The sequence below is a fragment of the Flavivirga spongiicola genome (assembly GCF_030540825.1).
Lineage (GTDB): Bacteria > Bacteroidota > Bacteroidia > Flavobacteriales > Flavobacteriaceae > Flavivirga > Flavivirga spongiicola.
This window is the reverse complement of the sequence record NZ_JAUOEO010000001.1, coordinates 727,057-784,727: the sequence shown is the minus strand read 5'-3', so window position 1 is coordinate 784,727 and position 57,671 is coordinate 727,057. Positions and strand designations below refer to the sequence as shown.

Sequence of the window (57,671 nt, the reverse complement as noted above, 5' to 3'; positions counted from 1 at the left end):
GCTTTTAATTCTCGCCTTGCGAAAGATTACAAAATTAAATCCATACCTAGGTTTTTGCTATTTGATAAAGATGGTGTCATTGTCGATTCAAATGCCAAGAGACCGTCAAATCCAGAATTAAAAACACAATTAGAACAGTTAATAAATTAAAAGAAATAAGAATGACTAGAAATATAATTACAATGTGCTTAGCAGTGTGTTTCATGCTGTCTTGCAAACAGTCCCATGAATCAACAAAAACAGAGTCAACCATCATTCAAGGTAGCTCACAAATGTCTTCTGATTTCAAAAAGTTGAAATTATATAAAATGAATCATGGACAATTGCAAGTAGTTGATTCTGCTTCTGTTGATGCTAACAATAATTTTCAATTTAATTTACTGCCCGAATCTGAAGGTTTTTATCACCTGAGAACTGAGAAATATAATTATGTATTTAACCATATCCCTTTGTACATTAAAAAGGGGCAGACTTTTAATATTGAATTAGATAGCACAGGTTATAAAATGCCTCAGGTTCCAGATAAAGAAAATGAGCTTCTTTCTGAATGGGTTGCTTTAACAGATACCTTAAATTTCTATTCAATAGGAAATCACTCTGAAAAAAACGCCTATGAGCATTTCTTTCCATTTTACGAGCAATTTTCACAAAAAATGCAAGCGTTTCATAAAAAAGTAGCTAGTAAAAACACAAATTTTAATAGACTGATGCATGCACACATAGATATGACAACAATAAGAACAGCCCTGTCTTTTTTGTATGGCATGCGAGGGAAATACCCTAAAGAGGAAGAAATTCCTGATTACTATAGCGAATTTGTGACTATGGACACTTTTAAATCTGCAGTGGCTCTTGAAATACCAGAAGGCATGGAAGCGCTTAGGCTTTTTCAGTATCGCAGGCTGGCTCTTTTAGATACACAACTATCACAACCTGATAGTTATTGGTGGATAAAAGAAAGTGTTTCTAACGATACCCTCCGCGCATACGTTTTATTAGAAGTATTAAAACGCACTAAAGCACTCAATGATACATATTATAATATAGTTGAGAAGCATAAAAAAATATTAAACTCTAATCCTTTTATTCGTAAACAGCTAGACGCATTGGAGAGTAAATTGGGTAAATACGAAGCGGGAGCGCTAGGGTATAATTTCATAGCTAAGAACATAAAAGGGGAACAGGTATCATTCAAGGATTTTAGAGGGAAATATGTATACATTGATGTATGGGCTACATGGTGTGGTCCTTGTAAAGCAGAAATACCACACATTCAAAAGTTAGAAAAAGAACTTCATGGAAAGGCTATTGAATTTGTAAGTGTTTCAGTAGACAAACCAAAGGACAAGGACAAATGGAAGTCATTTGTAAAGGACAATAATTTAACCGGTGTACAATTAGTAGCAGATAGTGCATTTAGTTCAGGAATAACCAAAGAATATGGCGTAAATAGTATTCCTCGTTTTTTACTATTTGATCAGGAAGGAAAGGTTATAGATATTGATGCTAAGAGACCTTCTAATCCTGAATTGAAAGAGCAATTAATGACATTACTTAATTAGCAAATAAAAAATCTTCAAATTTTAATAAATAAAAGTAACATGCAAACACAAAGAATTCTATATATAGCTTTCATCCTATCAATTTCGTTTACCAATAAAATGGCGGCTCAAGAAAATAAATCAGTAGAAAGCACTATAGTACAAGATTGGTACAAAGAGTCATTCCTTATCAAGGCAGGAGACTCCATTCTTGATATGGCCGATGTGGATCCAATGGCCCATGCAGCACCATTTCTGGCTGATTTGAATGGTGATGGTAAAAGGGATTTGATTGTTGGATCTTATGATGGGAAATTTCGTTTCTATCAAAACCATGGCACGAATTCAGATCCAAAGTATGATGGTAACGCAGTGTTACTCTCTGCTGGCGACAAGGACGCCATGGTACCAAACTGGTGTTGTGTAGCGGCAGGGCCACAACTCTTAGATGTAGATGATGATGGTATATTGGATCTGGCTTCCGGAAGTTACGGTGGACTTGCCTATTGGTTTAAGGGCTTAGGCGGTACGCGTTTCTCAGATCGGCAGACGCTTGTAGATCAAGCTGGAATTCCATTAATTGGAAGAAGTGAATTTATTGATACCCTTTATTCCTCTAATAACCTTGGATCGAATGTCGCATGGACAGACTGGAATGATGATGATGTACCTGATTTGATTATTGGTAGTGGTATTGGCAAAAACAGTGGTGAACTATTTTTACGCTTAGGAACTAATATGCCATCTATTGGGTCGGTAACTGCAGGTAGCGCCATCCCATCACAGCCTTCCTTTTTAACGAAGAATTACTACCCAGATACCTACGAAATTAAAGTAGCTGGTGAACGTGCCATTCAGGAATCCCATGCGGCACCAGCAGTGGCAGACTGGGATGGTGACGGTTTGCAAGATATTTTATTGGGCACTATTACTGGTCGCGTTTATTTGCTTCGCAATAGTGGCGAAGAAGGTGCTCCAGTGTTTAACTCTCGTGAAGTGCTGTTAGAAGCAGGAGCGGTGGAGCAATGGATGCCAGAAGACAGCTCACCACAACACGGGGCTCGTAGCCAAGTTCATGTGGCCGATTATAATATGGATGGTAAAATGGATCTATTGGTAGGCACTTGGTTCAATAGAAGTACACCACGAAAAGATTTAAGTAAAAAGGAGCAAAAACGAGTAACAGCACTGAGACAACAAATGGCAGATCTAGATAAAGAGATTGGTTTAGAGCCTGGTATTTATCGTTATAAATCGGGAGTATTCGGTAGAGGCGATAAAAGCAAGCAGTACAATGAGCTGAGAAAAGAATTAGAACCGTTTTTAGAAACAGTAACTGAAACTTATTATGGTCGCGAACAAACGAGTAGTAGTTTTATGCATAGCCATATCATGGTATATATACAAAAATAATAAAGATGATTAAAGGTATTGTAAAAATAATGATGGCGGTACTTATACTGCTTTATTTATCGACTACGGTTGTGGCTCAAAGTAGTGATAGATCTGTGACTTATAGTGTCGAGGCTCCTAAGGAGGTTGCAGTTGGTCAAAACATAGATATAAGTGTCACCTTTAACATGAAAACAGGCTGGCATATTTATGCCCCTAATAGAGCTAATGAAGCCAAAGGCTATATAGTTAGCACTATTGGGTTTAAAGCACCCGAAGGCATGACAGCTGATGAAATACAAATCCCAACTCCAAGTAACAGCATTACTGGTCAAGTATATAAGGGGAGTGGAGTCGTGATGAAGCAAAGTTTAATGTCTACTAAAGGGCTTACTCCAGGCAAACATAAAATTAAAGGAACTGTGACCTATCAGGCTTGTAACATTGATTATTGTGAACCACCACAAAGTTTTCCAGTTATTCTGAGAATAAATGTTGTAGAGAAACATGTAGAGAAATAACATGTTTTTATTTCTCTGGTAATTTTGTCATTCAGAGTGCAGCGAAGAATCTCTTAAAATCATATTGATTTACAAAATATAAGATTCTTCGACTCCGACAACTGTCGGAATGCTCTGAATGACATTTATTTTTTCTATTGTCTCTTTTATAAATTAAACCACTCCTGTGTTATCTGCTTTTCAATATTATGATTTCCTTTATGAATAAACTCATTTTTCACAGCGTTGTATTCATAATCTTTTCCCCAGTTCTCATAATTCTCTGCCACTTCTTTTATAGCATCACAGATAAAGTGAATATCGGCATTGGTCATAGTAGGATGGATGGACATTCTTACCCAGCCCGGACGCTCTATCAAGCAACCTTCTAATATCTTTTGTTCAATAGATTTAGAGGTCGGCTCGTCCACATTTAATAGATAATGGCCATAAGTTCCTGCACAAGAACAGCCTCCTCTGGTCTGTACCCCAAAACGGTCGTTTAAAAGCTTGACTATTAAATTATAATGAGCATCTTCAATATAAAACGAGAATACGCCCAGCCTATCGGTATGCTCGGGGGCCAATATGGTTAAATTTTCTATAGCTCTGAGTTTTTCAAAAATGATGGCATTTAGCTCATGTTCTCTGTCCAAGATATTCTGCACCCCCATCTTCTCCTTAAGTTGAATGGATAGCGCAATTTTTATAGCCTGTAAAAACCCTGGCGTTCCACCATCTTCTCTGGTTTCTATGTCGTCTATATAATCGTGATCCCCCCAGGGGTTTGTATAGGATACTGTGCCGCCTCCCGGATTGTCCGGTACCAGGTTCTTATATAATTTTTTATTAAAGATCAGCACGCCCGAGGCCCCTGGCCCTCCTAAGAATTTGTGTGGAGAAAAAGTAATGGCATCCAAATACGCTTCTTTGTCTTCCGGATGCATATCTATGTCTATGTATGGTGCCGAACATGCAAAATCCACAAAACACAGTCCATTGTTCTGGTGCATGATTTTTGCTACTTCATGGTAATTGGTTCTAATGCCTGTTACGTTAGAACACCCCGTAATGGCTGCTATTTTTATGGGGCAGTCCCTATACTTTGCAATGAGTTTTTCTAAGTTTTTGGCACATGGCAGGCCTGCTTCATTTGAAGGAATGACTTCAACCTTGGCAATGGTTTCCAACCAGGACGTTTGATTGGAATGATGTTCCATATGGGATACAAAAATGATAGGTCTTAAAGCTTCCGGAACCTGTGTATGTTCTTTTAAGCTCTCGTTAACCTTTAAACCCAAAATACGTTGAAACTTGTTAATGGCACCCGTCATACCTGTTCCGACAGTTATGAGGACATCCTCGTTGGAAGCATTTACATGCCCTTTAATGATGTTTCTGGCCTCGTGATAGGCCAATGTCATGGCCGAACCTGTTATGGAAGTTTCGGTATGTGTATTGGCTACATAAGGACCTATATCATTTAATAACTTCTCTTCTATAGATTTATATAACCTGCCACTGGCGGTCCAATCCGCATAAATAATCTTCTGTTTACCATAAGGTGACTCGAAGGTTTGATCTATACCGACAATCTCATCCCTAAAGGGTTTAAAATAAGCTTCAAGGTTAGACATTTCTTTTTTATTGTTAAAAAGGCTTTTAATAGCACTAGTTCTTAAATTCACAGCTTTAAATTTTTAACGAAGAACCACTTTGATTTAATCAAAGACCAAAGTGACTCTTCTCACTAAAACAATAAAGAATAATTAAGTAGGAACTACTTAATTAAATTTTTAACTCGTTAAATAAATCTTTTAATTTCTCGTTAGATGGTCTAGGAGCATCTGCAGAAACTATATTTCCGTTAGGATCTATAAGTATAAACCTTGGAATACCGTTGATTTTATAATCTTGTACAAAACCAGATTTAAAATTATTATCTGCAATTAATTGAATACCTCCTAATTCTTTTTCAGCAATCATTTCTTTCCACTTCGCTTGATCTGCTGCTTTATCTACTGAGATACTAACAAACTCTATATTTTTATCATGGTAAGCTTTTTCTACTTCTTTTAAATAAGGAATTTCTGCTTTACAAGGACCACACCATGTAGCCCATACATCAATGTATACAAACTTGCCTTTTAAATCGTCTAAGGATGTTGTTCCCCCTGCATAATTTTCATAATCAACAAATTTTGGCGATTCTTGACCTTTTAGTGCCAACAATGTTTGCTTTTGATCATACATCATAGTTAGCTGCTTTTTAGTCATTTCAACTTCCTTTTCTTGTCCGGCAATAAATGTAGAATCTAAGCCTTGAGTTTTATCCAATAAAGCTTTAAGTTCAATAGTTGCATTATTCAAACTTTTATCAAAGCCAGCTTTATCCGAAGCCATCAATTCTTCAAAGTTGATTAATGTCTCATTTAGCAAACCTTTTTGAGCCAAATAGTTATTAGCCTCGGCGCCGTTACCTTCATATTTAATGGTCTCATCAAAGGCTTTAGTATCTAATTTAATTTTTAAATCGTAACCATTCTTTAAATACACTTTAGCTTGTTCTTTGCCATCGAATAAAATATAGTGACCTGCTTCTACTTTAAGCGTATCTGAAAAAACGCCTTCTGGACTCACTTTAATTGTTTTGATAATGCCTCGTTGTGCTACGATTAAAGAGTCAGAATTTTGATTTGTAATGGTTCCCGAAAGGGTCACATAATCTTTAGGGGCTTCTTCTTTGCAAGACACAAATACTAGAGCTATTGATAATATATAAACTATTTTTTTCATTGAATTTGGTTTTAATTCATTCCCATACGAATGAGAATCTATTTATTTTTAAAATTTTGAAATGCCATTTTTTAACCATGAAAGGTATTCTTCAACATCTGGTGTATAGGCTACAGGATCTATTAAATTATCTTCATTATGGTCCATAAGAACATAAAATGGTTGAGAGTTAGCTTTATATTTAATAGTTTGCAGTTCACTCCATTTTTGTCCAATATATTTTAGCTTCTTCCCTGGTCTTAATTTTGAGTCCGTAACCTCGTCTGCTTCTAACTTTCGTTTGTCGTCCACATACAATGAAATTAAAACAACATCGTTTTTTAGTATTTGTAAAACCTCAGGTTTTGGCCATACGTTCTGCTCCATTTTTCTACAGTTTACACAGGCCCATCCTGTAAAATCTATCATAACTGGTTTGCCTATTTTTTTCGCATAAGCTAACCCTTTATCGTAATCGTTAAAAGCTAGTATATCATGTGGGGCTAATAAATGGGCGCCTTCTGGTAAATCATCATGGGATGCTGATGCTGATCCTCCTCCTAATTTAGTGAAGCCTACGCCATAAGGGGATTCGCTATATTCTTGTGGTGGTGGAAAAGCACTTATTAAGTTTAATGGAGCACCCCATAATCCTGGAATCATGTAAATAGTGAATGACAATACGATGAGTCCCATGCTTAATCGTCCTACCGAAATATGTGTTAATGGTGAATCATGTGGCAATTGTATTTTTCCAAACAAATAAAAGGCTAAAGCTCCAAATATGGCAATCCATATGGCTAAAAATACTTCACGTTCTAACAAATGAGCTTGTAATACCAAATCAGCTTGTGATAGGAATTTAAAGGCTAATGCTAATTCTAAAAATCCTAATACTACTTTTACTGTATTTAACCAGCCTCCTGATTTTGGCAAAGAGTTTAACCATCCTGGGAAGGCTGCAAATAGTGCAAATGGTAATGCTATGGCTAATGAAAACCCTAACATACCTATTATTGGTGCTAATCCTCCTTTTGATGCAGCTTCTACTAATAAGGTTCCTACAATAGGTCCTGTACAGGAAAAAGACACTATCGCTAAGGCTAAGGCCATAAAAAAGATACCAATAAGACCGCCTCTATCTGCTTGTGAATCTACTTTGTTTGCCCAAGAGTTTGGCAACATAATTTCAAAGGCCCCTAAAAAGGAGACTGCAAATATGACTAATAACAAGAAGAAAATAATATTAAACCAAACATTTGTGGCTAATGCATTTAGAGCGTCGGCTCCAAATATCCCTGTTACCGCTGTTCCTAATAATACATATATTACGATGATACAAATACCATAAATTATAGCATTTCTAATACCTTGGGCTTTGTTTTTACTTTGCTTGGTAAAGAAGCTTACAGTCATAGGTATCATGGGAAATACACAAGGGGTTAACAATGCTGCAAATCCTGATAGAAAGGCTATAAAGAATATGGCCCATAACCCTTTTTTGGACTCTCCTTCTTTTGGTGCATCTTTTTCTGATGTATTGTTTTCTGCAACTTCCTTATTTTCTACAGTTTTCTTATCCGATATAATAAACTTCAGATCAACTTCTGTTGGTGGTAAGCATTTCTCATCATCACAAACCATAAACTCTACAAAAGCATTCAAAGTAGATTTATCGCCTAGAATTTCAACTTTCTGCTCAAATACGGCACTGTTTTCGAAGTATTTAATTTTCATATTAAAAACCGGATCGTCAACAGTATGACCTTCTTCTTCTGAGGTATTGCCAATTATTTTAAATGCGCCATTGGCATCATCATAAATAAAGCTAGTAGGAATGGGACCGTCTTCGGGTACCGATTGTGAATATAAATGCCAACCTGATTCAATGCTTGCTTTTGAAATTAATTTGTACTCAGTTTCCGAAAGCTTCTCTACAGATGTTGACCACTTTACCGGTTCGTGAATTTGGCTATTTACAAACCATGAACTTAATAGAATAATAAATAAAAGCGTTTTTTTCATTTTTATTGTTTTAAAAAAGGGTTGTTGTAACAACAACCCTTTACATCTTCCTTTTGTTGAGTGACTAATTCAAATAATTTCTTGTTAAGAAAACAAGGTTGAGAGAAAGATTATATGGTTAGTTTAAATTATTACAGTTATTTTATTTCAAAAACTAAATCAACTTCTTTTGGAGGTAAACATTGGGTGTCATTGCATACCATGAATTCAACTACAGCATTGACATTAAACTCTTTTTTACCTTTTAGTTTTATACGTTGTTTAAATGATGCTTTTTTATCAAAATATTTAATTTGCATTTCAAAAACAGGATCAAGAATTGTATGACCTTCTTCTTCTTTAGTATTTCCTTTTTTTAGATAATTGGAATTACCTTCAAAAGTGAAACTTGTTGGAATCGGACCATTTTCAGGAACACTTTGAGAATATAAATGCCATGCTCCACTTATTGTGGCGATAGCAAGCAATTCATATTCCGTATCTGATATTTTTTCTACAGATGTAGACCATTTTACGGGGTCATGAATTTGTGAAAATGTAGTGGCACTAATAGCAAAGGCAAATATTAAAAGTAGTTTCTTCATTTCGTTTTTTTTATGTTATTTCCAAAAATAAGGTTAAGGACATGTTTATATGTAACATGTGTTACTTTAAAGGCTTAATTATTATTTCATATGTTTCAGCATTTAAAAGCACTTTGCTAACAAAAGATTTTATGTCATCAACAGTTATAGCTTTCACAATAGCTTCAAAATTTTCTGGACTGTTCATATTATATCCTTCTCTAAAGTAATTAATAAGTAAGCGCATATCATATCTGTTATAATCTTGTTGTTGCTTTCTCTCTTTTAAATAGTTAGTCGTTGTTTTATCTAAGTCTAACTGATTAATGTCACCATTTGCAATTTTCTTTAGTTCTTTATGAACTATAGCTACTAATTGTTCTACTTTGTCTGGATTACAATCAAAAGTAACATTAATTGAGGCTTCTTGAGTAGGTTTTTTGGATATATTAGCATAAGCACTTGCTCCATAGGTTCCGCCTTCTTGTTCTCTTAAGGTTTCGGTAAATCTTAATTTTAGAATATCGCCGACTGTTTGTGCTATTAATTTATTCTTTAAACTATATTTAAAATCATTCTTATAAGCTATTCTTACAGAACTTTTAGGGTCTTCCATTTTTAAATATACATCTTTATCAATAGATGTACTTACCCAATCAACCGAATTATCTTTCCAGGTTTCAGTGGTACCATTTGTTGGAATACTTGCAATATACTTTTCTAATAAAGGTTTAAGCGTTTCTTTTTGAACATCCCCTATTATAAAAAATTCGAAATCAGATGCATTATTAAACCTATCTAAATAGATTTCCTTAATTTTTTCAAAAGAAATATCATTCGCATAATCTGTCGTAAATAAGCGTACTTTTGGATTATTTTTTCCGTAAAGCGCAACGGTAACACTATCACTAATTTTTTGATTTATATCATTACTTCTTCTAATAATATAATTATCAATATTACCCATAAGTACTTTAAAAGCATCATTGTCAAAACGTGGTTTTACAAAACGTAAATGCACCATTTGTAACATGGTTTCAATGTCTTTTGTTACTGAAGAACCGCTAATACTTTCTGATAAGCCTGAAACACTAATACTTGTTGAAGCTGTTTTTCCTGCTAATACTTTAGTTAAATCTGTTGAAGAATAATCTCCTAAACCAGACATGCCGACTAAGTTGCCCATAAGGTTAGCTGAGGGTAAATCTTTGTCTTCTATTAAAGATGTACCACCATGACTTAAGGCGTTTAATTTCACATCATTTTTATTTTTATTAGCAAATTTATAATGTACTGTAATGCCGTTACTTAAAACAAAAGTAGTTGAGCCTAAAGACTTATTGTTACTTTCTTTAGTTATTTTTCCTTCTTTAATCTTTAGGTTAGAAATAAGTGTTTTTCCAGAAAATCCATCTGAATAGGGAATAAGTGTGTTATCGTTTTCTACAGTTTTAATAATCTGTAAAGCATTTTCCTTAGTTAAATTATTATTTCCTTTAACACCTGTTACTGTTAAAAATCTGTTTTTTGCTGTATATAATTCTTTAAGTCTGTTGTGAATTTCTTTGCTGCTTAAAGCATCAAATATCGTTTCTATGAGCGCATAGTTTTTTGCGATATCTGTCATAGCAGCATTCTCTAAATAGTTTTGTTGTATTGTTGAAACGATGGCTTGATGAGATTTATCATCCTTTTTACTTATTTGAGTTTTGTAATAGTTTTTAAACTGAAGCATAGCCCGGTTTATCTCTTCGGTAGTAAATCCAAATTTTACAGCACGATTTACTTCTTCTAACGCGGCTTTGAAAGCTTTATGTTGCTCATTTGGCTTTGGATAAACCCTAACATTGAAGGCATTTGTTGATCTAGAATGACTGCTGTAATCAACTTGCATTGCCAAAAATGGCGCATCTGGTTTTTGAGTAATCTCACTTATTCTAGCATATAACATACTTGTTACCAGATTGTTTAATAGAGATTGCTTTAAATCTGCAACGGTTTCATCTGTTAAAGATTTAGGATGTCTAATACCAAAACCTATTTGCGAGGTCGTCACTTCTTCATCCATTGCTATGGTATATAGCATGGCATCATTATCTGGAATATTTACTATAAAACGCTCTTTTACATGGTCCACTTTAGGGATTTTTGAAAACAGCTTTTTTATTTTTTGTTCCATGGCATCCACATCAATATCGCCTACAATAGCAATAGCTTGCAAATCTGTTCTATACCAGTCATGATAAAAATTGCGTAAAGCTTTGTATTCAAAATTATCAACGATATCCATCAAGCCAATTGGCAAACGTTTGGCATAGATTGTATTATTAAACATGGTAGGCAATGACTTTTGAAGCACTCTCATACCTCCATTTTGTCTTGTACGCCATTCTTCTTTAATAACCCCTCTCTCAGCATCAATTTCTTCTTCGGTCAATAATAAATAGTTTGACCAATCATGTAATATTAATAAGCCTGTGTCTATTAATTCTGGTGTAGTAGGAATATTATTTATGTTATATACGGTTTCATCAAAAGAGGTATAAGCATTAATATCTCTTCCAAAAACGAGCCCATGCTTTTGCAATGTGTTTAAAATGCCTTTACCAGCAAAATTTTCGGTGCCATTAAACGCCATATGCTCTAAGAAATGCGCCAGACCTTGTTGTTCGTCATTTTCTAGAACAGAACCAACATTTTGAATAATATAATAACTGGCTACATCCTTTGTAACGTCTGTCTTGTGAATGTAATAAGTCATGCCATTGGGCAAAACACCTTTTTTAATACTTTGATCTATCGGTAACGGATCATTTAAATTTAAGTTTTGTGCTGAAGCATTAAAACAAAAGGCACTAACTAATACATGCACTAAAATACGTTTCATCTATAATTATTTTTTTATTAAAACTGTTCTGTATTTATTACTAAGTCGACATTTTATCTATTAACCCCTATAGAGACTTTGTTAAAACTCTCTTAAAAAAAAATTATTAAAAAAATGCGCAAGTTATTTTCGTAAAAATATTTAATACTAGACTGTTAAACATAAGGAAGATTCCTTATTTTTAAGTGCTGTAAAAATTCATTTTTTTTATGGAAGCCTCAAGGAGTTCTTTTCGGTTAAAAGAATCATCTTGGTCAGATTACTCGATGTGATTTATAATCAATCGAAATAATCAAATCTTCATTGAATTTTTTTAAATTTTTAATTCATCAAATAATGCAATAAGTTTTTCATCAGAAGGTCTTGGTGCATTTGCCTGAACAATGTTTCCATCTGGATCTAAAAGAATGAATTGAGGAATTCCTCTAATTTTATAAGCGTTTATAAATGCTGTATTAAAATCGTTATCTGTTATTAGTTGAATGCCTCCTAATGCTTTATCAGCTATCATTTTTTTCCATTTATCTTTATCCTTTTGTTGATCTGTTGAAATACTAACAAAATGAATATTTTTATCGTGATACTGTTCTTCAACTTTTTGTAAAAACGGAATTTCATATTTGCAAGGTCCACACCAGGTTGCCCAAACATCTATATAAACATACTTCCCTTTTAAATCGTCTAACGATGTGGTGCCTCCTGCATAGTTTTCATAATTTTCAAATTTAGGAGATGGTTGACCTCTATCCAATACCTTTAGTGACTCAAACAATTCTTTTACACTAATTATATGTTTTTCGTTAGTAGATGCATTTAAGAATTCTTTTAAATCCTTGTCTTTGTCCTTAGACATTGGCAATCTCATCGAAATATTTTTATACAATTCTGCATTTTTAATGATTTTACTTTTGACTTCTATCAATGCTTTAGATTGAGCTTCGGGATAAGGCAACGAGTCTTTTTGATAATAACTATAAGCTTTTTCTCTTATATTTTGACTAACCATTTGCTGATAATCTGATGAATACAAGTAATCTTCACCATTATCAAAAGTTATTTCAGATAATTCTTTTTTAAAAGCATCAGAGGCTTTGAAATCTCTGTTTTTGTTTAAATAACCATACATTCTTTCGTAATTACCTTTTTTAGCTAATCTTCCGTAATTAATGGCGCGTATTTCTTTAGTTTTTATGTCTTCAGGAATATTTTTTACCAATTCTAAATGATGCTCTAAGTCTTTTTGAAAATCTTTTATTTTGGTTTCAAATGTAGCTTCATCCATATTATAACTTGCCTCTCTATCCATCATGAAATCATATTCTCTTCCTGATTTATATGCAAAATAATTATTCAATTCTTCATGGTCTCCTGACATTTTCAATGTACTTGAAGACTGTGTAGCGTCAACATTTAAATTAATATTTGAGCCTTTAGATAAATAGGGAGTAAATCTAACCTGCTCGAAGCGTAAATTATACAAGCCATTTTCTTCTATATACAATGTATCTGAAAAAGCGCCCGTATCTTTTACATTGATCGTTTTTGTATACCCGTTTAAAGAATTTATATTTAGCTCACCGCCTTTGGTGTTACTAATGTTTCCAGATAGAAGCACATAGTCGACAGGTTCTTCTTTTTTACAAGACCAAAGAACTAAAAGTGCTAGAGCAAGTGTTACATATTTTTTCATATTATATATATTTATTAATTAATTTTTCTAATTCTCCACTTGATGGCAATGGAGCAAAGACATCAACGATATTAAAGTTTTTGTCGATCACAAAAAACCTAGGAATACCTGCCACTTTATAATCTGACAGTTGACTTCTATTGATTTGCAATTGGTTTCCAACCACTTCATTTTTTTCAAAATAACCACGCCAAACTTTTTCTGTGTCTATGGAAAGTGAAATCAATTCAACATTGTTGTTTCTGTGATATACCTTCTCAAGGTCTTCAAAAAATGGTTTTTCTTTCATACAAGGACCACACCATGTTGCCCATAAATCCAGTACAATAACTTTGCCTTTGTAATCACTCAATTTAATAGTGTTTCCGTCTAATTTTGTAAAGGTAAGATCGGAAGCAGGATTTCCTTTTGTAATGGTTTCATATTCAGCTTGTAGGTTTTGCAATACCGCTCTATAATCTTGATTTGTAACTTCTTGTATCCCTTCTTTTAATTGGTCTCCTATCTGATTTGAATACCCATTAAATTTTAACGTGTTTACAAGTTCATTGGTTACAAGGTAATCCTGTAAAATGGTATTCAATGCAGGAAGTTCATGTATAGTCTTAAAATCTTTTTCTTTTAATGAATATAATAAAGATTGAAACACTTCTAATTGCAAATAATTTGTATCATTAAAATCGTCTAAAAAAGGCTTTTTAAATGGTATAAGGTATTTGTTTGCTTCTTCAATTTTCACATTCATCTCTTCTTGAGTCATTTCACCCTTTCTCACTTTTCCATAATATAAATAGAACAAGTTGTTCAATGAGTTGACATAGTCGAATTTACTACGGGCCTTTTCCAATCGTTTAAAATCTTCTGAAACATTGGTTAAACCATTAAGTTCCAACATACGATTATCTATCGATTGTTTAAATGCTTCAGGCATGTCCTCAAAGGTCTTTATTTTTGAAGAGATGTCTCTGTCTCCCCAAAAAGATCCACCTTTTGGATAAGGTACATTTCTTAAATAGTTGTTGGCTTCTGCCCCTTTTCCACTAAAAGAAGCATAAGTACGATCTCTGGTATCTAGATTAACAACTAAACTATCGCCAGGAGACAGGTATAAAAAAGTACGTCCTATTTGAAAATAGGTTGGCTTATCTAATTCAAAGCGGTACTCAAAATCTGTTTTATCTTGTAATGGAAAGGATTGAATATCTTCTTTAAAAAGCATAAACTTTGAAGATACATTGCCCATATACAAGGTGTCTTGATCGTAATTAACTATAGAGCCTTTTAATATTACAGTTTTGTTTTTCTTAGTTGGTATTTCTTTACAGCTGAAGCTGAAAATGGTCAATATTATTATGTAAATTGATTTTTTCATTTTTCTATTGTTATTTATATGTCATAAACTTTGCAAGATACCCTTATCTTAGGTTTCTTAAATTCTAGTTAAATTTTAAGTTGCTTAATCTACAGATAAGTGAAAAATCTGAAAATTAGATCAAAATACCATAGAGTTGAGGTCTTATACAATCAACCGTTATCTCTATTTAGAAGTGAAGCGATCATCTCTTCCAATACGTCTTGATTATGTTCATTTGTTCTGAAATTAGAAAACATCAAATTACCATTACGGTCTATAATAAAGTTCATTGGTGCAGCGCCGCGGTTATCAAGATTTCCTTTGTCACGATCGGGATAATCCTCTAATGGGATAAAGCTATAACCGCTCGATTTCATAAAAGGGATGACATAATCGTTTTGATCTGGAACAATATTAATGCCTAAATAAACCAAATCTTGACCTTCAAATTTATCTACCACACTTTGAAAATGAGGAAATTCACCGCGACAGGGACCACATCCAGGGAACCAATAGGTGAGTAGTATAACTTTATCTTTAAGATCGGAAAGTGTGGTTTTACCTGGAGTTAAATAATTTTTCAAGGTAAAGTCTGTAGCTGGTTCCGATATGGTATCACGAACAAACCAAATATCATTTTCTATATCTTTTAAACTTTTGTTAAGCTTTAAACCATATTTTTTTAACACCTTTTTCACCCTTTTTTCGGGAGATTTAGCATAAGACATTTTAAGCGCATCATAAGCTAATTTGGTTTTTCCTGATTTGTCCATGGCTTTTGCTTTTAAAAGTAAGATCAAATCTTTGGCGTTAGACCACCTTAATGGCGTTGTGTTTTCTAAAAGAGCCATGGCTTCTTTTGAATTATCTTGAGCCATATAATCTTTAGCCTTATTTACATTTTTAGCTACTATCATTTGTGCTTTCCATGTTTTCAGGTCTCTTTCGCTCGTTGAAATGTCAACCATATTTTGAGCAAGTAAGACTGCTTCTTTTGAAGATTCTTCTAACAACAAATCAAAATAACTATACATTCCGGATGAAGACCATGAATAAGTTTCAGGCGGGAAATTATTTTTTAAAAGCTCGTAATATTCTTTTTTTTCGACTTTGTCTGACGAACGTTCTGCTAGCCAATACAAAGACTGCGCACCTCGTTCACTTTTTGGAAATTTATGGGCTACTTCCAGACTTAATTCACGGTATTTTTTTGGATTGGTATTGCTAAAAGTTCCAGCATAGTAAAATGCATAATTCGGATTATCCGGTGCTATTTCTTTGGCTCTTAATAGGTATTCACGACTTTTTTCAAAATCACCCCAACGTTCACCATCGATCCATAAATAAAAATAGGCTTTGTCTAAAGCGGGGTCACGTTCAAGAGCTTTTAATAATAAAAGTTTCGCGGCAGGAAGTTCTTTTCTATAATAGGCTTCTCCTAAGGCAAAAGGTACAGTAGCGCTTTTTGAGAATTTTTTTAACCAAATATTATATTGATCTTCTAAGGCTTCCTCCGATAAACCTGATTCTTTAATATATTGTTGATGTAGTGGTAGACTATCGGGGTACGTTTCTATGGTTTCAAGAAGTTTAGCTGTTTCAGTTTGAGCAAAAACACCGAAACTTGCTAAAAAAATCATTAACATCAATATTATAATTCCAGTTGAATTATTTATTATTACTTGTAAACTTATTCTTTTCATTAGTGTTATTTTATTAAGTTGTATTATTAAAACTTCATTATTTATACCATCCAATTGATATTTATTCGATGTATTCTTTACTTATGTTTTTAATACATAAATGAAATTCAAAATCTTTAACCTCTCATTTCAAGTTAAGGCTAACATGTTGATTTTTGTTTAGGATACACAACATGTAGCAGTAAACTAGTTTGAGTTTGAAGTTAATAGCCAACCCAATCTCAAAATTAGAGGTTAGATTAGCTATTAATAACAATAATTCTTGTATAAGTTTTAAAAACTTATAAGAAAAATTAATATTCATTCTGTTGTAAAACACCTTCAGATGCTATAATATCAGTAACAGGAAGAGGCCTTGCAAAACGTCTGGAATTTTTATCCAACGTATAATTAATAGGCGTTTCACTAGTGAGTATTGTACTAACATTGTAAGGATAAAATGTTCTGGTAATAACAATATCGTCTGAAGCATCACTATTGTTGTTAAAACGCCTTATATCAAACCACCTATGTACAAATGGCATTTCTCTACGTCGTTCTTCCAATACTTTAGTAAGCGCTTCTGCTTGAGAACCGGCGTTTAAATCTCTTAAGTTAGCAGGAGCAGCAACATCCATTCTGGCTGCCCTAAGTATATTAGCTGTAGCTATACCTCCGCTAAAGTCTCCCTGACGTATTTGACATTCCGCTTTTGTTAAAAGCATTTCTGGTACTGATGGGCCACTTAAAATATCCGATTTAAAGAAAAATATGTAACCCGGGTAACTATAAGCAGGATCTGTAGCGCCTCTATCATATGTATAATCTTCAACAATATGAAATTTATACCTCAAGTCATACGTTTGATCATAAATACTCAATAATTCCGGAGAAGGATAATAATTCCAGCCTCCATTTTCTAAGAATCGATAATAGTAAGATTCTCCCCATCCAAATTTATCATCAGGTATGGTTTGTAAATCATGAGTATACGGATAATCTATAGCCACATTTTGAGGTACCCCTCCAATAATCACAGTTGCCTCAGTAGGTATTGTAGAGAAACTCATATCTGTATTATAATTTCTTAGGGTGCTATGCTCATCTAATGCTTTTTGTGCATAATTTTGCGCACTTGCATAATCGTTTTTTGCTAAATAAAAACGTGCCGCAAAGCCATTAACAGCTGCTGTATTTGCTCGCCATATTCTATCAAAACCATTTACAGTACTTAACTCACGATTTAGCTCTAAAGCTTTCATTAAATCGGCTTCAATGAATGCCCAAGTCTCATCAAGGTTGGTTCTGGCAACAGACTCCTCAAAACTGGTACTTATTTTTATAGGTAATCCTAGCTCCCCTTTATTGGCATCTGAAAAAGGAAGGCAATAAACATTAGCGAGTTGAAAATAACTGTAAGCCCGTATAAAATGTGCTTCGGCTTCCAATTGTTTCTTTTGATTCTCATCACCACTTACATTTGGCAATTGTAATAGCACCAAATTTGCAGTAAAGACTTTTCTCCATTCTTCAGGCCAATACGGACGATCATCCGTAGAGATAAAATCAATGTCCCATGTGCCATGCTGTGCATCTTTAATACTTATTGCAGAAGGTAATCCGTCTATTAATTCCGGAATTAAAGCAAAATCGTCTGTTGTATAAACAACTTCTGCAGCTCCTTCTCCTCCAAATCTACCGTAATCATTAAACAAAGCTTCTAGATCTTCTATTGTTTCTGGTACAATTGCAGTTGTTTTTGATGGTGCCTCCTCTAAAAAATCATCACAACTAATAAATATATTGGTTAGTATAAGTACTAATATGAGCTTATAAATTTTCATAGTTTTTTGTTTTAAAAATTAAAATTCATTCCAAAAGTAAATGACTTTTGGAGCTTTAAATTCCCTATAGGATACTCTGGGTCTTCGCCAAAATCATTAAATAAAATGGTACCTATATTGTTAGCCTGCGCATAAATATTTAGAGAATTTATACCGAGTTTATCCGTTATTTTTTTGGGTAATGCATAGGATAAGCTAATCTCCTGGAATCTAATATGTGAGGCATCTGCAGTTAAATAATCCATGTTGTTATAAAAGCGATCGTAGAAGAAATAGCGCCCCTCAGAATCTGGAATTGGAATGATTTGATTAGGGTCTCCATTGGCTACCTCATTGTATTTAGTATTTACAAATGTGTTACCCCCTGTAATACCCGAATAATTAAACCCTTGTCTTCTAAACACATGACCAAATTTACCTGTTACAATAAAAGAAAAGTCAAAGTCGTAAATTTTAAATGAATTTCTCATCCCAACGATAGTAGGTGCTTTAGTTGTTCCTTGAGGTTTAAAATAATTAGTTGCTTCTCCTGGAGGAAAACCTAGTAACGTAGCTTGTTCACCATCTTCTATAAAAATACTTGGCTTTAAAATAGGATTTGCATCTGTACCTACATTTGTAAGCCCTGCATATTGGTATGACCACATGGTATTAGCATCATACCCCTCTACAAACGCCGTAGTATTATCGTTAAAGAATACTTCCCAAGCGAGGTCAAAAGATTGATAATCAGACTTAAAAAACTTTGTTATTTCATTATCGTTATGAGCAAAGTTTACAGAACCAGACCAAACAATATCATTCCCTTTTATTGGTATCGTGGTTCCTAAAGTAATTTCAAAACCTTTATTAACCATCTCACCATTATTAAATCGTTGATTTGTTGTACCATTAACAGCAGATATTGACTGGGTTACAATAAGGGAACTACTTTTTCTATTATAAAGTTCCAGAGACCCATAAAGTTTACGATTTAAAATAGAAAAATCAAGACCTAAGTTTAAGGTTCTCGTTCTTTCCCATCTTAAATTAGGGTTACCAAAACTAGAAATAGATGCTTCAATTTCTCCTGAAGATATATCAGGCGTTTGAGATAAAGAGATTAATGGCTCAAAGGAATCTGAACCAGCAAGATTTCCATTATAACCTAAAGTTGCTCTAACTTTTAATCTATCTAACCAAGAGGTACCTTGTAAAAAGCTTTCATTATGTGCATTCCAACTAGTACCAACAGACCAGAACGGATTATATCTTAATGAAGGATCATCTGCAATAATGTTAGAGGCATCTGTTCTATAACTACCAGATACTGTATATTTATTATCAAAAGTGTAAGCAGCATTACCATATAACGAAAAGAAACGTCTTGTATTTTCGCTAAATGAATGCACATTATTAGTTGCTCGAAAAGGGTAGAAAAACCCGGCAAATCTAAACGGAAAGCCATTCCATAGTGTGGCACCATCTGGTGCATCTATTTCTGCTGTTGTTAGCTTATCTCCATTATAACCAAAAGCATCTGGATTCCGAGTAAACTTTGTAACTCGTTCTGTAATCTCTGAACCCGCAACAAGACTTACCGTGTGCTTATCTAAAAAGGTACGATTAAAACTTAATTGATTCCTAAAATTATATGCATTAGTCGTTGATTCATTTTGTTGTAAAACACCTCCACTAGGAACGTTTTGTGTTGGTGCACTTGGTGAAAAATTCCAAGACGACGTTTCATTCACAAATCGGCGCACATCAAAAGAACCTTCTTTAAAATAGTTTTCGGTCTCAACTTTAAAGGTTTCATATTGTATTTTAGACGACAGATTTAGACCTTCCAAAATTTCAAGTGTTAAACCCGCCTGAATACGATAGTTTAATTGCTTTGTGTTTAAATCTTTTTCATTGATATCTCTGATAGGATTAAACGACCAGTCTGAATCTGGGAATAATTCAGTTGGAACAAAGGCATCTAGATTTGGCTTATAGTATGTTAAATAGGACATATCAACTAAACTGCCATCAGGGTTTACTAGCATATCATACGGTGCTAAAGACCTTATAAAATTAAGATTGGTGCCATTATTGTCACCATCTGTACCTTGTAGCATACCTGCAAAGTCAAAACGAAGTCTTTTATTTAGCTTTACATTAGAAGCAAAATCTATTTGATATTTTTTTGACTCAGTGCCTTTAAAAAAGGTGTTGTTGTCTTCAAAAAGTAATGTTAATCTATTTTTCATTGTTTCAGTACCGCCAGAAACACTCACATTGTATTGTTTGGTCATTGGCACATCAAGTAAAAAATCTTCTATTTGACCTCTATTGTTAGAGTCGGCCAATCTAGTAAGTGTGGCATCTCTTTCGGCATCAGTTATTCTGCCCAAACGTGCTTCATTCATAGCAGTTATTCCTAAAGAGTATGGTCTACTAACTGCAAATACACTAGCGCTTGGAGGACCTCCAAAAACACTGCCAAAAAAATTCGTATCGAAACCTCGTTGCTCATAGTCTAGTACTTCTCTAGAAGATGCCCAACCTGTGGTATAATCTATATCTAATTTTGGAGATGCTTTAATAAAAGAGGAAACAGAAACGGAAGTTTTACCCTGTTTGGCCTTTTTACTTGTTACAACTATAACGCCTCCAGCAGATCTGGCTCCCCAGATAGAAGCGGCGGCGGCATCTTTTAACACGGTAATACTCTCTACATCATTCGGGTTAATGGTTTCAAAACCACCTTCAATTGGAAAACCATCATAAACAATTAATGGTTGTCCACCAACGAATAGACTTGATTGTCCTCTGATTTCGAAATCTATACTTCCATCCGCATTTATAGTACTTTGTAGTCCTGCTACTTGACCAACAAGACGTTCTGAAATACTAGAAGCTGGTTTTTCAAGTTGTTTTTTGGTAACACCAACAAATGCTCCAGTTGACCTTTCTCTTGAAATTTCTTGATAACCTGTAGATACTATGATCACTTCATCTAAAACATCTGTTTTTTCATTTAAGACAAAATTATAAACCGTTTGTGATGCAACAATTTCTAGTGAAGACATTTCGTAACCAAGGCCTGAGGCCACTAAATAAGAGCCTATATCTGCCTTAATCGAAAATTTACCATCAAAATCGGTGGTCGTACCTCGAATTATAAAATCACTGGATATTTTTCCAGTTGCTGGTTGTCTGTTAGAAACATAAACTGTAATACCGGCTAAAGGGAGCTTATTAGCGTCTGTAATTTGTCCTGAAACATTTATACTTTGCAGATCTGAAGCTTGTCTGATAATGATCGTGTTTTTACTTGAGATATTAAATTTAAAATCTCCTTTAGAAAGACTTTTCTCTAACAATCTATTGGCTTTTATAATTCCCTTTTTTACATCAATCTTTGGGTAATCTTTAAATATATCAGACTTATAGATAAAGTTAAAATCTGTCTGTTGTTTTATAATGCTAAAAACCTCATCTATCGTTATGGTTTTATCAGTATCTATCTCAATTTTTGTGTTCTGAGAGAATACCCCGGTAGAAGAAAAGCTAAAAACAGTTGAGCAAAACAAGAATATAAATGTTCTCATAATAATGTTTAGCACGTTTTTTCTTTTAAAAGAAAGAACATTGGTTAATTTAATTTCCATAAATTTGTTGTATTAGTTAATAAGTTATTAATTAATGTTTAGGGGAAATAGAGGTTTGCTTAGTGAGATATTTGAACCTCGTTCCCTTTTTTTATTTAAAAATTACAGTGTTGTTGTTTATTTCATAGGCTATATTATTTGTGGTTATGGATTCTAAAATTTCTTCTATGCTTTGATTTTTTCTTAGTATTCCTGTAAAATGATCCTGTTTAAGATTTGAATCAACAAAGACAACATTAATATCATACCATCTGGTTAATACCTTCATAACCTTTTCAAAGGGCATTCTGTCAAAACTAAAAATTCCTTTCCGCCATGATGTTACCGAATAAACATCGGCTTTTACGATTTCGATCCCCGCTATACCGTTTTTAATTATCGATTGTTGTTCAGGGCTTAATATGCTATAAGTATTCCCATTAGTAACAGCCACTTTTCCTTCTACTAGGGTGGTATAAATCGTAGTTTCATCTTTATAGGCGCTTACATTAAATTCAGTTCCCAAGACTTCAATTTCTTGATATGATGCGTGGACTTTAAATTTTGCACCGTTGTGATCGGTACTGGGTGACACATCAAAATAGGCTTCACCATAAACAAGTTCAACGACCCTAGTTTCACCTTTAATAAAGTTTACAGGGTATTTAAGTTTAGATTCAGAGTTAAGCCATACTTGTGTCCCATCAGACAGTTTAACAGCATATTGTCCTCCTCTGGGAATAGTTAAATAATTATATACTATTTCTGGCTTTATATTTTTTGAATCGTTATAGACCAATTCCTCTCCGTTACTACTTAAGTTAGCAGCGATATAAGTTTGACCTTTTTCTAAAGCTACTTCTGTACCATCTCCTAGAGTAAGTGTTGCTTTATCTGTACCAACTTTAATATTATTGTTTACAATTATGGGCTCAACAATTTCTGAATGACCTTTGTTAAAAATAAAAGCTAAAGAAATTAGTAGGACTATAGAAGCCGCAACGCCGTATTTGAATAGTGCTTTTTTATAAAAAGGAATAACTTTAACAGTTTCAGTATCTTCGTCTTGAAGCACTTCAAGAATATTGATAAGCATTCTATTTTTAATGGTACTTTCAGGACCTAACGTTTCAACCCATTCATGATTTTGTTGAAAACTTTCATAATAATTTACAAGTTGTTTTACCTGTTCAAGAGTGGTTTCACCATTTAGATATTTTTCAATTAACTCTTGAAAATCTTGATTATTTACATCATTCGTATTCATTGATTTTTAATTTCTAGTTTTGGGTTATATATCTATAGTGTCTATAAAATCGGGTATCCCCTAAATAAAATCAGGAAAATTTTAATTTTATAATTTGTATAAAGGAAAAAGGCGTGTTTTATTCCAGTAATTTCAAATGGAAAATGGTACTATAAAAAGTTTAAAACTGAAGTGCTTTAAGAAGAAAAACTATAGCCTATCAAAGCTATATTCTGGACTCAATTTAGGTTTTGACTTATAAGATACAAGATTTCAATGCTAAACGAGTGACCTAATGACATCTTTAAGATTTTAAGAGCATTTGTAATGTGATTTTCAACCGTCTTTGTTGAAATATTAAGTTGTTCAGCTATTTCTTTATGGCTTAATTGTTCACCTCTACTTAACTTATATACTTGCTTGCATCTTTGGGGTAATGTTTCTACTATGGCATCAATTTGCTCAACTAATTCTTGATGCATGAGCTTTGTTTCTGGCGTTGCATATTGAAATCGTTTATTTAAATCTTCGAAAAGTTCTACTCTAATAATTTTGTTTTTTCTAAACTGTGAAAAAACTTTATACCGTGTACAGGCATATAAATAACTGTTTATAGAAATTTTGATTTGAATTTTCTCTCGACTATTCCATAAATCGATAAAAACATCCTGGATAATTTCTTCACATAATTCATTATCTTTTAATAAATTATAAGATGAGATAAACAAAGGTTTCCAATAGGTGTTATAGAGCTCCGTAAGCGCTTTTTTATCTCCTTTTTTTAGACGATCGATTAGTATATCATCATTTGTTTTTGAATTACTTTGCATGGATAGAATTATCTATGGCAAAAGTATGTAATTATTTTATATAGGATTTATCCTATCATTTTCTAATATGAAATTCTTAGATGGAAGCTTGTATACAACATGTTATGTCTTTATATAAAGAACCGAATAAAACTGTAAAAAGAAGCGATTTGTTATGTTGCAAGCGTAAATGGAAGGAAAATTATGCAGAACGTGATTTAAGTTTATTAAAAATGATTTTAATAGCCACTACAACGGCAAGTGTAAAGATGCCATATAATACATATGATAGTACAGGAGTATTGTCTTTCGTTTCAATTTTAATTGAAGGCTGTAATTCTATCCAAGCAATGGCTTCTTTAGGGATGATAGCGCCTTCACTACTTTCAATTTTTGTTGCAATATCCAGAATTTTATGAGCTGGCACAATATCAGCTGTATCCTTTGCTTTTATTTGATCTTGTATGTTTTCTACAACTGTTTTCATATCATGCCTGTGGCCACAAAAATATATTTTTATATTTTATTATCTTATAATGAGCTTAAATATAACTATTAAAGTATTGTTAATATTTGATTTGTATGTTAAAATTTAATTTTCAAAATATAGTTTCAAACCTTTAAGTAAGGTTTCGAGTTCTTTTTTAACCTTTCTTTTAACTTGATTACTTTCTTTTTCACTATTAAGGCCATAATATGATTTCAAAGTAACAAAGCATTCAAAATCATTGGCTCTATTAATCTCAAAAACGTAAAAATACCTTGAAAATATTTTGTCTGAAGTTAAAACTTTAAAACCTATTTTTTTAAATCTAGGTGCTATAACTTCCACTTCTTCAGAACGCTGTGTACCATCTTTAAAAACCACATCACGTAAAGAACCTAATCCAATTCCTTTCGTTGTACTTTTAGATACTATTTCCGAGCCAAATTCTGATAGATTTTCAAACTTTAATAAATACTCCCAAACAGCATTTACGGGTGCCTTTATTTTAATGCGATGACTAACATTTGGAGGAATTTCTTTGGCCGCTGCCATTTGAGAATGCCCTACACTATATGTTAAAAGGATAGCAAATAGAATATAAATATGTTTCATCTTGTTACTATAAAATATACTTAATAGTTTTTAAAAACTTCCTGAAAATGCTTGAAATTTGCTTTTCAGGAAGCCTTATAATTTATCAATTTTTAATTAGTCTTTTTTTTGGGGATCACCTCCACCGGTCATTTTAAATGCAGGTATAGAATGTATTTTAGTACCAGCAGCTTCAGCTTTCTTATCTGCTTTTTTAGCAGCCAATATAGCTAATTCAGCTTCAGACTTATTTCCTAGTTTTGCTAATACATTACTTTTTGCTGTTAAAATTGCGGCCTTATGTTCTATTTTAGTTTCTTTGCCTTCAGCGATGTTTAACCATATTAAAGCTTTAGCCCATGCACTTTCACTTTCATGGTTATTTATAATAGTATTTGCATAATGAACAATGGTACTAGAGTTTTGAGCTAAATTAAATTTTACAATATAATCTAATGTTTCAAGATATTGCACGCTATCTTCTAGCCTCTTATACTTATTAGCTAATAGTTTACCAAGTAAAAATGGTGCTTTATCATAGTTAGACTTTTGTAAAAACTTAAGTAAATTTTCCTCTTTTTCTGTCTCAAATGTTTTATCTCCGTACCAATAAGACCATGTTTGGATTTGTTTATCTATAGTTTTATATAATTTAGTATTCACTTCTTCAGCGCCATTTATTTTGGCTACTTTTTCTATGTTATTAACTAAATATTGAAAAGCTTTTGTTGAAGGGTCTTTCATGAAGTTTTTAATAATATTCCAGTTCTCTTTTTTTAAAAGGTCTTCATTTGATAGCGCACTTAAATAATTATTGGCAACTTTTGCTTCTAATTCTTGATGATATCCTAATCTTAAAGACACTAAATAATCGTACATAAAAACACCACTTCGTTCACCCGCATCAAATCGTTTTTGCAAGTTTATGGCCATCTTGCTTTCGTCTACTGCCATTTTTGAATAGTTTAAAAATTCAGCAGCACCGTAAGCACCTACTACCCGATGAATTATTTTTCCTTTTGTATTAAAATACAGTAGTGTTGGATACGCTTTAATATCCCAATCCAGCTTTAATTGAATGCCTTCTCCTTTTTCCATATCCATCTTTACACTAATGAAATTTTCATTGAAAAAAGTAGCGACTTCTTTATCCGTAAATACTTCTCTATCCATAACTTTACAAGGCCCGCACCAAGTTGTATAGGCATCAACAAAAATAGGTTTGTTTTCCTTTTGGGATTGTTTTAAAACCTTTTTCCATTTTGCTGATTTTAAAAAATTTATATGATGCTCTTGTGCATTCAAAGAGGTACTTAAAATTAGAGTAAAAACTAGAATTATTGTTTTTGATATTATTTTCATTTGTTCTTTTACGATACTCATAATTTAAGTACCAATTCTTTTAGTTATAACTGTTGAACTATGGTTCTTTAAAAATTTATTTCTGTTAATTGTAACCAGGATTTTGAACTAATACCCCGCCAGATATATCAATTTCTCTTTGGGGAATTGGAAATGTTTTTTGTTCATCTGTAAGTACAGGATTTCTTAAAGGCCTATTGGTCCTCATAAAATCAAAACGACTACGGCCTTCAAAAGCGGTTTCTATATGCCTTTCATCGTATAATGCCGTTAATAGTTCTTCTTTTGATGCAAAATCACTTTCTAGAACAGGTGTTATTCCACTACGTTCTCTTATTTGGTTTAGAAGAGAAACACTTTCTGAATTTACGTCATTTAACTGTGCCAAAGCTTCTGCTCTGTTCAACAAGATTTCAGCTAAACGTAGCACAATAATATCATCTCTTGAATCTGGGTTATTATATTTAAACGTTGTTTTTTCACCAACATTAGTTGTTGTATTTAGTGGATTCCCATCAAAAAGCAATTCTGTCCTTCTTTTGTCCGCAGGATCCATAGTATTAATAAAATCTGAATCTGCATAAAGACCTCTGTTATAATAAAATAGATTATGAATACCGAATTGAAAATTGCCCCCATTTGAACTCACAGGAAATCCAAAAATGACCTCGTCATTAAAATTAGAAACTGTACCATCTTCATTTAGTGGGAATAAGTTGCGTAAACTACCTAGTTCTAACTTATAATTAGTATTTGCTAACACTTCAGCTGAAGCATCTGCGCAAGCCTGATAATCCTTTTTATAAAGTTGTACTCTGGATAATAAAGCATAAGCTGTGGTTTTAGTTGCACGAACGCGGGTTTTTACATTATCACCATGAGACTCTGACAAATCTTCAATAGCTTCTGTTAGATCCTTAATAATTTGAGTATATACTTCGTCATTAGTGTTTCTAGGCTTTATATCCTGAGGTTCTAATTTAGCACCATTAAAAGGTGCTAATTGAAGTGGCACACACAAGCCTTCTGGGTTTCCAATAAGCGCCTTGTCTCCATAAAAAGACAATAATGCCCAGTAAGAGTAGGCTCTTAAAAATTTAGCCTCTCCTATGTGTTGCAACTCTGTAGCTTCATCATACTGGCCAAAAAGAGGTATTTGCTGTATAAACACATTGGCTACATTAATAGCTTCATAATATTCTGTCCAAATGGTTTCAACCTGTGAATTCGTCGCTATTAAGTTTCCACCATAAAAATCTGAATAAAATGCGATATCTGGTACACCAACATAGGGTAACGAAAAATCCGGTATTAAGTGAGTCATCCCCACCGAAGCTTCAAATAGCTTATAATAACCGTCTGATAATGCTTGTTCTGCATTTTGAGCCGTTGCAAATACTTCTCTTTCAACGATCACGTCTGTAGGGGCTAAATCTAACTGACTATCGCATGATACCAAGGCGAATACAAGGCAAATACAAGAGGTTATTTTTATATGTATATTTTTCATCTGTTATATATTTTAAAATCCAACATTTATACCAATACTATACGATTTTGCTTGAGGCATGGTTAATTCATCATACCCACTTATTAACGCGGAAGAACCAAAGGCACTTACTTCTGGATCTAGTCCTGAATAGTTTGTAAATGTTAATAGGTTGCTTCCTTGTACATATATGGAAAAATCTCTAAAAAATGTTTTATCTAATATTGATTTTGGTAAACTATAAGATAGTTTAATATTTTTTAGCCTTAAATACGAGGCGTCTTCCAAAAACCTATCAGAATCTCTTCCCGAGGTATAATCAACGCCTCCAAAAAAGCTCCTAATAATAGATGCATTATCAAATCGAGGAATATCTGTACGGTGCCCTGCAATTAACCAATAGTCTAACAAATCTGCACTTAAATTATTAGCATCAGTTGTTGTATAGGTATAGAGTAACGCTTTTGTACCATTATATAATTGGTTTCCTGATGAGAACGAAAAGAAGGCTTCAAGATTCCAGTTTTTATAAGTAAAAGAATTCGTAAAACCACCGTAAAAATCTGGTAATGCATCTCCCATAGGTCTTCTATACTGAGATGAATTAGGCAACGATGCTGGTGGTGTTTGGGTTTGTGTGCCATCAGGAAGGTTCCAAACCGGGTTTCCTGTCAAGGCATCTACGCCGTCCCAATCGAATAAAAAGAATTGACCGGCAGAAAGTCCTTCTTCAAAGTATTTATATCCAAATGTTGCTCCTGTTTCATCACTACCACCAAAGTTTAACTTTAAAATTTTATTGGTATTTCTTGAGATATTAAAGTTTGTAGTCCATGTAAAATCTTTGGTTTTAATGTTCTCTGTATTTAGGGTTATTTCAAACCCTTTATTTTCCATATCTCCAATGTTTTGATCCTGCAAAGCATAACCCTGATACCATGGCACAGCGGATTGGTAAAGTAAATTGGTTATTTTTTTATGATAATAATCTACTGTAAGATTTATTTTGTCATTAAACAAACTTAAGTCAAGTCCCAAATCGAGTGTTCTTGTTCGTTCCCATTCCAAGTCTGGGTTATTAGGTTGAATAACCTGTAATATCTGAGTGTCAAGATATTGAGGAAGTGTGTTGTTACCATATCTGAATAGCTGGTATTGTCCTTGGTTTCCATAATAACCTCCGACACCACTATTACCATCCACACCTGCAAAACCAATGCTTCCTCTAAACTTCAATTCGTCTAGCCAGGATACGTTCTTTAAAAAGTTTTCGTTAGATGCTCTCCAACCTAAAGAAAAAGAAGGAAAACCTATATATCTGTTATTTTTAGCAAATCGAGAAGATCCGTCTAAACGATAAGTAACTCCTGCTAGATACTTATGATCATATTGATAGTTTAACCTCCCAAAAACTGAAAACAATGCCCACTCTCTTAAAAGAGGGTCTGAAACATTAACAGTGCCTCCTTGGTTAATATCTAAAATATCGTCGTTGGCAAAATCACGTGCATCTGTGGCAAAAGACCATTCCTTAGAGGTTTCAAAACTTTGTCCTATAACACTATTAATGGCATGTACATTATCAAATACTTTTACAATGGTTGCCGTATTGTTTATGACAAACTTTTTGTTTTCAATCTTTCTAGATGTAGCATTTCCACCTACAATAGATGGTCTACTTATTAATCTGCTATAAGCTTCGGAATTATAATGGTCTATCCCAACTTCAGACTTTAAGGTTAACCAACCAAATGGTTTAACTTCGGCATAAATGTTACCTATAATCCTATCATCTTCCACTTTATTTATATCTCTATATGCTTGTGCTAAAGGATTATTTACAATTCCTGAAATATTTGGCTCTGCTCCAAAAAAGTAAGCTCCCGTATCATCTGTTTGAGGAATATTTGGCGCTTTTAAAACAGCATTTCTATAAATACTTGGTGCATTTAAAGCGGCATTATCTGAAAAATTTAAACTAGCGTTTGCTCCGATTTTTATATGGTCGGTAATATTATAATCAATATTTAATCGGGTATTGTACTTTTTAAAATCCTGATTAACAATATATGATTCTTGATTTAAATACGAAGTGCTAAAAAAATAATTTAGTTTATCAGTATTAGCAGATAGAGATACATTGAAGTTACTAGTTACACCAGTTCTAAGAACATTGTCTAACCAATTACTATCCTGTCCGGTAAACGGAAAGGAAGTGCCGTCGCTATAATTAGGATTGGATAACCTATAAATTTCGGAATATTGCTCTGCATTTAAAAGATCGGGTGTATCTATCGGGTCACTAAAAGTAGTGCTGTGATTAAAGCTAACTCTAGGTTTTTTTGAATGACCTTTCTTTGTTGTTATCAATATAACTCCAGCGGCACCTCTAGAACCATATATGGCAGTAGCATAAGCATCTTTTAAAACTTCAATGGATTCTATATCATTTAAGTTTAACATAGATAATGGATTTCTCTCAAACTCCGATAAATTATTTCTTAAAGGGTTTGAAACATTTGTTCCTCCAAAACCTATTCCCGGAAGAACACCTCTTTCAAAACCTGTGGTATTATTTGCTCTATTAGACCCATAAATAGGAACACCATCTATTACAATTAGTGGATTGCTGTCTGCACTTAAAGTACTAATCCCTCTAATGGTTATTGCTGTAGCACTTCCTGGAACGCCAGAACTTGATATGACCTGTACCCCTGATATTTTTCCTGCTAAGGCATTATCTATACTTACTATGGTCTTATCAATATCTTTGGCTTTAATAGATCCAATGGATCCAGTTAAATCTCGTTTTTCTTGAACACCATAACCAACAACGGTTACGAGATCTAAAGTTTCCAGACTCGCTTTTAAATAGATTGTGATTTCCTTTTCGTCTACCACTTTATACTCTTCAGTTCCATAACCTAAAGAAGAAATCATTAATATATCTCCAATATTCACCAATACTGAAAAACTACCATCAAAATCTGTAGCGACCCCTTTTGTGGTGCCTCTAACCAATATTGTTGCTCCTAAAATAGGCTGATTATCTGCTTCATCAAGAATCTTTCCACTGATTTCTATTGATTTAACAGATTGCGCTTTTACAATATCTTGTGCAAAAGATGATGATGCGCAAAATAAAATAGCACTTATTATACAAATTATGTTTTTAATCATTTCTTTATATTTTATTAATCGATGATTATAGCTATGTAGTAATGAAACAAAAAACTGTCTTTAAATGGAAAATGCGAAGTATAAATTTTGTTAAATAAAGTAGCATACTTTACATTTTCCACATTACTTATTACTATACGTAGATTATTTAGTTTAGTTTATTTAATTTACCTGACCATATATCAGTTAAAGTACTAAATTCAGCTTTTCCGTCAACTACAGTAGTTGTTTGTCCACCTATAATAAAGATATTTCCTTGAGCATCGACAAAAATATTAGAATTACATCTTGGAGTAAAAGTGTCTGGTAGCGCTTGAAATGCTTCAACTAAAGCCCAAGTAACACCACCGTCGTCAGATGTTAAAATTTCAGAAGTACAAGTGCCATCGGCTAAGGCGCCTCCAAACATCCATAACTTGTCATCATAAGCTACAACGCTTGTTCTCATTCTGGCAGAAAAGGCACCATCAGATACCAGCGTCCAGGTAACACCATCTGTTGAAGACCAAATATCACTTAAAGGAACACCTTCTAAATCCAATCCTCCAACAATATGCATTTTCCCTTCATACATGTATGAACCTGCATATGTTCTTCTTGTCATTTCTGCTGTGTAATCGTCAGTTAACTCAAAAGTAGCACCATCATCTGTAGATATTAATGTTTTAGAAGCGATTGCTGCTGCTGGGGTATAGACTGCATCTGGCTTGAAACCTTCAAGATTACTAAAAACTGCTTGATTACCTCCAATACCATAGATTGTACCATCTACAGAAAATGAAGGAGTCCTAACTGAGGCAACAGATTCTGGTCCAAAAAAGCCTCCTGTATCTATCGCTAATGCTCCAGTTACTTTTGTCCATTCAATACCATCACTTGTTGTATATAAATCTGAGGTTAATCCTTTTTGAAAAAATTGAGGATCTCCAATTCCAAAAGGATCAAGTAATTCTGCAAACCCTACAACATAAGCAACACCATTTTGTACAATAATATTATGATCTGAACCCGTTGGAAAGTCTCCCGTTGGTGTTTCTTCTGTCCAATTACTCCCACCTGTAGAACTATACAATTTAGATACTCCAAATTTCCCTTCTTTTCCAACAATTAGAAAGTGCTTACCGTTAAGAAAGAAATATTTCTGGGAGCTTAAATCTACATCAAATGCATTTACGCCTACTTGATTCCATTGTACTTCTTCTGGATTTACTTGAGATACTTTTGCTTTAACCGTATATGTTCTTTGTGATACACCATCTATGGCTGTTAAAGTATAGATAACATCATTTGTAAAATCATTGGTGGTTACACCACTTATTTGTTCAACACCATTTACAGTTACTGTAGAGCCTTTAATAGCAACAAATGTTGCCGTTAAGTTACTGACATCAAATTGATATGGTAAAAGATCATCATTTTCTATGACATAGGTACTTTGATCCACACCAAAAGGGAAATCGCTAAGTGATTCTTCTACAAATCCGAATTGAATCAGACCAGTTAAATCTGTTTGAGGATCATCGTCATCTTTATCACAGCTTGTTGTAAACAGTAGTCCAAATAATAGTACTAATGAAAATAGATACTTTAATTTTTGTTTTGATTTCATAATGTTTAGTGAAATTTTAGATAGTTATTAGTTTAGTCTTTTTTAACCTTCTGTTATTAAACAGGTTATGTTGTGACAGCAAACTTATACCAGAAGACTAAAAAAAACATAGGGATAATTCCTCATTTTTTTGATTTACCAGAATATAATGAATATTCCGTTATATTTGTTGCTACCTAATAGCAAATGAAACCACGTAAATACATTCTTGTTTTTTTCATAGGCTTTTTTTTATTGGCTATATTCTCGTATGGGCAAAAACAGAAAGACTCTCTTTCTGTTATAAACGATATTAATACTCTCAATTTTAACTATTCTCAAAGCATAAACAAGAATCCACTTAAAAGCTTAAGCTACGCTAAAGAGGCTTTTTCATTCTTCGAAGAAACTGAATCGAATGCATTAAAGTTTAAGGTAGCAACAAACTATATAACAGCCCTTTTTATAAATGGACGTTATAAAGATGCTTTGTTGATTCTTAATGATATTGAATTTTTAGAAGTAGAAGAAAAGAGCAAAGCCTTATACTTTACACTTCGAGGCCTGGTTGAAAACGACTTAAACTATATATCACAGGCTGAAGAATCCTATAAAAAAGCTTTAAAACTTTATATAAAGTTAAAGGATAAAGATAATGAGTTTACCATTTTAAATAATTTAGGGTTACTCTATAATAATATTGGGGACTACAAACGATCTTTAGAGTTATATTTAAACTGCTACGATATTATAAATGATTTGAAGGTTAAAGTTGATCGCTATAAATATTACATGAATATTGGTACTGTTAGCTATAATTTAAATGATTATAATGATGCTATTGAATCGTTTACAAATGCTTTAAATGAGGCTACTAATAATAACAATACTTTTAGGGTTTTTAGGGCTCAAGAAAAAATGGCGCAAACCCATGTAGATTTAAATAAATTAGATATTGCAATAGAACACTATAATGATGCGCTGTTAGGGTATCGTCAACTAGGATTAAAAAAAGAAGAGTGTACCATGCTACTGCATTTAGGCGATATTCATTATCTTAAAAATGATAAAAACATTGCTTTTAATAATTATAGTAAAGCTCAACAAATTGCTTCTAAATATGCATTTTTACAGGAAGGTTATCGAGCATCATTAAACCTAGCAATTTATTATAAAGAACAATCAAAGTTTAATGAAGCTCGTTTATTTTATAGAAAAGTCATTAACAATGAAAGTCATATAGTAAACCTTAACGTGCTAAAAGATGCTTATAAAGGCTTATATGAAATTGAAAAACAAAACAGAAACACTTTACTTTCGTTAGCGTATTTAGAGAGCTATTTAAAATATGATAATGATATAAAAGAGATACAATTAATAACTCAAAAAGAACAAACTCAAGTTCAGTATTCCCTTAAGCAAAAAGAGCGGGATCTAGAAAAATTAGAAATTGACTTTGCTCTAAACGATTTAAAATTAAAAAATAAACAACAACAATTTCAAGGGTTAATTATACTATCAGCTTTAATTTTACTAGTTCTTATTTTAATACTACGATCCTATATTCAAAACAAAAAAGCTCAAAAACTTCTTTCTCAACGAAACGAAAAAATTAATTCTCAAAACGAAAAGTTAGTCTTGATAAATAAAGAAATAAAGGCTCAGAGAAAAGAACTTCATGGCTTAAATAAAATTAAAGATCAGTTGTTATCTATAATAGCTCATGATGTTAAAAGCCCTATGACCGATCTTTACAACTTGTTATTTATTTTAAGACATAATTTAAATACCATTCATAAAGATGAATTAAAGAAAAACTTAGCTGTTATAGAATCAAGCACAAGTAATCTGTTAAACCTTTTAAATAATCTTTTAAATTGGACTATTAGCCAGTCTTCGGGTGTTAAAGTAAAAAAAAGTAACCTTTCTTTGATTGATTTGATTAACACGAACTTAAAATTAATTGAAAGCTCGATTGTTGCTAAAGAATTAGTTGTTAATTTTTCTCCAGATGTGAAACTGAATTTTATTAAATCAGATTTAAACATTGTAGATTTTGCCTTAAGAAACATACTCTCTAATGCAGTAAAGTTTACCAATAAAAAAGGAACTATAAATGTTGAAATAATAAAATCCTTAAACGGTTTAACTGAAATTAAAATTGCTGATTCTGGCATTGGATTTAATGAAGATATACATAATCTTCTGATAAAAAATACTGAGAGGGTTCCTGCTGCATTAGGTACAAATGCAGAAAAAGGTTATGGTATTGGTTTATCTTTATGTAAAAAAATGCTTGCTGAAATAGATTCACAAATTATTTACGAAAAAAATGAACCTTCTGGGTCTATTTTTATTTTACAATTAAATCCACTCAATTAAAAAAGCCATGGAAAAACTAAAAGTACTTGTTGCGGACGACCACTATATTGTGCGTTTGGGCTTAAAAATTCTTATTAACTCTTTTGAAGGATTTGAAGTAACACTTGATGTTGAAAATGGACAGGAAGCTTTGGATAATATTGAAGCGGTAGATTATCTTATTCTGGATCTCGAAATGCCTGTTGTAAATGGTGTGGAAGCCTTAAAAAGATTAAAGCAGAATTACTCTGAAAAGAAAGTGGTTTTACTTACCAATTGTATGGATATTCCAACCCTAATTAAAGCAAAAAAATTAAAGCCTAATGGGTTTTTATTTAAAGATGGGATGCATGAAGAAATTAAGATATGTTTAAATGAATTAAAAAAGGGGAATTATTATACAGGCAGAAATTGCAAAGCCTTTTTTGAGAGACATAAAGAAGAATTTATAGATGTTGAAAACTTAATAAGAAACCTTAGTGAACTAACTAAAACTGAAATAAAAATACTTTATAAAATATCAGAAAATTTGTCAACTTCTGAAATAGCTGAAGCACTATTCAATAGCCCAAAAACAATTGACAATCATAGAACTAACATTGCAAAAAAACTTGATGTTAGTGGTTACAACAATCTGCAAGCTATCGCTATTAAAAACAAATTACTTATTGAATCATTGTATAATTCAACGGAATAGTTCTTCAATATAACCTACATTCATTTAAAAATAGGGAATTGTCCTTACATTTTTTTTTACACTTTCATTTAAGTTTGTTGCCTCTAAATGTGTAAAGTATGGAAATATATGAAGCTTTATTAAAGCAATATGTTTTTTGGTGTGTTTAGTTAAAAAGGAATAAATAATCATGAAAAAAATAGTCTTCCTATCCATTTTCTTAATATGGAATACGTCAATTTCGCAAACTTTTCAAAGACTTGACCAAGCTTCAGGAATAGATCATGTATTTGATGAATTTGGACATATGGGTGGAGGCTGTGTTTTCTTTGATTATAATAATGATGGTTGGGAGGATCTCTATTTAACTAGCGGTCTTTCAAAAGACAAATTATATCGTAACCTTGGAAACGGAACATTTGTAGAAGTCCCATCAGCAGGGTTTGAAATAACTAAAAACTTTTATACGACAGCTGCTGTAAGTGGAGATATAAATAATGATGGTTATAGAGATCTTTTCGTCACCACTTGGAATGGAAAAGGAAACTTAGGAGATTTTGAAAGGAATCTTCTTTTTATTAATAATGGGAATGGTACATTTTCTGAAAGAGGGCTCACGTCTGGTTTACTAGAAAAAAGTTTTACTATGGGAGCTTCTTTGATAGACTATAACAAAGATAGTTTTTTAGATATTTATGCCGTTAATTATATTAAAGAACGTCGTTTTACCTATAACGCCGAGGGAGAAATTACCGGGTTTGATCATGATTGCTTTGAAAACCTGTTTTACGAAAATAATGGCGATGGTACTTTTACCGAGAAATCAGCAGCATTGGGTATAGACAACTCGGGTTGCGCTTTAGCAGTAATACCAACAGATTTCGACCAAGATGATGATCAAGATTTATACATTGCTAACGACTTTGGAGCATACATTCTCTCTAACGCATTGTATCAAAACAATTACCCAAACGCTTCTTTTTCTGATGTTTCTAGCGTATCTCAAACCAACGTTGGCATTTATGCTATGGGAATTGCTTATGGCGATATTGATAAAGATTCAGATTTCGATTATTACGTAACAAATTTAGGCAGAAACGTACTTCTTGAAAACAATGGGAGTTCTGTGTTTTTGGATATTACAGCAAATGCCGCTGTTGAAAATACAAATACTTCAGAATTTGGTGGCAATGCATTAACAACTGGCTGGGGTACGGCTTTTTTAGATATTAATAATGATTCCTGGTTAGACTTATTTGTTGCCAATGGAAGAGTACCTTCATCATTTTTACCCACCGGAGAGAGTGATCCTAATAAACTATATTTAAATAACGGAGATTCTACATTTTCAGACATCTCAACAAGTGCCGGGATTGATGACCCTCGAAGAGGACGTGGTATGGCTTATTGCGATTTTGACAAAGATGGTGACCTTGATATCATGGTTGTTGTACAGGAGATGAATGGCGATTTAAATTCCAAATCAACTTTTTTTGTAAATCAACTAAACCCTAATAATTCTAACGATAAAAATTGGGTGCAATTTAATTTAGAAGGTGTTAGTATTAATAAAGATGCTATGGGGGCTAAAGTAATTTTAACCGTTAATGGCGAAAAATTAATTCAAGAAGTGCATGGTCAAGGGAGTCACTGTAGTCAACACTCTTTAGTTTTACATTTTGGTTTGGCCGCTAATACCGTTATAGATAGTGCTGAAATTATTTGGTCTTCATCCTCAAAACAAACATTTTTAAATGTTGAAACAAACCATAGATACATTCTTAAAGAAGGAGATTCCACACTACAAATAGATGAAAACATTTTAATAAGTGGATGTACAGATCCTAATTCATGTAATTACAACCCATTAGCAACACTTGATGATGGTAGCTGCGAATATTTAGCTTCAAACGAAATTTTAGGAGCATCGCAATCTGCATTTAACAAAATAGAAACTTATAATTATACACCAACTACTATTGGTTCTCAACTTAAGTGGACTATAGAAGGAGGTGAATTACTTAGTGGTCAGAATACTAATAGTATTTCAGTAAAATGGGGATTACATCAAAAGGGGAGTATATCAGTTGTAGAAACTGATGGCAACTGTAATAGTTTAGTAAATAATCTGGATGTAATTTTAAGTGTAGCCAATGTTTCAGAAAACATTTCTGTCGCAAGAATTTGGAATGAAGCATTACTTGAAGCTATAAGGAATGATTATGCACGTCCTACAGTACATGCTAGAAACCTTTTTCACACATCGGTAGCTCTTTATGATGTTTGGGCCGTTTACAACAAACAGGCTAAACCTTATCTATTAGGAAATAAAGTCAATAATTTTCAAAATGAGTTAACAGACTTTACACCTGCAGAAAGCCATGAAGTCTCAATAAGAAAAGCCATGAGTTATGCGGTTTATCGTTTATTAACGCATCGTTTTCAAAACTCACCGGGTGCCGAAGAATCTTTAGCGCGATTTGACATGCTTATGGAACAATTAGGTTACGATTCAAGTTATACGTCAACTTCTTATCTTACTGGTAATGCGGCTGATTTTGGAAATTATGTAGGTCAGGTACTCATTAACTACGGTCTTTCAGATAATTCAAGAGAGTCAAGTGATTACGATAATAGTTTTTACGAACCTGCAAACCCGCCAATTGTTCTTAATCCATCAGGGCAAGCGACTAACATAACAAACCCTAATCGTTGGCAACCATTAACTTTTAATACATTTATTGATCAAAGCGGTAATTTAATTCCGGGGTCAACCCCAGAGTTCTTAAGTCCGGAATGGGGATCTGTGTCCCCATTTGCATTATCTAGCAACAAAAAAACAACTCGCCAAAGAAACGGCAACGATTATGTGATGTATCACGATCCGGAAATGCCACCGCAGTTAAATACAGAAACACAAACAGTTTCTAATGAGCAATATAAATGGAATTTCTCTTTGGTATCTTTATGGAGCTCTCATTTAGACCCATCAGATGGCATTTTATGGGATGTCTCACCAAAATCTATCGGGAATATTGACATTAATTTATTTCCAAAAAATTTTAAAGATTACCCTAACTTTTATGACACCATTGATGGTGGTGATATTAGTATTGGACACAGTATAAACCCTGTTACGAACCAACCCTATGAAACGCAAATGGTTCCCAGAGCAGATTACGCAAGAGTTCTAGCCGAATTTTGGGCAGATGGTCCAGATTCTGAAACACCGCCAGGTCACTGGTTTACAATTCTTAATTATGTAACAGATCATACGCTTTTTACACGAAAATTCAATGGTGAAGGCAATGAATTAAACCCACTTGAATGGGATGTAAAAGCGTATTTTATTTTGGGAGGTGCGCTTCACGATTCTGCCATTACAGCTTGGGGAATAAAAGGATGGTATGATTACATAAGGCCAATTTCTGCAATAAGGCACTTATGTGAACTAGGACAAAGCACCGATGAATCATTAGCAAACTATAATCCAGCAGGAATTCCTTTAGAAAATGGTTTTATTGAAGTTGTAGAAGCAGGTGATGAATTAAGTGGTGCGAATAATGAACACGTTGGAAAAATAAAAGTATATGCATGGCGAGGTCATGACTTCATAAATAATCCAGAATCAGATGTCGCTGGTGTTGGTTGGATTTTAGCAGAAAACTGGTGGCCTTACCAAAGGCCTTCTTTTGTGACGCCACCTTTTTCTGGATATGTATCCGGGCATTCTACCTTTTCCAGAGCTGCTGCAGAAGTGATGACATTAATAACTGGAGATGCTTTTTTTCCTGGTGGCATGGGAGAATTTATTGCTAAAAAGGATGAATTTTTGGTTTTTGAAAAAGGTCCCTCCGTGGATGTGAAATTACAATGGGCAACCTATCGTGATGCTTCAGATCAAACAAGTCTTTCTAGAATTTGGGGAGGTATACATCCGCCTGCAGATGATATTCCTGGTCGTTTAATTGGTGAACAAATAGGTATTGATGCTTATAACTTTGCGATTCCCTATTTTTCTTCAGATTCAGATCTTTCAGAGAAAGATATTCTAATTTATCCAAACCCAGTTACTAACAATCAGGTTTATATTAAAAATACCTTGGCAACAGACGAATTTAATCTCTTTGATATTCATGGCAGGTTAATACAAATAGCTAGCAACCAATTTAATTCCTTAAACAATACGACATTATTAAAACTTCCAGAAACGGTTGTAACTGGATTATATATTCTTAAAACAAGTAATACATCTAAAATTTTAATTGTTAAAAATTGATATTGAACTCATCTTGACTTTTAATGTTTAACCGAAAATGAGATAAAATTTGTCCATATTAGGCACTTTTTGAAAGGCATAGCATCGCTACGAATAATAAAAGTAACGAAATACGGGCGAATTTTAGCCATTTTTTAGGAAATAGAAAAAGTCAAGATGAGTTCATTTAATAGATCCTGATTTTAGTTAGTTTAGAATACTGCGCCTACGCTTAGCATAAACTTAGAACAAAAGGCTCAACCTAATATCTGTATTAGTGCTTTGTATTATTAAAATTGGAACTCATCCCTTCTTGAATTTTACTACCGTGCGTAATATCATCTTTAAAAAAGACAAGAATCTAATACCTTACGGTTTATAGATTGGACTAAGCATGAACACGAATCCTAGTCTTTAAAGGCTTGAAATCTGTCCATAAACAGATTAATTAGTGAAAATCTGTGTCTAACTTCTATTATTTATTTCATGCGTTAATTATTTGTGTCCATAGAGTAGTTTTCAAAAGAGAGGATAATTTCGATTTAATTGAAGTTAGAGAGCGTAAAATTGAAGTAGATTAACGGTAGGTCTTCTAGACACTGTTTAAATAAACTATTTATACCCCTTTTCAATTTAACGTATAAAAAAAGTGTGCTAAAATAAAAATTAACACACTTTTACAACTGCTATTAAAAAGTAACCTAGAAAATTTCTTTCAGTTTTTTTGTTAGTTTTTCACCTCTCAAATTTATTGCTACAATTTTACCCGTAGAAGTATCTATCAGAAAATTAGCTGGAACTCCTGTAACGCCATATAAATCTTTTGGCCCTGTTTTTGTTCCCATTCCGCTATCTATCCAAGGAAGGTTTTCTTCTTTTGATGCTTTTTCCCATGCCGCTTTTGAATCGTCAATAGTAAATGAAAATATTTCAAACCCTTTTTTATTATATTCAGAATAAGCTTCTTTCATATGTGGAATTTCTGAGCGACAAGGTCCGCACCAAGAAGCCCAAAACTCTAACAATACAAATTTATTTTCTTCTCTTGAACAAACTTCTTTAAGAGAAATAGCTTGTTTATCTAATGTTTCTGTATAAAAAGAGTTCATATCACTTCCTACTCCAACTCTACTTTTTGCAGCTCTTGATTTTCCAGCATTAATTGCTTTAAAAATAACATCCTTAACCCGAGTATCTTTTACATCAATATTGATCAATGCTTTATATGTTTCTTCAGTCCATGGACCTCCATAAGCAGCACAGTCAAGCATCATTAACAATATTTCTTTATCCTTATTAGTTTTAGCAATTTGAAGGTAATGAGCTAATTCAAAATCAATCATTTCTCCTGAAATTCGAACAGCTTCGTCATTCACTTTTGTTTTTTCAGCTTTAGTTTTACTATTATAATCTGCATAAATTTTTCCATAACTCTCTTGTAACTCTAAAAATTCAGGTGCCGATTTATAAGCAAAAATAACATCATTAAATCTTGTATCTCCACCAGTTATAGAGAAAATATTTGGTCTATCGCCTAATGTCATTTTAAAGTAGCCAGAAGAAAGAATAAAATTCATGCCTTTCATAACACCCATGGTGCTACCTTGTTTGTTTTTAGCGCTGATATAAATGTAAACGTTTTGAGCTCCACTAATTTCACCTGATATTTTGAACTTTCCTTTTGTAACTGGCCCCTCAGCATATACTATTTCATTAGAAGCTGAACCTCCCATAGCCATCATCATTCCACCTCCGCCAGTCGATGCTTTTTTAGTTTCTGCCTTTTTTGGATATCCTACAATTTTAATTGTTCCTTCGGTATAGTAACTAGTCAAATCACCGGTTATTGTAAATGCTTTCCCATCGACACTATCTTTATTATTATCTGCAAATACAGTAGCAAAGGAAAAAAGTAATGGTAATATAATTTTAAATAATTTCATTTTTTTGTATTAATATGTTTAGTGATTTTAAAAAAAATCTAAATGCTGATTAATTAATTAAAGACTTCCTTTAATTTTTCTTGCAAAGCTTCTCCTCTTAGGTTTAAAGCCATTACTTTGCCTTCTTTATCTAATAAAACCATATAAGGGATTCCGGAGAAAACATAATCTTTCATAATTTTCTTAGAATCTTTTGCTAATAATAAAGTGCCTTTAAGATTGTCTTCTTTAACAGCTTTTCTCCAAGCATCTTCCTTTTTATCAATAGAAACGCTTACTACTTCAAAACCTTTATCTTTATATAGTTGATATTGCTTTTGCACATTAGGAGATTCTTTTCTACATGGTCCACACCAAGATGCCCAAAAATCTATTAAAACATATTTTCCTTTAAAAGAATTAAGAGATACTTCATTTCCATCCATATCTGGAAATGTAAAATCGGGTGCAACTGCACCAATTTTAGTTTTATTTGAATCTTCTATTTTTTCTAACAAATCTGCCTTGGCATTTTGAATGTATGCTACATTTGGAAATTTTTCAGCCAACGCTTCATACTGCTCAACCATATAATTTTGATGCCTTTTCCAGGATAAACTCTGTATCGCTTTTACAACCGTAGGATAGTCACTATACATGGCAATAATGTTTTTAATATCGCGTTCATAAACATCGTGCATAACATCCCAGCCTTTAGCAGCATCTTCTTGCCATGCTTTGCTATCGGACAATGATGCTCTGTATTGCTGTTGCCCTACAGCTATCATATATTGATAGTTTTGATAACGAGCCCAATGCAATGCGTTTAATGCGTTATTTTTTTCACCACCTGCAATATGCACATGCGGCGGATTCTTTATTTTAATTTTTGCGGTATCTATACCTCTAAAATTAATTTCTAAATCTTCATCATCGGCATAAAACTCAACGCGTTGTTGTTTGTATACATCCAGTCTGTAAAATTCAGGGTTCTCAACTTCTAAATCAAATGAATAATTGTTATTCGAATCTAACTTGATTTCTTTAACTATTTCATATTCATTTTTAAATTCATCAGTATCTTTTATCTTATTTAGTGTAATACCAAATTTATCATTAGCATCAGGGAATTTTACATGTCCTTTTATTGTGATTTTTTGTTCTTGTGGCTGTTCTTGAGATTTATTACATGAATAAAAGCTCAAAATTATTAATGCTAATCCAATCAGTTTTTTCATTACGAATATAATTTTACCTATTAAAAAATGTATTTATTTCTTAGGGTAAAACTATCATGTTGCATTAAAATATATATAAGGAAGATTCCTCATTTTATATTTTTTAATAGAAAATTCACATTTAGCTTATCAGATATAATTGACGATTTTAGGGAAGTAATCAAAAAGAATTGCCCGGGATTTTAACTCGAAGTTTCCGTTGAAATTGTCATTCCGGTGCTTGTTTCAATTAATTGAATATAAAACAAGCAAAAGACCTCTATGGATTTGTCATGAGGGAAGTTCGTTTCAATAAACTCTTTGCTTTTCACTTGTTACACTATGGAGTGGTTTAAACTTTTTCGATTTGACCGAAAAAGTTTAAACCACTTCTATTACAATTTAACCATTTTCATAGTGTTCTGTTTCCCAAGTTGATTTGTTGTTTTTACTAAATAAAGGCTTCGTGATAAGTTCGATATGTCAAAAGATTGACCTTTATAAAAATGACCTTCATACGATTTTATTAGTTTTCCGGTCATACTGTAAATATGTAGTGTATTTATATTTTGATTGATTGAAAAAGAGTTTTTAACAGGATTAGGAAGTATTTTCAGGTCATTGCTCTTTTCAAAACTATTTGTAGATAGCGTTGAACCTTTATTTCCGTAAATTCTAAATTCACCCGGAGGCAAATCAATAGAAGTTGTACTGCCGTCAATTGTAGTGTTTCCAGAATCATCCATTAAATCGTACCAGGTTCCTGAATAAGGGAAATTTGGATTTATATTTTGATTTGTTACTGAAAAGTTAGCAACTATGATAACATTTTTAAGCTCAGAACCACTTGTGTTTTCATTACCTGTATAAATACTTATTCTAGGGGTTTGAGTTCCCGAGGTTATATTATAATCACCTTCAAAAACAGCTTCGTTAATTTTTAAACTATTAAGTCTCGCCCAATCATTATAGATTTTATTTCTATTATTATTGGCAAGCCAATTGTTTGCCCATTGAGGCTGAGGTTTGGTATCAAGTTTGCAATCACCATCATTATTGCCGTCATAATCAGAATTAACAACACCATTAGAGCAGGTCCATATAGAATCGTCCATACCCAAATCTGCAAAATGCCATAACATTTTGGGACCCGGAATAGGAATTGTTACAGCGCCAAGTGCAGACATTCTTTTTAAGGCCGTATTTAAATCACGTACATTATGAGCTGGGTTTGTGTTAATCCCGAATGCTGTCATTTCATACATGATTCGATCTTTATCATGACTTTCGGGATAACCTAATGATCGTTTTTCTGTAAAACCGTGAGCCGTATGTCCCATACGATCAAAGTTAATATTGCTTGATTGTCCTTGAGCTAAATTTTTATAGGCAGTCCACATTTCACTCCACATCATTATTCCCTTAGGAATGGGGTCTCCAATTCTATAATTAGCCCATTCTTGTTCTTCTGTATCGCCCCCTAAATGTTCGAAAATAACATAGTGTGTTTCATCTAAACTCCAGGAGTAATCAGCATAGTCTTTTAAAATAGCTACACGATCTGCTTGATAACTATTGGTACAACCCTCGTCTCCAGAGGAACAATTTTGTGTGAACCCTTTAGTTAAATCCCAACGGAATCCATCAATCTTGAATGCTTCGATCCAATGTTTAACGACACGCTTTGTATACACCTTAGTAAAAGAATTAGAATGGTCAAAATCTGATCCTACATTGTATGAATGTTTAGCGGTTTGGTTAAAATAAGGGTTTTCAGAGCTGGGTTCTCCCCAACCATCACCATCAGCATCATTCATCCATAAACGTACCATTGGGTTTCTGCCAAAAGCATGGTTTAAAGCAATATCTAATATAACTGCAATACCATTTTGGTGACAAACATCGATAAGTTCTTTAAGTTTTTCTTCAGTACCATAAAATTTATCCAATGCCATATGATAAGCCGTATTGTACCCCCAACTTTCATTACCCTCAAATTCCATAACAGGCATTAATTCGATGGCATTAATATTTAAGTTTTTGAAATAGTCAATTTTATCTATAATGTCTTGAAAATTTCTATCGGCATCAAAATCACGAATTAAAACTTCATAAATAATTAAGTCTTCTTTTTTTGGTTTTGAAAAATTAGTGACTTGCCAATTGTAAGGCGTTTGGTTAGTTTGTAATACGGTTACTTCCCGCTCTTGCCCAACAGGATATGCTGGTAAATTAGGATATGTCGATGCTGGAATAGAAGGGTCGTCAAAAGGAGATAAAACTAATGTCGAATATGGATCGGCAGTTTTTACCAAAGCAGGCGAATTTGATATAGGTGTTTTATCAACTGCCCAGTATTGATACGTTTCAATTTGCCCAGAAGTTAAACCGGTTAATGTAATCCAGAATTTGTTATTTCTAGATGGGTCACGCTTCATAGCATATGAAGCATTAGGCTGCCAATTATTAAAACTACCTGCGACATAAACAAAATCTTTACCTGGCGCATAAAGTACCAAAGTAGCTTTTGTTGGATCGCTTTCATCATAAGTGATGCCATCTAAGTAAGTTTGTGGCATAATACTAAAGTCGCTGCCTGGGTCCATTAAAACAGAAAATGATTTGGTTTTCGTGTCCCCGCCTACCGTAATTTCAAGAACATAACTTTTATTAATAGTTATGTTCGTATCTGTATAAGAATAAGATGAAATACCTGTTTGAGTGTTTATAGTAGCTCCATTTGCTTTTAAAACATAATCGGCATTGCCACCTGTATTTGTGGCAGAAATACTTAAATTATCACCTGAATTTAAAATAGTTGTTGAGTTTGATGGTGCCGTTAAAGACACTTGAAATAAACCGACATCGGCAAGATAATCTTCAGATTGCTTATTTCCAGATCCATCTTTGGCTTTTATAAGAAACCCAATTCTGCCAATTCCAGTTCTACTGTAAAATGTAGTAGGAGTGAAGGTTATTGTATAGTCATCTGTACCTGAGTTGTAAGTTAAACGGTTGGCTTCGTTAGAGTTTGTCCAATCCCCATTTGTTGGGCAATCTTGTAGATTTGTCAAATTAGAATCGAAGGACCAGGACCATAAATAAAGCGCATTGTTAGTGACTCCCCAGGCTGCTTCATCTATGGAAGAACCTTCAAAAGTTATGGTTATACTATTTGTTTCTTCAAAGGGGTTTGGAGAAATAGCATAGGTGACATCTTGTTTTTGGGCATGGCTAAAAGCACAAAAGAGAAAGAGGAAAAGTATTGTAAATTTTTTCATAGCTATGGTTTAAAAAAAGAGGCTGCACTATGTCAATAATACAACCTCTTTATAATATTCAATATTTACATAATAGATATGCTTATTGTCTTTTTCCTAACAGGTATTTAGGTCCGTCAGGATCATTAAAATCTATACTAATAACATAGTTTCCTGCTGTAGAAGCAATATTATTGTCTGCGTCGGTATCTAAAATATTATCAGCATTAGCATCTCCGTAACTAACATCCCAGGCATCGTTTTGACGGAATTTAATTTCCCCATCTAAAAGTGTAATGTTTTCTGCAAACCATACACCTGGTTGGATTTCTGTTAAGGCTGCATCCGGACCATCATTACCCCAATCGTTAAAACCGGAACCAACAACACCATATACATTTGAAGACTCAATAGTATAAGTATTATCATTCAGATTTAATGTTATTAGATAGTGTCCGGCAGTTGAAGCAATATTGTTATCTGCATCTGTGTCTAAAACACCATCACCAGTAGCATCTCCAAAGTTTACATCCCATTTGTTATCCATTCTGAATTTAATTTCACCATCAAGAAGTGCTACACTGGTTTTAAACGTATCTGTTGTGTAATCGTAATAGAACTTTGCATCAGGTCCATCATTTCCCCAGTCATTAAAACCAGATCCTACAATTCCCCAAGAGAAAGGTTCTATAGTATAAGAATTATCATTAGTATCTATGGTGATTTTATAATCGCCTGCGGTTACAGCAATATTGTTATCAGGGTCGGCATCTAGAATACCATCTCCATTAGCATCACCTAAATCACCTCCCCAAGTATTATTCTCGCGGAATTTAATTTCACCATCTAATAAGTTTACATAAGATACAATAACGCCTGGTGTAGAAGTTGTATAAAAAGGAGCATCTTTTGGTCCATCTGCTGCAGCCCAGTTATTATAACCTGAACCTACAACACCCCAAGAAGCTACTTCAAAAGCACCACCACCACCACTAACATCTTCAGGTAGTACAACTGTTAAAGTTTGAGGATCAGAAAAAGTTTCTAAGCCATTATCCGTTCCTACAAAAGCTTTTATTCTAAAATATAGGCTTCCAGTGTTTGGTGCTTCAGTATTTGGATCATTATCTAAGCCTGCAGCTTCAGCAAAACCTAACATTTGCCCAATAGTTATAGCGAGTTCATTACCACCTGTAGAGCTAATCATTGTCGCATCTGTAAAATCTCCTAATATGGAGTTTTGAAGCTCATAGGTAACATTTGTTGGAACATCAAAATTAGCATCATTCCATGTAAAACGTTCTCCTAAATTGTTTGATGCTGCAACGGTTAATACGTATTCATCTAAGAACGAATTAGAGAAATTTATGCCTTCAGTTGGTTCTTGAGCAACGAATACTAAGTCATCATCCTGGTCACATGAATTAAAGCCTATTAAGGCAATAATTAAAAGTGATAAAAGTTTTATGTTATTTTTCATAATTGTTAGTTTAGTTTTTTTTAAAATCCTGGATTTTGGGTTAAGTTTGGATTTGCTTGTAAAGCGGATGAGGGGATGGGGTATAAGTTATAATGATCTGGAATTGAGGTGCCATTTATTACACCACCTTTCCAAGGCCATAAATATGACCCACCTGTAAACATTCCAAATCTGATTAAATCTGTACGTCTATGACCTTCTAAATTTAATTCTCTGGCGCGTTCATCGATCATAAACTGAAGTGTTAGTTGTGCTTCAGTTATGGTACTGGCATTGGATCGTGTTCTTACATCATTAACATATTGTACAGCTGTGTTCATGCTTGTACCTGCAGCGCCTCTAATGGCACATTCTGCATACATTAAATAAGCATCTGCCAATCTAAATAAAGGAAAGTCTGTACTAGAAAAGCTGGATGCTAATGTACTACCTGAAAAACTGGAGTTTCTGAATTTTACTGATGGGTAACCATCTGTCCATTCTTTATAATCTGTCATTTCAAAATTATGCCCAGTAGTCCAAAATAAGCTAGCTCTTACATCGGTAGATGTGCCCAGATCTCCAAATAAACCATACCAGGCTTTAGACGATCTGTGACCTCCCCAACCTTCGGTAGCACCAAATTGTGCTAAAGGTGTAGTGTCTGCATTTAAACTACCATTAACAATATAAGTGGTGTTTCCATAACTTTGGCTTACCTGAGAATCAGCAATGAGCGGTAAAATAATTTCAGTGGATGTATTATTATCAGCTGAAAATATACTCACAAAATCTGTAGCCAAACTATAAGGACTATCTGTAATAACTTTGTTTGCATAGGTTGCGGCATCAGCATATCTTGCTGTACCAGTATAAACTTCTGCGTTTAAGTATAATTTTGCCAGTAGAATTTGAGCAGCGCCTTTGGTTGCTCTACCATAAGTGTTTGTAGTTGATAATAAAGGTTCAATAGCCAGAAGTTCAGCTTCAACATAATCAAATAATTCTTGTCTGGAAGCTTCTGGAAGTGATTCGGTTTGCCCGAAATTTTCTTCGGTAGCAAGTACACCTTTACCAAATACATCTATTAAGTAAAAATTAGCTAAAGCTCTAATAAATCTAACTTCAGATGTGATAGCATCTTTATCCTCTACATTAACATTTGGTAATATAGAAAGTAAGTTATTACACTGTGGTATGGTAAAGAATATTCTATTATATAAATATCTAAAGAATTTATTTTCAGCCGTCCAGTCACTGGTGGTTGTTAATTGGTCTAAGCCATTATCACCCCAACGATTTTTCATAGCATCTGCAGCAAAATCCTGAAGGTTAACAATACCTCTTAAAAATGGGGATTCTCCGGCATCATCACTAATATCTGAACTACCAGGACCATCTGCACCAGATAGCGCAAAGGAACCATAAAGTCTTGACAAAATACCTTCAACAGCTTTAGGATCTTGGGCTAAAAGCTCATCTAATGATAATTCTATTTTAGGTTCTGCATCTAAGTCGCTTGTACAACTAAACAGTGTTGTAAAAACAACTATGAAGCCTAATAGTAATTTTAATATGTTATTTTTCATAGTTTCCATAGTTTAAAAGTCAATATTTACACCTAAATTATACACAGTTGCTCTTGGGTAAAAATCATTATCAATTCCTATGAAATTCTCAGGGTCCTGTCCTGAGTAATTAGTAATTAAAAATGGATTGTTTACAGCACCATAAATTTTAAGTGTTGCATTTTTTAAGAGATTTGTTAAGGTGTGACCTAAAACAATATTTTCACATCTTAAAAAAGAAGCACCTTCTATAAAATAATCAGAGTATTGAACAGGGTCTAAAATATCTGTAAATACGGCGTTAGCATCACCTGTAAAAAAGTTTAGTGAGTTAACAAAGAAAGTGCCATCTAGGGATTTTGCATTGTCGATGGCACCATGAGTTAATCTTCTGGAGTTATAAATTTCACCATCTAACTGTCCTCTAAAGCTTGCGCTTAAGTCCCAGTTTTTATAATTCATATTAATACCAAAACCAAAGGTCCAGTTAGGTTGTATGGCTCTGTAATATCTATCTGCTTCTGTAATTCTACCGTCATCGTTTAGGTCTACAAAAGAACCTAAAATAGGATCACCATCTACATCATAAACCTGTTTAAGTACCCATGCAGAACCTGCTTGTTCTCCTAAAGCATGTCTTAATAAAATATTTCCTGTTCCTATAGCTAAACCACCATCTGGAGCATTTATTTGTTCGGCACCTTTTAAGTCGGTAACTTCAGTGAAATTATAAGACAAGTTTCCGTTTAGTGATAAATTAAAAGTGTCATTTTGTACTGGGTTTAGGTTTAAATTTAATTCGAACCCTTTACTTTCCGTAGCCCCTACATTTTGAATAACCTGATCACTCAATGCTTGTCCTGGTGGTACATTTGTTAATACTAATAAATCAGTGGTTTCTCTTTTATAGATATCGAAAGATCCAGATATAAAACTATTTTTAAAGAAGTCAAAATCTACACCTAAATTATAAGTGGTCGTTTTTTCCCAGGTTAAATCTGGATTAAATTCTTTAGCATTGTATAAATTAACTCCCGTAATGTATTGACTTTCTGGAGATCCAATTTCAAATAAAGGAATAGAAGGGTAAAACCCTACTTGTCCGGAAATATCCTGTTGTCCGGTTTCTCCCCATCCTAAACGTATTTTAAAGTCGTTTATAAATGTCACGTCTTTTAAAAATGATTCTTCTTTAGCTTTCCAGGCTAAGGCAGCAGAAGGGAAGTAGCCCCAACGGTTTTCTTCGGTAAAGAAAGAAGATCCATCTGCTCTAAAGGATGCAGTAAGCAAATATTTATTGGCTAAATTGATATTAGCTCTACCAAAGAAAGACTGCAAATTCAATTCATTAAAAAATCTGTTATTTGGGTTTAAAGGATCTATGTTTGGAATTCTAACCCCAGTTGAAGGGTCGTTTTCAAATTCATCTTTATTACCGTCATTTTTAAAATTTTGATAAGAGTACCCTCCTTGGATATCAAAATTATTGATAAAGAGACCATCAAACTCTTTGCGATATGCTAAATAAGACTCCATAGTCACATTTGTAATATGTTGTCTTTCTCCATAGCTTTTACCGGGATTGAAGATATAGGTGCCATCTACAGGAGCTCCATTTACTTTAGCATAAGCATTAATAGCATTTTCAGAAAAAGTTTCTTCTATTTCAGCTCTTGAAGCTTCTAATCCTAGATTAACAACAGCACGCAATTCCGGTAAAAAATGAAATTTATAGTCTAATTCTATATTACCCAGCAAACGCTTTACTTTTTCAGGTCGCATTCTTTGTAACAATACCCCAAGTGGGTTACCAGAACCTGCTTTAGCATTTGGGTCGTTTGGGTTGTTTGAAGCTTGTAATTGTTGATAAAACCCTCCAAAAATAGAATTAGCATCGTAAATAGGTTTTGTAGGATCCATAGATATGGCACCACCTAAAGCGGCACCTTCGTCTACTGCGTTTTTGTCAACAGAAGTTCCTTTAGCATTAATATCTATTTTTAAATGATTGTCAAACAATTTCGGAGATAATCTTATAGATGCCGTAACTCTTTCATAATCATTTGTTTTTACGACACCTTCCGTTTCATTATAACCTATAGAAGCTCTAAAAGGTATTTTCTTAAATAAATTAGCTCTTACCCCAAAGTTATAATCTTGGGTAACAGCTGTTCTATAAATGGCATCTTGCCAATCTGTATTATACACAGCTCTATCTCCACTTGGTGTACTAAAAACTCTAAAAGGCTCATCAGTATCTACCGATCCAACTGGAACACCAATGGTTCCTATATCGTCTGGAAAATAAAGATTGGCGAATCTTAAGAATTCGTTACCATCCATAACAGGGATTTGCTTGCTTGAGCTTATACTGCTAATAGATGTTCTGGCAGAAAAATTATATTTTGCTTCTCCAGAAGTTCCTTTTTTAGTTGTGATAATTAGAACACCATTGGAAGCTCTGGATCCATAAATTGCAGTTGCCGAAGCATCTTTAAGTACACTAAAGCTTTCAATGTCGTTTGGATTAATAAGACTTAAAGGGTTGCCCACACCAGCTATACCTCCGTTATCCAAAGGGACACCATCTATTACTATTAAAGGAGCGTTGTTTCCTGAGAGTGAAGAACCTCCTCTAATTCTAATATTTGGAGCAGCATCTGGTTGTCCACCAGCACTTGTAATTCTTACACCGGCTGCTTTACCTTGTAAAAGTTGATCTGGGGAAACAATGGCTCCTCTATTAAAATCTTTTGAAGAAACGACATCAACAGAACCTGTTAAGTCTTCTTTTTTTACGCTACCATAGCCAATAATTACTATTTCTTCAAGCAGAGCAGTATCTTCAGCTAACGGTATATTTAGTGAAGCTTGACCAGTATATTGTATTTCTTGTGCTTTGTAGCCAACATAAGAAAACACAATAATATCTCCATTGTTAACTTCAATTTTATAATTTCCATCAAAGTCTGTAGTGGTTCCGGTTGTTGTCCCTTTTATGACGACATTAACCCCCGGAAGCGGGATAGAAGTTGATTGTTCTGTTACCGTTCCTTTTAGCGTATTTTGACCAAATATATATACCGGTAAAACAAGCATGAAGAACAGTAATTTTTTAGTGAATGATTTCATACAATTTTGTTGAATTAATGTGTTAGTTTGTCAATTTATATTTTCACTCCTCAGTCCAAAGCTATGTAAAGAAATTGTAAAGAGAGAATTATAAATTACGAAATTCTTAGCGAAAACGTTTTCGTGTTAACAACTTTTCAATATTTATTGTTTTAAGTGATAAAAATTCATAATATTTATACTAAGAAATAATATAATATCTTTATAAATTCGTAAAATAATTATGGGGTTTTTTAAAGTAAATTTTATGCAATGAAACATCCATAACTAAAAGTTCAATACCCAAGGACAATGATTATATGGATGCTACATGTGACAAATAAAAAACAATAGATATAAACACATGAAACGAAAGATAACACTTAAGCAAATTGCTCGAGAATTGGATGTATCTATTTCTACTGTTTCTAAAGCACTTAGTAATAGTAAAGAAATAAGTGAGGATACCACCAAAAAAATTCAGGCATTTGCTAAACTGTACAATTACAAGCCCAATAATATTGCACTTAGCTTAAAAAACAGAAAGACAAAAACTATAGGTATTTTAATTCCGGAAATTGTCCATCACTTTTTTTCAACAGTCATTCGGGGTATCGAGTTAATAGCGAATAGGAGAGGATATAATGTTATTGTTGGATTATCAAATGAGTCTTTTACTAAAGAAATTATAAATATGGAAATGCTTGCCAATGGTAGTATTGACGGGTTTATTCTTTCCATTTCTAAAGAAACGTTACTTAAGCAAGATTATCACCATTTTAATGCAACCATAAATCAAGGCATGCCTATTGTCATGTTTGATAGAGTTGTAAATGAAGTAGATTGCGATAAGGTGATTGTAGATGATTTTAATGGTGCGGTTAAAGCGGTTAAGAAACTAGTTGGTAACGGCTGTAAAAATATAGCACTCATCACCACAATGGATTACGTAAGTGTGGGTAGATTAAGAACTCAGGGATATTTGGAAGCATTGGGAACTAGTGGGATAGATGCAAATTCTAATCTCATATTAAAGATTGATGATAGTTTGGATGTAGAGAATCATTTGGAAGATTTAGAAAATGAAATCGCTCAGTTTTTTAAAATAAATGAAAATATCGATGGTGTTTTTGCAGTAAATGAATTGTATGCAGTTACTGCTATGAAGGTAGCAAGAAAGTTAGGATTAACGATTCCTGATGATGTACAAGTTATTGGCTTTACAGATGGCGTATTGTCAAAACATGCGACACCAAGTCTGACAACTGTGAGTCAGCATGGTCAAAAAATAGGAGAACAAGCTGCAAATTTATTAATAGATAGATTAGAAGCCATAGATGCTGAAAGTGACCAGTATTTCACGAATGATGAGAGAAAATCTGATTTTATAAAAGTGGTTATTGAAACCGAAATTATTGAAAGAGAATCAACTAAATAATTTTTTTTATTAGGAAAAAATAAAATCTTTCATATCTTTGTTGCGAAATCAAAACTTATATTTTCACTTCTCACAATAAGTTTTGATAAGTATATCGCTTATCAAATAGTATTAATTTAAACATACTATTTAATGGAAAAGCGTAGATTAAGTTTCTGGCAAATCTGGAATATGAGTTTTGGATTTCTGGGAATCCAAATGGGTTTTGCCCTTCAAAATGCTAACGCAAGTAGAATACTTCAAATTTTCGGAGCCGATGTTCATGAACTCTCTTGGTTTTGGATAATTGCACCTTTAATGGGGTTAATTGTACAGCCAATAATTGGGTATTATAGTGATAAAACATGGGGAAGATTTGGTAGACGTAAACCCTATTTTCTAGTTGGAGCCATTTTGGCATCAATTGGTTTGGTACTCATGCCACAAGCCGACATCTTCATAGCCTTTTTGCCAGCACTATGGGTTGGAGCAGGTATGCTCATGATTATGGATGCCTCTTTTAATATCGCTATGGAACCTTTCCGCGCATTAGTTGGTGATAACCTTAGAACTGACCAACGTACCTTAGGCTTTAGTGTGCAAACTGCACTTATAGGTTTTGGAGCTGTTATTGGTTCCTGGTTGCCTTATGTTTTAACCAATTTGTTTGGTGTATCTAATGAAGCTGCTGGAGGAACAGTTCCTTTAAACTTAATTTTGTCTTTCATTATTGGAGCCGTTATTTTAATAGTTTCTATTTTAGTAACAGTAGCAACAACAAAAGAATACTCTCCGGAAGAATTAGCAAGTTTTGAAGATGAGAAAGCACATTCTGAAGTCATAATTAAAGATGGTGAAAAAGAAAAATCTAGCTTATTAGATATTTTTGATGACTTCAAAAAAATGCCAGCAACCATGAGGCAATTAAGCTGGGTTCAATTCTTTTCCTGGTTTGGGCTATTTGGAATGTGGGTATTTGCAACACCGGCAATAGCACAACATACGTATGGATTATTGCATACAGATAGTAGCAGCCCAATGTATCAGGATGCTGGAGACTGGGTAGGCATATTGTTTGGAGTTTACAACTTAGTTTCTGCATTTTACGCATTTACCTTACCATATATAGCAAAGAAAATTGGTAGAAAGAAAACGCATGCTTTATCACTTGTTATTGGTGGATTAGGCTTGCTTTCAATTTATATCATGCCAGATAAAAATTGGCTCATAATTTCAATGATAGGTGTTGGAATAGCTTGGGCCAGTATTTTGGCAATGCCATATGCTATATTAGCAGGTTCTATTTCTCCAAAAAAGATGGGAGTATATATGGGGATTTTCAATTTCTTCATCGTAATTCCACAAATAATCAATGCTTTAATAGGTGGGCCATTAGTTAAGTATGCCTATAATAATCATGCCATTTTTGCTCTTTTGATGAGTGGCATAAGTTTCTTAATTGCAGCAGCATTAGTTTCAAAAGTGAAAGATGTTGATGATATAATACAATCATAATTTAATGAATACCATAGGAGTTATATTCGACCTTGACGGGGTTATAGTTGATACTGCAAAGTATCATTTTTTGGCATGGAAAAATCTTGCTGACGATTTACATATTGAATTTACAGAAACGCATAACGAACTACTTAAAGGCGTAAGTCGTGTGCGTTCATTAGAAATACTATTAAACATTGGTAATGTAACATTATCAGATGATAAAAAACAAGCTGTTTTAATAAGCAAAAATGAAGATTATCTGGGGTACATTAAAAAAATGAATGCAGATGAAATCCTTCCTGGCGTCAAAGACCTTCTTAATAAACTAGATAGCAGAGGTATTAAGTATGTACTGGGGTCTGCTAGTAAAAATGCACCGCTTATTTTAAAACAGGTTGGATTATTAGAAAGGTTTGAGGGAATAGTTGATGGTAATAGTGTGTCAAAAGCGAAACCAGATCCAGAGGTGTTTTTAATTGGAGCAAAAAAGCTTAATCTAAAACCGGAAAGCTGTATCGTTTTTGAAGATGCCATCGCAGGTATAGAAGCAGCAAATAAAGCTAACATGATATCGGTGGGTATTGGAGATGAAGATACACTCAATGAAGCCGATTTCAATTTTAGCAATCTAACTGAGATACCAAATAATTTTTTCGAAGAATTGATAAAAGAATAAAGATAAAAGAGTAGAGATAATAGAAACAGATTTCAAGATTATTATTATTGAATGGTAATTATTGTTATTTATTCTCTTAAAAATTAAAAGTAATAATTAGAAAATAGAAAATTACCAGACGGTAAAGCCTAACAGTAAAGCGGTCTAAAATCTATTTTATATCATTTTAGAAACATGAATCAAGATTATATAAAACCAGATAACTGGTCAATCATAGAAGAAGGGTTTGATACAAACCGAGTTGAATCTTCAGAAAGTTTATTTAGTATTGGAAACGGAGCCATGGGACAACGTGCCAATTTTGAAGAAAAGTATTCTGGCCCAACATTTCAAGGGAGTTACATTGCAGGTGTTTATTACCCCGATAAAACAAAAGTAGGCTGGTGGAAAAATGGCTACCCAGAATACTTTGCTAAAGTATTGAATGCCCCAAATTGGATAGGAATCAATGTTTCTGTAAATGAGGAACAACTCGATTTATTTAACTGTAAAAAAGTGACTGATTTTAGACGGGAGCTCAATATGCAAGAAGGATGGTTGTCTAGAAGCTTTATTGCTACACTAAGAAATGATAGTGTCATTAAAGTTGAAACAAAACGTTTTTTAAGTTTAGATTCTGATGAATTAGGAGCAATTCAATATAACGTGACACCTATAAATGATGATGCAGAAATTGTTTTTCAGCCCTATTTAGATAGTGGAATAACCAATAAGGATACCAATTGGGATGATAAGTTTTGGGATACTATAGAAGTGAGTCACGAAAACCATCAAGCGTTTATTCAGGCAAAAACCATGAAAACAGATTTTTATACCTGTACGTTCATGCAATCTAATGTTTTTATAAATGGTAAATCAGTATTAATAGAACCAAATATAAAAGCAGATGCTAATTATGCTTCCTTTAGTTACCAGCATCAGGTTAAAAAAGAGGAAACCTATACAATACATAAATATGGAGGCTATGTTGTAGATAGAGATTATGATAAATCACAATTAGTTTCAACGGCTAAAAAAGTACTAAAAGAAGCTGTAAAAATGGGATTTAGTACCCTTTTGGAAAAACAAAAACAAGCTTGGTTAGCAATTTGGGAGCGAGCTGATATTACAATACAAGGCGATGTTAAAGCGCAACAGGGTATCCGTTTCAATATTTTTCAATTAAATCAGACCTATTTAGGTAAAGATTCCAGATTAAATATTGGACCTAAAGGTTTTACCGGTGAAAAATATGGAGGTAGTACCTATTGGGATACGGAAGCCTATTGTATTCCTTTTTATATGGCAACAAAAGATGAGAAAGTGGCTAGAAGTCTTTTAGAATATAGGTATAGACATTTAGAAAAAGCTATTGAAAATGCTGAAAAATTAGGATTTAAAAATGGAGCAGCATTATTTCCAATGGTAACTATGAATGGTGAAGAGTGTCATAATGAGTGGGAAATTACATTTGAAGAAATTCATCGTAATGGTGCTATTTCATTTGCCATTTATAATTACCATCGTTATACAGGAGACTACAGTTATATAAAAGATAAAGGATTAGAAGTTTTAATTGGAATTGCTCGTTTTTGGCAACAACGTGCTACGTTTTCTAAAGACAAAAGCAAGTATGTTATACTAG

Annotated in this window: 35 protein-coding genes (2 of these 35 only partly in view); 11 read left to right on the top strand and 24 right to left on the bottom strand. The window is 33.3% G+C overall.

Annotated features, from left to right (window positions below; translation table 11 throughout):
- The 4 genes from Q4Q47_RS02935 to Q4Q47_RS02920 all read left to right on the top strand — a co-directional run.
- A protein-coding gene (locus tag Q4Q47_RS02935) for a TlpA family protein disulfide reductase (protein ID WP_303305160.1) crosses the window boundary here: on the top strand, window positions 1–150 show its end. 1,215 nt of this gene lie to the left of the window's left edge; only the last 150 of its 1,365 coding nucleotides appear in the window; the start codon falls outside the window, past its left edge; it ends in the stop codon at window positions 148–150.
- Window positions 151–161: 11 nt separating this feature from the next.
- Complete coding sequence (locus tag Q4Q47_RS02930) at window positions 162–1,562, top strand: TlpA family protein disulfide reductase (RefSeq protein WP_303305159.1); 1,401 nt, start codon at window positions 162–164, stop codon at window positions 1,560–1,562.
- A 213-nt stretch (window positions 1,563–1,775) separates the two neighbouring features.
- Entirely contained in the window at window positions 1,776–2,954 is a 1,179-nt protein-coding gene (locus Q4Q47_RS02925) for an FG-GAP repeat domain-containing protein (protein ID WP_303308438.1), read from the top strand.
- 5 nt (window positions 2,955–2,959) lie between these two features.
- A complete protein-coding gene (locus tag Q4Q47_RS02920) occupies window positions 2,960–3,454 on the top strand; it encodes a protein-disulfide reductase DsbD domain-containing protein (RefSeq protein WP_303305158.1) in 495 nt (164 codons plus the stop codon).
- Between the two features lie 146 nt (window positions 3,455–3,600).
- On the opposite strand, the gene Q4Q47_RS02915 is transcribed toward Q4Q47_RS02920, so the two are convergent.
- The 18 genes from Q4Q47_RS02915 to Q4Q47_RS02830 form a co-directional block, all read right to left on the bottom strand.
- Window positions 3,601–5,070, bottom strand: a complete 1,470-nt coding sequence (locus Q4Q47_RS02915) for an aminotransferase class V-fold PLP-dependent enzyme (RefSeq protein WP_303308437.1) — start codon at window positions 5,068–5,070, stop codon at window positions 3,601–3,603.
- Window positions 5,071–5,221: 151 nt separating this feature from the next.
- Window positions 5,222–6,229 (bottom strand): TlpA family protein disulfide reductase, encoded by a 1,008-nt coding sequence (locus Q4Q47_RS02910; RefSeq protein ID WP_303305157.1) that lies wholly within the window; start codon window positions 6,227–6,229, stop codon window positions 5,222–5,224.
- 48 nt (window positions 6,230–6,277) lie between these two features.
- Window positions 6,278–8,233, bottom strand: a complete 1,956-nt coding sequence (locus tag Q4Q47_RS02905; RefSeq protein WP_303305156.1) for a protein-disulfide reductase DsbD family protein — start codon at window positions 8,231–8,233, stop codon at window positions 6,278–6,280.
- 137 nt (window positions 8,234–8,370) lie between these two features.
- Complete coding sequence (locus Q4Q47_RS02900) at window positions 8,371–8,817, bottom strand: protein-disulfide reductase DsbD domain-containing protein (protein WP_303305155.1); 447 nt, start codon at window positions 8,815–8,817, stop codon at window positions 8,371–8,373.
- A gap of 61 nt (window positions 8,818–8,878) precedes the next feature.
- Complete coding sequence (locus Q4Q47_RS02895; protein WP_303305154.1) at window positions 8,879–11,683, bottom strand: M16 family metallopeptidase; 2,805 nt, start codon at window positions 11,681–11,683, stop codon at window positions 8,879–8,881.
- Window positions 11,684–11,996: 313 nt separating this feature from the next.
- A complete protein-coding gene (locus tag Q4Q47_RS02890) occupies window positions 11,997–13,373 on the bottom strand; it encodes a TlpA family protein disulfide reductase (protein ID WP_303305153.1) in 1,377 nt (458 codons plus the stop codon).
- Between the two features lies 1 nt (window position 13,374).
- Window positions 13,375–14,745 carry a TlpA family protein disulfide reductase gene (locus tag Q4Q47_RS02885; protein WP_303305152.1) on the bottom strand — a complete coding sequence of 457 codons (1,371 nt, stop codon included), beginning with the start codon at window positions 14,743–14,745 and terminating at the stop codon, window positions 13,375–13,377.
- A 152-nt stretch (window positions 14,746–14,897) separates the two neighbouring features.
- Window positions 14,898–16,430 carry a TlpA disulfide reductase family protein gene (locus tag Q4Q47_RS02880; RefSeq protein ID WP_303305151.1) on the bottom strand — a complete coding sequence of 511 codons (1,533 nt, stop codon included), beginning with the start codon at window positions 16,428–16,430 and terminating at the stop codon, window positions 14,898–14,900.
- A 293-nt stretch (window positions 16,431–16,723) separates the two neighbouring features.
- Window positions 16,724–18,253, bottom strand: coding sequence for a RagB/SusD family nutrient uptake outer membrane protein (locus Q4Q47_RS02875; RefSeq protein ID WP_303305150.1), 1,530 nt, complete (start codon window positions 18,251–18,253; stop codon window positions 16,724–16,726).
- Window positions 18,254–18,264: 11 nt separating this feature from the next.
- Complete coding sequence (locus Q4Q47_RS02870) at window positions 18,265–21,831, bottom strand: SusC/RagA family TonB-linked outer membrane protein (protein ID WP_303305149.1); 3,567 nt, start codon at window positions 21,829–21,831, stop codon at window positions 18,265–18,267.
- A gap of 151 nt (window positions 21,832–21,982) precedes the next feature.
- The gene (locus Q4Q47_RS02865; RefSeq protein ID WP_303305148.1) at window positions 21,983–23,137 is read right to left on the bottom strand and encodes a FecR family protein; all 1,155 of its coding nucleotides are present in this window, start codon (window positions 23,135–23,137) and stop codon (window positions 21,983–21,985) included.
- A 218-nt stretch (window positions 23,138–23,355) separates the two neighbouring features.
- A complete protein-coding gene (locus tag Q4Q47_RS02860) occupies window positions 23,356–23,946 on the bottom strand; it encodes an RNA polymerase sigma factor (protein WP_303305147.1) in 591 nt (196 codons plus the stop codon).
- 181 nt (window positions 23,947–24,127) lie between these two features.
- Entirely contained in the window at window positions 24,128–24,412 is a 285-nt protein-coding gene (locus tag Q4Q47_RS02855; protein WP_303305146.1) for a hypothetical protein, read from the bottom strand.
- Window positions 24,413–24,517: 105 nt separating this feature from the next.
- On the bottom strand, window positions 24,518–25,024 hold the full coding sequence (locus Q4Q47_RS02850; RefSeq protein ID WP_303305145.1) for an SRPBCC family protein: 507 nt from the start codon (window positions 25,022–25,024) through the stop codon (window positions 24,518–24,520).
- A gap of 96 nt (window positions 25,025–25,120) precedes the next feature.
- Window positions 25,121–26,386 carry a thioredoxin family protein gene (locus Q4Q47_RS02845; RefSeq protein WP_303305144.1) on the bottom strand — a complete coding sequence of 422 codons (1,266 nt, stop codon included), beginning with the start codon at window positions 26,384–26,386 and terminating at the stop codon, window positions 25,121–25,123.
- Window positions 26,387–26,450: 64 nt separating this feature from the next.
- On the bottom strand, window positions 26,451–27,875 hold the full coding sequence (locus Q4Q47_RS02840; RefSeq protein WP_303305143.1) for a RagB/SusD family nutrient uptake outer membrane protein: 1,425 nt from the start codon (window positions 27,873–27,875) through the stop codon (window positions 26,451–26,453).
- 12 nt (window positions 27,876–27,887) lie between these two features.
- A complete protein-coding gene (locus Q4Q47_RS02835) occupies window positions 27,888–31,034 on the bottom strand; it encodes a SusC/RagA family TonB-linked outer membrane protein (RefSeq protein WP_303305142.1) in 3,147 nt (1,048 codons plus the stop codon).
- 148 nt (window positions 31,035–31,182) lie between these two features.
- On the bottom strand, window positions 31,183–32,643 hold the full coding sequence (locus Q4Q47_RS02830; protein ID WP_303305141.1) for a DUF6242 domain-containing protein: 1,461 nt from the start codon (window positions 32,641–32,643) through the stop codon (window positions 31,183–31,185).
- A gap of 186 nt (window positions 32,644–32,829) precedes the next feature.
- Between Q4Q47_RS02830 and Q4Q47_RS02825 the strand changes: the two genes are divergently transcribed.
- From Q4Q47_RS02825 to Q4Q47_RS02815, 3 genes are all read left to right on the top strand, one after another.
- Window positions 32,830–35,004, top strand: a complete 2,175-nt coding sequence (locus tag Q4Q47_RS02825; RefSeq protein WP_303305140.1) for a tetratricopeptide repeat-containing sensor histidine kinase — start codon at window positions 32,830–32,832, stop codon at window positions 35,002–35,004.
- Window positions 35,005–35,011: 7 nt separating this feature from the next.
- Window positions 35,012–35,680 carry a response regulator transcription factor gene (locus tag Q4Q47_RS02820; protein ID WP_303305139.1) on the top strand — a complete coding sequence of 223 codons (669 nt, stop codon included), beginning with the start codon at window positions 35,012–35,014 and terminating at the stop codon, window positions 35,678–35,680.
- Between the two features lie 169 nt (window positions 35,681–35,849).
- Window positions 35,850–39,938 carry an FG-GAP-like repeat-containing protein gene (locus Q4Q47_RS02815; RefSeq protein ID WP_303305138.1) on the top strand — a complete coding sequence of 1,363 codons (4,089 nt, stop codon included), beginning with the start codon at window positions 35,850–35,852 and terminating at the stop codon, window positions 39,936–39,938.
- 680 nt (window positions 39,939–40,618) lie between these two features.
- On the opposite strand, the gene Q4Q47_RS02810 is transcribed toward Q4Q47_RS02815, so the two are convergent.
- From Q4Q47_RS02810 to Q4Q47_RS02785, 6 genes are all read right to left on the bottom strand, one after another.
- On the bottom strand, window positions 40,619–41,860 hold the full coding sequence (locus Q4Q47_RS02810) for a TlpA family protein disulfide reductase (RefSeq protein WP_303305137.1): 1,242 nt from the start codon (window positions 41,858–41,860) through the stop codon (window positions 40,619–40,621).
- Between the two features lie 53 nt (window positions 41,861–41,913).
- Entirely contained in the window at window positions 41,914–43,077 is a 1,164-nt protein-coding gene (locus tag Q4Q47_RS02805) for a TlpA family protein disulfide reductase (RefSeq protein ID WP_303305136.1), read from the bottom strand.
- Between the two features lie 374 nt (window positions 43,078–43,451).
- On the bottom strand, window positions 43,452–46,337 hold the full coding sequence (locus tag Q4Q47_RS02800; protein WP_303305135.1) for an alpha-amylase family glycosyl hydrolase: 2,886 nt from the start codon (window positions 46,335–46,337) through the stop codon (window positions 43,452–43,454).
- Between the two features lie 82 nt (window positions 46,338–46,419).
- A complete protein-coding gene (locus Q4Q47_RS02795; protein WP_303305134.1) occupies window positions 46,420–47,796 on the bottom strand; it encodes a SusE domain-containing protein in 1,377 nt (458 codons plus the stop codon).
- A 20-nt stretch (window positions 47,797–47,816) separates the two neighbouring features.
- On the bottom strand, window positions 47,817–49,364 hold the full coding sequence (locus Q4Q47_RS02790; protein ID WP_303305133.1) for a RagB/SusD family nutrient uptake outer membrane protein: 1,548 nt from the start codon (window positions 49,362–49,364) through the stop codon (window positions 47,817–47,819).
- Between the two features lie 12 nt (window positions 49,365–49,376).
- On the bottom strand, window positions 49,377–52,475 hold the full coding sequence (locus Q4Q47_RS02785; protein WP_303305132.1) for a SusC/RagA family TonB-linked outer membrane protein: 3,099 nt from the start codon (window positions 52,473–52,475) through the stop codon (window positions 49,377–49,379).
- 343 nt (window positions 52,476–52,818) lie between these two features.
- Between Q4Q47_RS02785 and Q4Q47_RS02780 the strand changes: the two genes are divergently transcribed.
- The 4 genes from Q4Q47_RS02780 to Q4Q47_RS02765 form a co-directional block, all read left to right on the top strand.
- Complete coding sequence (locus Q4Q47_RS02780; RefSeq protein ID WP_303305131.1) at window positions 52,819–53,892, top strand: LacI family DNA-binding transcriptional regulator; 1,074 nt, start codon at window positions 52,819–52,821, stop codon at window positions 53,890–53,892.
- 132 nt (window positions 53,893–54,024) lie between these two features.
- On the top strand, window positions 54,025–55,386 hold the full coding sequence (locus Q4Q47_RS02775) for an MFS transporter (protein ID WP_303305130.1): 1,362 nt from the start codon (window positions 54,025–54,027) through the stop codon (window positions 55,384–55,386).
- A gap of 4 nt (window positions 55,387–55,390) precedes the next feature.
- A complete protein-coding gene (pgmB, locus tag Q4Q47_RS02770; RefSeq protein WP_303305129.1) occupies window positions 55,391–56,047 on the top strand; it encodes a beta-phosphoglucomutase in 657 nt (218 codons plus the stop codon).
- Between the two features lie 174 nt (window positions 56,048–56,221).
- On the top strand, window positions 56,222–57,671 hold the 5' portion of the coding sequence (locus Q4Q47_RS02765) for a glycoside hydrolase family 65 protein (RefSeq protein ID WP_303305128.1). 857 nt of this gene lie beyond the right edge of the window; 1,450 of the gene's 2,307 nt are visible here — the first part of the coding sequence; it begins with the start codon at window positions 56,222–56,224; its stop codon lies off the right edge, out of view.

Bases quoted from the DNA above. Each gene is read 5' to 3' on its own strand.
- Q4Q47_RS02930 (WP_303305159.1), top strand. From the start codon at position 162: ATGACTAGAAATATAATTACAATGTGCTTAGCAGTGTGTTTCATGCTG.
- Q4Q47_RS02925 (WP_303308438.1), top strand. From the start codon at position 1,776: ATGGCCCATGCAGCACCATTTCTGGCTGATTTGAATGGTGATGGTAAA.
- Q4Q47_RS02920 (WP_303305158.1), top strand. From the start codon at position 2,960: ATGATTAAAGGTATTGTAAAAATAATGATGGCGGTACTTATACTGCTT.
- Q4Q47_RS02915 (WP_303308437.1), bottom strand. From the start codon at position 5,070: ATGTCTAACCTTGAAGCTTATTTTAAACCCTTTAGGGATGAGATTGTC.
- Q4Q47_RS02910 (WP_303305157.1), bottom strand. From the start codon at position 6,229: ATGAAAAAAATAGTTTATATATTATCAATAGCTCTAGTATTTGTGTCT.
- Q4Q47_RS02905 (WP_303305156.1), bottom strand. From the start codon at position 8,233: ATGAAAAAAACGCTTTTATTTATTATTCTATTAAGTTCATGGTTTGTA.
- Q4Q47_RS02900 (WP_303305155.1), bottom strand. From the start codon at position 8,817: ATGAAGAAACTACTTTTAATATTTGCCTTTGCTATTAGTGCCACTACA.
- Q4Q47_RS02895 (WP_303305154.1), bottom strand. From the start codon at position 11,683: ATGAAACGTATTTTAGTGCATGTATTAGTTAGTGCCTTTTGTTTTAAT.
- Q4Q47_RS02890 (WP_303305153.1), bottom strand. From the start codon at position 13,373: ATGAAAAAATATGTAACACTTGCTCTAGCACTTTTAGTTCTTTGGTCT.
- Q4Q47_RS02885 (WP_303305152.1), bottom strand. From the start codon at position 14,745: ATGAAAAAATCAATTTACATAATAATATTGACCATTTTCAGCTTCAGC.
- Q4Q47_RS02880 (WP_303305151.1), bottom strand. From the start codon at position 16,430: ATGAAAAGAATAAGTTTACAAGTAATAATAAATAATTCAACTGGAATT.
- Q4Q47_RS02875 (WP_303305150.1), bottom strand. From the start codon at position 18,253: ATGAAAATTTATAAGCTCATATTAGTACTTATACTAACCAATATATTT.
- Q4Q47_RS02870 (WP_303305149.1), bottom strand. From the start codon at position 21,831: ATGAGAACATTTATATTCTTGTTTTGCTCAACTGTTTTTAGCTTTTCT.
- Q4Q47_RS02865 (WP_303305148.1), bottom strand. From the start codon at position 23,137: ATGAATACGAATGATGTAAATAATCAAGATTTTCAAGAGTTAATTGAA.
- Q4Q47_RS02860 (WP_303305147.1), bottom strand. From the start codon at position 23,946: ATGCAAAGTAATTCAAAAACAAATGATGATATACTAATCGATCGTCTA.
- Q4Q47_RS02855 (WP_303305146.1), bottom strand. From the start codon at position 24,412: ATGAAAACAGTTGTAGAAAACATACAAGATCAAATAAAAGCAAAGGAT.
- Q4Q47_RS02850 (WP_303305145.1), bottom strand. From the start codon at position 25,024: ATGAAACATATTTATATTCTATTTGCTATCCTTTTAACATATAGTGTA.
- Q4Q47_RS02845 (WP_303305144.1), bottom strand. From the start codon at position 26,386: ATGAGTATCGTAAAAGAACAAATGAAAATAATATCAAAAACAATAATT.
- Q4Q47_RS02840 (WP_303305143.1), bottom strand. From the start codon at position 27,875: ATGAAAAATATACATATAAAAATAACCTCTTGTATTTGCCTTGTATTC.
- Q4Q47_RS02835 (WP_303305142.1), bottom strand. From the start codon at position 31,034: ATGATTAAAAACATAATTTGTATAATAAGTGCTATTTTATTTTGCGCA.
- Q4Q47_RS02830 (WP_303305141.1), bottom strand. From the start codon at position 32,643: ATGAAATCAAAACAAAAATTAAAGTATCTATTTTCATTAGTACTATTA.
- Q4Q47_RS02825 (WP_303305140.1), top strand. From the start codon at position 32,830: ATGAAACCACGTAAATACATTCTTGTTTTTTTCATAGGCTTTTTTTTA.
- Q4Q47_RS02820 (WP_303305139.1), top strand. From the start codon at position 35,012: ATGGAAAAACTAAAAGTACTTGTTGCGGACGACCACTATATTGTGCGT.
- Q4Q47_RS02815 (WP_303305138.1), top strand. From the start codon at position 35,850: ATGAAAAAAATAGTCTTCCTATCCATTTTCTTAATATGGAATACGTCA.
- Q4Q47_RS02810 (WP_303305137.1), bottom strand. From the start codon at position 41,860: ATGAAATTATTTAAAATTATATTACCATTACTTTTTTCCTTTGCTACT.
- Q4Q47_RS02805 (WP_303305136.1), bottom strand. From the start codon at position 43,077: ATGAAAAAACTGATTGGATTAGCATTAATAATTTTGAGCTTTTATTCA.
- Q4Q47_RS02800 (WP_303305135.1), bottom strand. From the start codon at position 46,337: ATGAAAAAATTTACAATACTTTTCCTCTTTCTCTTTTGTGCTTTTAGC.
- Q4Q47_RS02795 (WP_303305134.1), bottom strand. From the start codon at position 47,796: ATGAAAAATAACATAAAACTTTTATCACTTTTAATTATTGCCTTAATA.
- Q4Q47_RS02790 (WP_303305133.1), bottom strand. From the start codon at position 49,364: ATGAAAAATAACATATTAAAATTACTATTAGGCTTCATAGTTGTTTTT.
- Q4Q47_RS02785 (WP_303305132.1), bottom strand. From the start codon at position 52,475: ATGAAATCATTCACTAAAAAATTACTGTTCTTCATGCTTGTTTTACCG.
- Q4Q47_RS02780 (WP_303305131.1), top strand. From the start codon at position 52,819: ATGAAACGAAAGATAACACTTAAGCAAATTGCTCGAGAATTGGATGTA.
- Q4Q47_RS02775 (WP_303305130.1), top strand. From the start codon at position 54,025: ATGGAAAAGCGTAGATTAAGTTTCTGGCAAATCTGGAATATGAGTTTT.
- pgmB (WP_303305129.1), top strand. From the start codon at position 55,391: ATGAATACCATAGGAGTTATATTCGACCTTGACGGGGTTATAGTTGAT.